The 57,671-nt window shown below is 50.9% G+C and carries 54 protein-coding genes (1 of these 54 running past the window's edge); 1 reads left to right on the top strand and 53 read right to left on the bottom strand.

The genetic code is table 11. The annotated features are described in order from the left end of the window. The 45 genes from fliN to AC52PS_RS03725 all read right to left on the bottom strand — a co-directional run. On the bottom strand, positions 1-87 hold the beginning of the coding sequence (gene fliN / locus AC52PS_RS03945) for a flagellar motor switch protein FliN (RefSeq protein ID WP_495561951.1). The gene continues 264 nt to the left of window position 1, outside the view; the window shows 87 of its 351 coding nt (coding positions 1-87); its start codon is at positions 85-87; the stop codon falls past the left edge of the window. Positions 88-924: 837 nt separating this feature from the next. After that, positions 925-1,962 (bottom strand): flagellar motor switch protein FliM, encoded by a 1,038-nt coding sequence (gene fliM, locus AC52PS_RS03940; protein ID WP_495561737.1) that lies wholly within the window; start codon positions 1,960-1,962, stop codon positions 925-927. Between the two features lie 246 nt (positions 1,963-2,208). After that, positions 2,209-2,769 (bottom strand): flagellar basal body-associated FliL family protein, encoded by a 561-nt coding sequence (locus tag AC52PS_RS03935; RefSeq protein ID WP_495561736.1) that lies wholly within the window; start codon positions 2,767-2,769, stop codon positions 2,209-2,211. A gap of 229 nt (positions 2,770-2,998) precedes the next feature. Then, on the bottom strand, positions 2,999-3,727 hold the full coding sequence (motB, locus tag AC52PS_RS03930; protein WP_495561735.1) for a flagellar motor protein MotB: 729 nt from the start codon (positions 3,725-3,727) through the stop codon (positions 2,999-3,001). 57 nt (positions 3,728-3,784) lie between these two features. Then, positions 3,785-4,564 (bottom strand): motility protein A, encoded by a 780-nt coding sequence (locus AC52PS_RS03925; RefSeq protein ID WP_495561734.1) that lies wholly within the window; start codon positions 4,562-4,564, stop codon positions 3,785-3,787. Between the two features lie 6 nt (positions 4,565-4,570). Further along, positions 4,571-4,768, bottom strand: coding sequence for a flagellar FlbD family protein (locus tag AC52PS_RS03920; RefSeq protein WP_024267514.1), 198 nt, complete (start codon positions 4,766-4,768; stop codon positions 4,571-4,573). Between the two features lie 80 nt (positions 4,769-4,848). Next, positions 4,849-6,285 carry a flagellar hook protein FlgE gene (flgE, locus tag AC52PS_RS03915; RefSeq protein ID WP_495561733.1) on the bottom strand — a complete coding sequence of 479 codons (1,437 nt, stop codon included), beginning with the start codon at positions 6,283-6,285 and terminating at the stop codon, positions 4,849-4,851. Between the two features lie 12 nt (positions 6,286-6,297). Next, positions 6,298-6,891 (bottom strand): flagellar hook assembly protein FlgD, encoded by a 594-nt coding sequence (gene flgD, locus AC52PS_RS03910; RefSeq protein ID WP_495561732.1) that lies wholly within the window; start codon positions 6,889-6,891, stop codon positions 6,298-6,300. 77 nt (positions 6,892-6,968) lie between these two features. After that, positions 6,969-8,942 (bottom strand): flagellar hook-length control protein FliK, encoded by a 1,974-nt coding sequence (locus tag AC52PS_RS03905; protein ID WP_495561731.1) that lies wholly within the window; start codon positions 8,940-8,942, stop codon positions 6,969-6,971. 33 nt (positions 8,943-8,975) lie between these two features. Then, positions 8,976-9,620 carry a periplasmic-type flagellar collar protein FlbB gene (locus AC52PS_RS03900; RefSeq protein WP_495561730.1) on the bottom strand — a complete coding sequence of 215 codons (645 nt, stop codon included), beginning with the start codon at positions 9,618-9,620 and terminating at the stop codon, positions 8,976-8,978. After that, positions 9,607-10,047, bottom strand: coding sequence for a flagellar export protein FliJ (fliJ, locus tag AC52PS_RS03895; protein ID WP_495561729.1), 441 nt, complete (start codon positions 10,045-10,047; stop codon positions 9,607-9,609). Before fliJ ends, AC52PS_RS03900 begins: the two co-directional genes overlap by 14 nt. Further along, on the bottom strand, positions 10,044-11,483 hold the full coding sequence (locus tag AC52PS_RS03890) for a FliI/YscN family ATPase (protein WP_495561728.1): 1,440 nt from the start codon (positions 11,481-11,483) through the stop codon (positions 10,044-10,046). The genes fliJ and AC52PS_RS03890 overlap by 4 nt, the downstream gene beginning before the upstream one ends. A 75-nt stretch (positions 11,484-11,558) precedes the next feature. Next, on the bottom strand, positions 11,559-12,530 hold the full coding sequence (gene fliH / locus AC52PS_RS03885; protein ID WP_495561727.1) for a flagellar assembly protein FliH: 972 nt from the start codon (positions 12,528-12,530) through the stop codon (positions 11,559-11,561). A 100-nt stretch (positions 12,531-12,630) separates the two neighbouring features. Continuing rightward, positions 12,631-13,674, bottom strand: a complete 1,044-nt coding sequence (gene fliG, locus AC52PS_RS03880) for a flagellar motor switch protein FliG (RefSeq protein ID WP_495561726.1) — start codon at positions 13,672-13,674, stop codon at positions 12,631-12,633. A 3-nt stretch (positions 13,675-13,677) separates the two neighbouring features. Continuing rightward, positions 13,678-15,384 carry a flagellar basal-body MS-ring/collar protein FliF gene (gene fliF / locus AC52PS_RS03875; RefSeq protein WP_495561725.1) on the bottom strand — a complete coding sequence of 569 codons (1,707 nt, stop codon included), beginning with the start codon at positions 15,382-15,384 and terminating at the stop codon, positions 13,678-13,680. 326 nt (positions 15,385-15,710) lie between these two features. After that, complete coding sequence (gene fliE / locus AC52PS_RS03870; protein WP_495561724.1) at positions 15,711-16,052, bottom strand: flagellar hook-basal body complex protein FliE; 342 nt, start codon at positions 16,050-16,052, stop codon at positions 15,711-15,713. Between the two features lie 64 nt (positions 16,053-16,116). Further along, entirely contained in the window at positions 16,117-16,575 is a 459-nt protein-coding gene (gene flgC / locus AC52PS_RS03865) for a flagellar basal body rod protein FlgC (protein ID WP_495561723.1), read from the bottom strand. 12 nt (positions 16,576-16,587) lie between these two features. Beyond that, positions 16,588-17,004 carry a flagellar basal body rod protein FlgB gene (gene flgB / locus AC52PS_RS03860; RefSeq protein WP_495561722.1) on the bottom strand — a complete coding sequence of 139 codons (417 nt, stop codon included), beginning with the start codon at positions 17,002-17,004 and terminating at the stop codon, positions 16,588-16,590. A 175-nt stretch (positions 17,005-17,179) separates the two neighbouring features. Beyond that, positions 17,180-18,625, bottom strand: coding sequence for an ATP-dependent protease ATPase subunit HslU (gene hslU, locus AC52PS_RS03855; RefSeq protein ID WP_495561721.1), 1,446 nt, complete (start codon positions 18,623-18,625; stop codon positions 17,180-17,182). Then, complete coding sequence (gene hslV, locus AC52PS_RS03850) at positions 18,625-19,164, bottom strand: ATP-dependent protease subunit HslV (protein WP_495561720.1); 540 nt, start codon at positions 19,162-19,164, stop codon at positions 18,625-18,627. The genes hslU and hslV overlap by 1 nt, the downstream gene beginning before the upstream one ends. Before the next feature lie 227 nt (positions 19,165-19,391). Then, positions 19,392-20,360 carry a tyrosine-type recombinase/integrase gene (locus AC52PS_RS03845; protein ID WP_495561719.1) on the bottom strand — a complete coding sequence of 323 codons (969 nt, stop codon included), beginning with the start codon at positions 20,358-20,360 and terminating at the stop codon, positions 19,392-19,394. Between the two features lie 56 nt (positions 20,361-20,416). Continuing rightward, positions 20,417-21,322 carry a DNA-processing protein DprA gene (dprA, locus tag AC52PS_RS03840; protein ID WP_495561718.1) on the bottom strand — a complete coding sequence of 302 codons (906 nt, stop codon included), beginning with the start codon at positions 21,320-21,322 and terminating at the stop codon, positions 20,417-20,419. Positions 21,323-21,327: 5 nt separating this feature from the next. Further along, complete coding sequence (locus AC52PS_RS03835) at positions 21,328-22,071, bottom strand: hypothetical protein (protein ID WP_495561717.1); 744 nt, start codon at positions 22,069-22,071, stop codon at positions 21,328-21,330. Positions 22,072-22,102: 31 nt separating this feature from the next. Further along, positions 22,103-22,876: a deoxyribose-phosphate aldolase gene (gene deoC, locus AC52PS_RS03830; RefSeq protein WP_495561716.1), complete on the bottom strand. Its 774-nt coding sequence runs from the start codon at positions 22,874-22,876 to the stop codon at positions 22,103-22,105. Between the two features lie 167 nt (positions 22,877-23,043). Next, on the bottom strand, positions 23,044-23,949 hold the full coding sequence (xerD, locus tag AC52PS_RS03825) for a site-specific tyrosine recombinase XerD (RefSeq protein WP_495561715.1): 906 nt from the start codon (positions 23,947-23,949) through the stop codon (positions 23,044-23,046). 39 nt (positions 23,950-23,988) lie between these two features. Further along, the gene (gene ftsZ / locus AC52PS_RS03820; protein WP_495561714.1) at positions 23,989-25,254 is read right to left on the bottom strand and encodes a cell division protein FtsZ; all 1,266 of its coding nucleotides are present in this window, start codon (positions 25,252-25,254) and stop codon (positions 23,989-23,991) included. 185 nt (positions 25,255-25,439) lie between these two features. Further along, positions 25,440-26,678 (bottom strand): cell division protein FtsA, encoded by a 1,239-nt coding sequence (ftsA, locus tag AC52PS_RS03815; RefSeq protein ID WP_495561713.1) that lies wholly within the window; start codon positions 26,676-26,678, stop codon positions 25,440-25,442. Continuing rightward, positions 26,665-27,645 (bottom strand): cell division protein FtsQ/DivIB, encoded by a 981-nt coding sequence (locus tag AC52PS_RS03810; RefSeq protein ID WP_495561712.1) that lies wholly within the window; start codon positions 27,643-27,645, stop codon positions 26,665-26,667. Before AC52PS_RS03810 ends, ftsA begins: the two co-directional genes overlap by 14 nt. Beyond that, positions 27,638-28,807: a putative lipid II flippase FtsW gene (gene ftsW / locus AC52PS_RS03805; protein ID WP_495561711.1), complete on the bottom strand. Its 1,170-nt coding sequence runs from the start codon at positions 28,805-28,807 to the stop codon at positions 27,638-27,640. The genes AC52PS_RS03810 and ftsW overlap by 8 nt, the downstream gene beginning before the upstream one ends. Positions 28,808-28,824: 17 nt before the next feature. Beyond that, the gene (mraY, locus tag AC52PS_RS03800; RefSeq protein WP_495561710.1) at positions 28,825-29,904 is read right to left on the bottom strand and encodes a phospho-N-acetylmuramoyl-pentapeptide-transferase; all 1,080 of its coding nucleotides are present in this window, start codon (positions 29,902-29,904) and stop codon (positions 28,825-28,827) included. Continuing rightward, a complete protein-coding gene (locus tag AC52PS_RS03795) occupies positions 29,897-31,366 on the bottom strand; it encodes a UDP-N-acetylmuramoyl-tripeptide--D-alanyl-D-alanine ligase (protein ID WP_495561709.1) in 1,470 nt (489 codons plus the stop codon). Before AC52PS_RS03795 ends, mraY begins: the two co-directional genes overlap by 8 nt. Positions 31,367-31,420: 54 nt before the next feature. Continuing rightward, the gene (locus tag AC52PS_RS03790; protein ID WP_495561708.1) at positions 31,421-31,699 is read right to left on the bottom strand and encodes a hypothetical protein; all 279 of its coding nucleotides are present in this window, start codon (positions 31,697-31,699) and stop codon (positions 31,421-31,423) included. Further along, positions 31,696-32,646 (bottom strand): 16S rRNA (cytosine(1402)-N(4))-methyltransferase RsmH, encoded by a 951-nt coding sequence (gene rsmH, locus AC52PS_RS03785; RefSeq protein WP_495561707.1) that lies wholly within the window; start codon positions 32,644-32,646, stop codon positions 31,696-31,698. Before rsmH ends, AC52PS_RS03790 begins: the two co-directional genes overlap by 4 nt. A gap of 12 nt (positions 32,647-32,658) precedes the next feature. Then, on the bottom strand, positions 32,659-33,099 hold the full coding sequence (gene mraZ / locus AC52PS_RS03780) for a division/cell wall cluster transcriptional repressor MraZ (RefSeq protein ID WP_495561706.1): 441 nt from the start codon (positions 33,097-33,099) through the stop codon (positions 32,659-32,661). A 322-nt stretch (positions 33,100-33,421) separates the two neighbouring features. After that, positions 33,422-35,065, bottom strand: coding sequence for a glycoside hydrolase family 57 protein (locus AC52PS_RS03775; protein ID WP_495561705.1), 1,644 nt, complete (start codon positions 35,063-35,065; stop codon positions 33,422-33,424). 60 nt (positions 35,066-35,125) lie between these two features. After that, entirely contained in the window at positions 35,126-35,917 is a 792-nt protein-coding gene (locus AC52PS_RS03770; RefSeq protein ID WP_495561704.1) for a DUF4912 domain-containing protein, read from the bottom strand. Between the two features lie 58 nt (positions 35,918-35,975). Next, complete coding sequence (locus AC52PS_RS03765; protein ID WP_495561703.1) at positions 35,976-36,881, bottom strand: class I SAM-dependent methyltransferase; 906 nt, start codon at positions 36,879-36,881, stop codon at positions 35,976-35,978. Beyond that, on the bottom strand, positions 36,841-37,656 hold the full coding sequence (locus tag AC52PS_RS03760) for a hypothetical protein (protein WP_495561702.1): 816 nt from the start codon (positions 37,654-37,656) through the stop codon (positions 36,841-36,843). Before AC52PS_RS03760 ends, AC52PS_RS03765 begins: the two co-directional genes overlap by 41 nt. 131 nt (positions 37,657-37,787) lie before the next feature. Next, positions 37,788-38,990 (bottom strand): hypothetical protein, encoded by a 1,203-nt coding sequence (locus AC52PS_RS03755; RefSeq protein WP_495561701.1) that lies wholly within the window; start codon positions 38,988-38,990, stop codon positions 37,788-37,790. 67 nt (positions 38,991-39,057) lie between these two features. Continuing rightward, positions 39,058-39,852: a TP0443 family flagellar-associated protein gene (locus tag AC52PS_RS03750; protein ID WP_495561700.1), complete on the bottom strand. Its 795-nt coding sequence runs from the start codon at positions 39,850-39,852 to the stop codon at positions 39,058-39,060. Positions 39,853-39,885: 33 nt separating this feature from the next. Continuing rightward, positions 39,886-41,589 carry a DNA repair protein RecN gene (recN, locus tag AC52PS_RS03745; protein ID WP_495561699.1) on the bottom strand — a complete coding sequence of 568 codons (1,704 nt, stop codon included), beginning with the start codon at positions 41,587-41,589 and terminating at the stop codon, positions 39,886-39,888. Positions 41,590-41,602: 13 nt separating this feature from the next. After that, positions 41,603-42,478, bottom strand: coding sequence for an NAD(+)/NADH kinase (locus AC52PS_RS03740; protein WP_495561698.1), 876 nt, complete (start codon positions 42,476-42,478; stop codon positions 41,603-41,605). Positions 42,479-42,575: 97 nt separating this feature from the next. Beyond that, a complete protein-coding gene (locus AC52PS_RS03735) occupies positions 42,576-43,622 on the bottom strand; it encodes a DegT/DnrJ/EryC1/StrS family aminotransferase (RefSeq protein ID WP_495561697.1) in 1,047 nt (348 codons plus the stop codon). Between the two features lie 188 nt (positions 43,623-43,810). After that, positions 43,811-44,290 (bottom strand): chemotaxis protein CheW, encoded by a 480-nt coding sequence (locus tag AC52PS_RS03730; RefSeq protein WP_495561696.1) that lies wholly within the window; start codon positions 44,288-44,290, stop codon positions 43,811-43,813. Positions 44,291-44,455: 165 nt separating this feature from the next. Beyond that, positions 44,456-45,481: a hypothetical protein gene (locus AC52PS_RS03725; RefSeq protein ID WP_495561695.1), complete on the bottom strand. Its 1,026-nt coding sequence runs from the start codon at positions 45,479-45,481 to the stop codon at positions 44,456-44,458. A 272-nt stretch (positions 45,482-45,753) separates the two neighbouring features. On the opposite strand from AC52PS_RS03725, the gene AC52PS_RS03720 reads away from it, so the two are divergent. Beyond that, complete coding sequence (locus tag AC52PS_RS03720) at positions 45,754-47,193, top strand: TolC family protein (RefSeq protein ID WP_495561694.1); 1,440 nt, start codon at positions 45,754-45,756, stop codon at positions 47,191-47,193. Positions 47,194-47,281: 88 nt separating this feature from the next. Here the strand turns inward: AC52PS_RS03720 and AC52PS_RS03715 are convergent, their stop codons facing one another. The 8 genes from AC52PS_RS03715 to tnpA form a co-directional block, all read right to left on the bottom strand. Then, positions 47,282-48,187, bottom strand: coding sequence for an ABC transporter ATP-binding protein (locus tag AC52PS_RS03715; protein ID WP_495561693.1), 906 nt, complete (start codon positions 48,185-48,187; stop codon positions 47,282-47,284). Continuing rightward, positions 48,184-48,843 (bottom strand): ABC transporter ATP-binding protein, encoded by a 660-nt coding sequence (locus AC52PS_RS03710; protein ID WP_495561692.1) that lies wholly within the window; start codon positions 48,841-48,843, stop codon positions 48,184-48,186. The genes AC52PS_RS03715 and AC52PS_RS03710 overlap by 4 nt, the downstream gene beginning before the upstream one ends. Then, entirely contained in the window at positions 48,844-51,636 is a 2,793-nt protein-coding gene (locus tag AC52PS_RS03705; RefSeq protein ID WP_495561691.1) for an FtsX-like permease family protein, read from the bottom strand. A gap of 67 nt (positions 51,637-51,703) precedes the next feature. Continuing rightward, a complete protein-coding gene (locus AC52PS_RS03700; RefSeq protein WP_495561690.1) occupies positions 51,704-52,849 on the bottom strand; it encodes an efflux RND transporter periplasmic adaptor subunit in 1,146 nt (381 codons plus the stop codon). After that, positions 52,846-54,375 carry a type 2 periplasmic-binding domain-containing protein gene (locus AC52PS_RS03695; RefSeq protein ID WP_495561689.1) on the bottom strand — a complete coding sequence of 510 codons (1,530 nt, stop codon included), beginning with the start codon at positions 54,373-54,375 and terminating at the stop codon, positions 52,846-52,848. Before AC52PS_RS03695 ends, AC52PS_RS03700 begins: the two co-directional genes overlap by 4 nt. A gap of 457 nt (positions 54,376-54,832) precedes the next feature. Then, positions 54,833-56,356, bottom strand: coding sequence for an IS66 family transposase (tnpC, locus tag AC52PS_RS03690; protein WP_495561688.1), 1,524 nt, complete (start codon positions 56,354-56,356; stop codon positions 54,833-54,835). A gap of 50 nt (positions 56,357-56,406) precedes the next feature. Continuing rightward, a complete protein-coding gene (tnpB, locus tag AC52PS_RS03685) occupies positions 56,407-56,754 on the bottom strand; it encodes an IS66 family insertion sequence element accessory protein TnpB (protein WP_495561687.1) in 348 nt (115 codons plus the stop codon). Next, positions 56,751-57,074, bottom strand: coding sequence for an IS66 family insertion sequence element accessory protein TnpA (gene tnpA / locus AC52PS_RS03680; RefSeq protein WP_495561686.1), 324 nt, complete (start codon positions 57,072-57,074; stop codon positions 56,751-56,753). The genes tnpB and tnpA overlap by 4 nt, the downstream gene beginning before the upstream one ends. Between the last annotated feature and the right edge of the window lie 597 nt (positions 57,075-57,671).

Below are 57,671 nucleotides of genomic sequence, written 5' to 3'. Positions count from 1 at the left end.
ACCAGAGCCTGCTCCAGGTCCTCCAAAGCTGGGGAACTGAACACCCTGAACCGCCGGACCTCCGCCCATTTGACCCTGCATACCCATCTGGTTCTGCATGCCCATCATGGCGTTTCCACCCATCTGGCCGCCCATTTGATTTCCGCCCATCTGCATTCCGCCCATTGAGGACATATCCTGGCCCATACCCTGCTGACCCTGGGCACCCATATTCATGCCGCCCTGATTCTGCTGGGCGGAGGCATCGGGCATCATAGCCCCAACAGCAGCTGCGCTGAAATATTCAATAATGGTACCCACAGCCTGACCATCTATGGTCATGGGATAGTTCAGGCGAACATATTTCCCACTGAGACTCACCTCGCCCTTTGACCCGCTGCCACCAACCGGCGGATCGGTCATCACCGACAGACCGCTCTTATCTGAAAGTGAGGTAAGCAACGGTCCGGTAACATTCTGAAACGCCTCCTGCAAAGCATTAATTGAGGCATCATCCAGCTCCACCCCATCCATACCCTGCATGGGACCGGCAATTTGCAATGCGGTATCCACGTTCATAATAAACCCGTGGTCTCCCTGCACGCCGTCGGTGAGGTTCATGCTGACAGTTACCACCTCATCATTCAGGCTTGTGGTAACCATTTCGCCATTCACCTGGTCAACCTGGGGCTGCCCCAGACTCACGGACTTGGTCAGCAGCATGGCAAGGTTGGAACCCATGGTATCGGTTGCTTCGTTCACCACGCTAGAAAAATCCCTCACCTGGCTGTCTTTCAGACCCTCCGCACCCGCAGGAGCGGGTTCGTCAAAATCCATACCTCCGGCACCCTGCAACAGAGCATCAATTTCGTCTTGGGAGAGTGATCCATCACTCATACTAACTCCTTCAAAGGTCGTTGCCAGGCTCGGCGCCAATCAGCCAAACTATTCAACTTCTTCGGCTTCAGCAGCCAGCTCCTCGAATTCCTCTTGATCAATATCTTCCAATTTTTTCGTAATTTGCACGGCAAGCTTGTTGCCGTTTCTCCCGGGCTTACACATGAATTTCGGTTTGTTTCCGATTTTCAAAGCCATGGGATCACTTATTCTAACATTCGGCAATCTCACCACATCACCTGAGCGTAAAGAAAGAACATCCCTCACAGTGAGTTGCATATTCCCGATTTCAGCCACCACATCCACCTCGATGGCCGATAAACGCTCTCTTAAAATCTGAAGATTCTCGGTGGTGGTTCCCCGCCGTACCGATGAATACCAATATTGGGCGGACAGTTTGGAAATAATGGGCTCAATGGTCAAATAGGGAATACAAAAATTCATCATCCCTTCCACCTCACCCACCTTGGTTTCCAGGGTTACCAGAACAACCATCTCGGTGGGAGGAACAATCTGAGCAAACTGGGGGTTGGTTTCGATCTGTCCCAGACGGGGTCGCAGATCAATTACCTGACTCCAGGCTTCCCGCATATTTCCCAGAATCCGTACAATAATCCCTTCCATAACAGTTGTTTCAATATCGGTGAGATCCCGGGTTACCTTTGTTCCTTCACCCTGACCGCCGAAAAGACGGTCGATTATTGAGAAAGTAATGGCCGGATCGATTTCCAGAATTGCAGAACCTTTAAGGGGGTCCATGTTGATAACCGCCAGGGTTGTGGGGTTAGGAATGGAGCGTACAAATTCTTCATAGGTGAGCTGATCCACACTTGCCACATGAACCTGCACCAGACTCCGAAGATTGGCAGACAGTGAGGTGGTGGTGAGACGGGCAAAGGTCTCATGCATGATCGAGACAGTACGAATCTGTTCCTTGGAGAACTTATCAGGACGTTTGAAGTCATATATTTTGATCTTCCGGGTGTCCTGCTGAGTACTGGTGGTATCCTCCGCAGCATCAATATCCCCGGAAGAAATTGCCGTCAATAGCTGGTCAATCTCGTCCTGAGATAATACTTCAGTCATTTCTTCCCCTCTCCTGCTGCCGTTTCAGACAGTTCCGCTCATAAATTTTCTCACAACACCCGGAATATTGCAAGTACCATATATGGCATTATACCTGACGCCGGAACTAAGTATATCACCCGGGCACAACAAACGTCTAGTATTTCATGGATGCCGAAATTTCCGCATCAAACGGAAAACCGGATGTTTGGATACCCCGGGCCTAACCTCATATTCTTCTGTACAGGAAACTCCGGGACAATAACATTAGAAATCCAGAATTTGATATTTTGTAAAGGCCACACGCTCAACTTCCGGAACGATCTTTTGGATTTCCGCCAGCAATCGGCTTCTGATCTCATCCCGGTTATCTATATCCACCAGATACGAAGCGGAGCGGGATGCAAACCAGGTGTTCAACATATCCGTCAAGGGAACCTGTTGATTGATAATAGAGTTTGATATGGACGCATTGTCTTTTTCATAGCCCAGACGGATCTCCACCACAAATGTGCGGGAGACCTGATCATTGGTTACCCCCCTAAGTTCGGGGACTTCCGCAAACCATGAAAATACTGGGGGCGGTCCCTCATATGACTCGGAACGCTCGACCCTGTCCTGGCCCGGCTGATTTGCGCCCATGATATTCAAGGTGACCACCACAACCGTGACAATGAAGATGATGGCACCCACAATGATGGCCGCCCATTTCAATATTTGAATTACTATGGCTGGGAGAAAGCCGACTTTTTGCCCTCCCCCTCCTTCGGAACCGCCTTCATCTGCGGCAACTACATCATCATCACCATCGAGAAAATCATCACCCATGGAATCCTCCTGAAACATTGGAGACTGCAGTGCAGTCTCTGGTCAGCCGGAAAACCGGCCGGGTTATACTAACATATCGGAATATCCGGGTTCGAGTGTAGCCTTTTTTCCCGGACCGGAAAAGCACCGGTGCGAATTGCCTTAAATGGAATGAATGGGACAGCGGAATGTGTAGGAAAATCGTTTGGAAAGACGGAAGCGGCGGAGAGTCTTCCACCACTTCAGGGTATTAGAGATTTCCTTCGGAGAGAATAATAACATCCACCCGTCGGTTGTACGCCCTGCCCTCGGGGGTGTCGTTTTCCACAAGAGGTCGGTGTTCTCCCAGACTCATTACCTGAAACTGGGTTTCGTCCGCACCGAATTCAGAAAGAATAAGCATGGTATTCAGCGCCCGGGCGGCTCCCAGATGCCAGTTTGAAGGCCATGGACCGTCGGGATCGGTGGGCTGACTGTCAGTATGGCCTTCTACCCGGAAATAGCGTTCATCCAGATAATCTTCGGACAACAGACTGGCTAGACGTATGAGAATATCCCTGGTATCTTCAAGGCGGATTTCCGCACTTGCCACATCGAAAAACGCATCCGAAGCCAGTGAAATTACCAGCCCCCGCTCATCTTCGGTAACCCGGATCTGTTCGGTGCGGATTTCCGGCTCAAAAAGGCTCACCGCAGCCCGCCTGGCCTTGGCCAGGGCGCGCCCCGATTGAAGAGACGGAAGGGATTCAATGGTATTACCCAGTTCCGCAAGACGCCCGGCTTCCAGGGTGTTCCCCCCTTCAAAGTTTCCAAGGCCCTGAAAAGCTGCCAAAATCAGCTGGAATTCATAGCCGTCCACCTCGGCGGTGGTGAACATGAGAACGAAAAACGTAAGAAGAAGGGTTACCATGTCACCGTAGGTGAGCATGTATTCGGGCACCCCTTCGTCACATTTTTTGCATTTCTTTTCCTGGGCCATAGTTCAACCTTTCAATCCCGGCGGGTGTCCGGCATGCATCCGATCCCGCAGCTTGTACTACTGATTCGATTCCGCTCTAATGGGTTCCCGCTCCGGTGGAGGCAGGAAGCTCAAGAGTTTTTCCAGAAGGATTCGAGGGTTATCTCCCGACTGAATAGAGAGAATCCCTTCTATTACGATTTCTTTTGAGCGGGTTTCATATTTATCCCGGTCCTCAAGCTTGGACTTAAAGGGAATGAGTACAATATTCGCAAGCATGGAACCGTACATGGTGGTAATCAAGGCCGTGGCCATACCCGAGGCAATGCCCGACTGGTCCTCCAGATTTGCAAGCATGGCAATAAGTCCGATAAGGGTACCAATCATTCCGAAGGCGGGAGCCAAAGAGCCCCACTGACCAAATAGATTAATCCCGTCTTCATGTCTGCCCTGAATCTGGTTGAGTTCGGTGTAGAGTATGCTCTTAATAATTTCCGGGTCTGTACCGTCCACCACAAGCTGAATTCCCTTGCGCATAAATTCATTCTCAACTTCATCCAGATTATCTTCCAAGGCCAAAAGACCTTCCCGACGGGCACGTTCTGCAAAGGCCACCAGATCGGTGATCAGCTTTCCTTCTTTGAGATCGGGGACGTTGATGAGTATATTAATGTACTTACCAATACCCATTACCCGGTTCAGAGGGCTTGCGATCATTACCGCCCCGAGAGAACCTCCGATAACAATGAGAACCGAAGGAAAATTGACATAATATTGAAACCCCACGCCGCCGCCGATAATTCCGAAAATTACCATGCCCACGGAGACGCCGAGTCCGATCAGGGTACCTAAATCCATAGGATGCTACTCCTCGTTCTTGAAAGCACCGATTCGGGAGCGGTACTCGATAATCCGTTCCAGAAGAAGCTCATAGCTTTCCTTCACCACTAAACGCTTACCGGATAACATGGTAAGCGTCGAATCGGGGTTACACTCAATATACTCTATATGATGGGGGTTTACATAGTATACCTTCCCATCCAGACGGGTCACTTCAATCATGGTCCCCACTTCCGTTCAATTCCCCCCAGGGAAGACCGCCAGGCCCTCCGGGAGGAATAGATCATTCTATCCTACATCAATTACCGTTTCAGCGAAAGAAGTTCCTGGAGCATCTGGTCAGAAGTGGTAATAGTCCGGCTGTTTGCCTGAAAACCCCGCTGGGTAACAATCATATCTGTGAACTGTTCCGCCAGGTCAACATTACTCATTTCCAGAGCACCTGCGATAATTTTTCCCCGGCCTGAAGTGCCCACCGGACCCACATCCGCATCTCCCGAGTTGATGCTCACCCGGTAGTTGTTCTCTCCGGCTTTTTCAAGCCCGCCGGGGTTCACAAAGGTGGCAAGGGCGATCTGACCGATGGGTCGATTGGTGCCGTTGTCATAGATACCGGTAATGGTTCCGCTCTGGTCGATCCGGAAATCCTGGAGATACCCCATTCCATAGCCGTCCTGCCGGAAAATCTTATTGGAACTTGCGGCTGCAAACTGGGTTGAAGAGTTTTCGGTGCTTCCAACTTCCCCCAGATCCACGGTGAAGGTTTGGGTTATGGGATCTCCGGCTACACCTTCGCCAACGAAAGCCGGGTCAATATTTTCAACATCTTCAGGCAATTCGGAATCGGGAACCAGAAAACTGATGTCCACGTTCAGGTCTCCGGTATCGTCAATGCCTCCGCCGGGACTGGTAACGCTTTCAAGAATTCCGAAGTTATCGAACTGCAGCTGATAGGTATTGTCACCGTCGGGGTTGGCGGTGCCGTTCACCGCGATATCGGGTATTACCACATTACCCTGGGGATCGATAAGCTGAACCTCAGCATTCCATTCATTGGTTCCACCTACAACCTTGGTGTAGTTCACTTCGAGAGTGAGTTTCCGCCCATAGGGATCGTACACGTCTTTGCTGGTCCGCCATGTACCTTCACGGATCTCTTCAGGACCCGCTCCGGCGGGAATTTCGGGTGTATCCCGGTTCAGATTAGATGCCAGCTCCACAAGGGTGGTGGCCCGGGCAGGGTCTTTGCCGCCGATGGGAATCCGCAGATCTCCGGTTGAGGCGGAGGAATCAATAAACGTTACTCCGTTCACCGTCTCTGCAGTCCATCCCTGAACGCGCATCCCGTTGGATGGGTTCACAAGCATCCCCTCGGCATCCAAAGAAAACGCTCCCGCTCGGCTGTAAAAATCCTGATCCCCTTCACGGAGCATGAAGAATCCTTCACCCTGGACGGCCACATCGGTTTTCACTCCGGTGGTCTGGAGGGAACCCTGGGTGAAGATGGTATCAATGGAAGCTACGTTCACCCCCAAACCGACCTGCTTGGGGTTCACACCGCCCACCCGCTCATTGGGACGGGCTGCTCCCTGTTGGCTTTGGGAGAGAAGGTCCTGAAAGTTAACTCTTCCCTTTTTAAAGCCGGTGGTGTTTACATTCGATACGTTGTTTCCGATGACGTCCATCCGGATCTGGTGATTCTGGAGTCCTGACACTCCTGCATATAGTGATCGCATCATAGGGCTGCCTCCTTAGTCCTGTTTGCTCTGTGCGGCGTATGCGGATGCCGCAGCTGCTGCGCTTCCTTCCCGTATCCGGCTGACATCGGAAAGATCATAATAGGTTCCGTCTACAAGTACCTGGGGATATTCACCGCGGGTTATCTCCTGAACTTTTCCGGAAATAACATTGCCGTCCAGCACCACATCAACTTCCTTACCCAGCATGGAAGACGCCTGACCTGCTGAAAGCTGGGAAGCCAGAGTTTCGAAGCCTTTACTCATATTGGTCATCTGCTCAAGACTGGAGAACTGAGCCATCTGGGCGATAAATTCCCGGTCTTCCATGGGTTTGGTGGGGTCCTGGTTCTTGAGCTGCGCAATTAACAGGGTAAGATAATCATCTTTATCCATGGACTGCTTGATCTGCCGCCCGTCGATCTGAATGCCCCGGTTCACGTTGCGAACCTGCTCCTCAACCCGTGACTGCTCTGTACTGCTTAAAAGGTTTTCAAAGCTCAGCTGATTTCCGTCAGCCTGGCTTCCAAGCTGAACGTTGGATCTATCGATCCCGTTCAGGCTTCGCAGGCTTGCGGTGTCCACTGCTGTTGAACTGATACCTTCCATCATTTTCTCCCCGGAACCCCTGAAAGGTTCCTTTTTCTGATCCTGTATCCCGCCGGTTTGTTACCGGTCAGAAAGGATCAGGCCAATATATCAAGCGATTCAAATTCCCGGAGATAATTCCGGGCCTGTGCTATCTGGTTTTCAAAGCGGCCGGCCTGCTCACCGTTTCCGGCAAGACCATTGTCGTCCCCCATGGAAAAGGGTTCGGGAGTATCATCCCCGTTACCGTCATCAAGCTGAACGTCAACACTCAGGTCATCAAATCCCTGGTCCTGAAACATCTCCTTCAATTCACCGAGCATTTCAGTAAACGCCGCTTCCACATCCTTATTTTCGACAAATATTTTTCCGGCTACAGAGTTATCTTGGAGATTCACCTTAATCCGTACTCTTCCGAGCTTTTCGGGTTTGAGTACCATGCTGATTTCGCCGGAGTTCTGTCCCTTAAAGATGTAACGGGCCTGACGCACCACATCGCTGCCAAGCTGACCTCGGAATTGTTCCTTGAACTGGTTCATCATTTCCGAAGAACTCATTGTCTGCTTTCCGCCGGTGCCGGCCGACGAATTCCGGCCGTTCTGCCCGTTTTGAAGGCCGTCCGGGCCCCTGGTCAATGCCTCGTGCCCCAAAAACACCTGGAAATCCGAACTGCTGCTCATTGACGCCCCGGGCTGAACCCCGGACTGAGCGAACATGCTGTTGTTGAATGTTCCACCCTGCTTGGCACTGTCCCCCGCACCGCCGTCTCCCCCGTTGCCCTGAAATGCAGCGCTGCCCCCGTCGCGGGCCTGCTGCACCATGGAAGAGAGAACCTTGGAATCCCCGGCGTCCGCCGTCTGGGAAGATGAGCCTGGGCTGCCGGACTGGTTACCCCGGCCGGAAATGCGGTCCATACTCTGACTGAGAATGGAAGACTGTACGGTCCCGTTGTTTCCCGGGTCCCCTGTACGGGAGCTCGAGGCAACGGAGTGCTTTGCGCTTCCCTCTCCGTTTCTGCCCCCATGTTTCGCTGCGGTCATTACTTCTTCATTACCTTCTGCAGCCTTCCCGGAAGAGCGGGGACGATTTAATGATGTATTTTCCTGTGCATCTGCGTCGGATATACCCGGGTTCCGGGCAGCTTTTTGGTCTGCGGGGGATGCAGCTTCGTTTTGCTTCTCTGTCAGCTTTTCCGGGAGCTTTACTGATCCCTTCCCTGCGGCCTTCCCGGCGGTCTTCCCGGCGGCACGGGTGCTCTCATTCCCGGAGGATTTTTCTGACTGGCGTTGTTTCAAGCCACCTGCCATGTGATTCTGATCAGTATTCCGGTCTTTCGAAGCCTTCAGTCCTTCACCCGGGCGGCCTGTGTCTGCGACGCCTTTTCCGGCCTTGGCTGCCTTCTGTGCCGACTCACCGGTCTTAGCGGCCGCCTCTTTTTTCCTTTCCGATGTATGAGGGGACTCCTTGGCGGCTAGGGCCGCAGCATCCTGGCGACCCTCTTCACCACTCCGGGATCCCTGCCTTCCGCTCTGTTCTGCCCCGCGGGTGCTCGCCTGTTTAGCAGTTTTATCTTGTTTCAGATGATGTTTTTCCCCGGAATCGGCATGATCTTCCACAGACTGTTTTTCAGATGAGCCAGCCTGGTCTCCCTTTCGGGCTTTTTCCGCGCTTGCCTCAGCGGCGTGTTTTTCTGCTTGCCGGTTTGCAGTATCGCGGTCTTGAGCCCTGCGTGTGTACTCATCTCTTTCTGCGGCACGATTATCCGCCGCTATCCGTGAGGCATCACGGGAGGCTTCTGCTCCGTCTGTCCTATGGCTGTCAGAGGTTTCATTATTGTAGGATGATTTTGCGTAGAGTGGATCCGTTGCCGGATTGCCTCCCGCAGCTGTGCCCGCGGGAAAGCGGGAAATCTGCCCCGGCTCATGACTGAGGGGCTGGTACACCGGTTCACCCGGCGGAGTAAAATAATCTGAGAACTGTTTGCCCTGCACATCCCGGGGCATGGGATTCTGAACCCTGGGATGTTCCGGAATGGAAGAGGGGAATATGTCCGCTACGCTCAGATTCTGCATGCTTCCTCCTGCAGAGCCCGGCGCAGCGCCAATCTATGAGTCGGTTGGTGAATCCAGTGAAGGTTTTTGGGTCATCTTCCGCTGGATTGCCGCAGCCCGTTCTTCGGGCAGCAACGACAAATAGGTGGATACCAGTGAAAAAGTCCCTGCCTCATCGGCAAGTTCCTGCACCATTCTCAAGGTATCGATGAGAAGCTGATCATCGTACTCATTGAGGATGTCCACGGCATCCTGGGGGCGCATGCTGGTAAGATCACGAGCATTCTGTACCAGGCCTGCTCTTCTATCATCGTACCGATTCAGTTTTTCATTAAATGAATTTTCACGGTCTGACTGGATCTTTTCCCGTTCTTCCAGTTGGGATAGACGTTCCTGATACGACTCCATCTCCTGGCTGAGCTGTTCGCGGCTGTTTTCCAGTGTTTCCAGATGCATATCTATGGCGAGTTCCCGCTTGGCCAACTCCATACTATCCAGGAGCTCTACATCTGAATAATCCACCGCCACAGTTTCCTCTGGGCTGAGATTAAGAAGATTCAGTACAGGCCCGATGAGGGGGCGGGCATCTATGAGACCCAGAATATCGAACCAAATTGTTCCCCCCAGCAGTAATACCGCCACCAGGACAAATAAAAGAAAAATCCGAGGGGCGACATTCACCCTGTTATAACGTGCCACGGTAACCTCCTGCTATCCGGGAATTGGCGATATCGTCAATTTCCTTCGCTTCTTCCCGAAACCATTCTTTCCGGTATTCTGCTACCCGTTTTTCCTTGATTTTATTTATGGCCTCATACTCTCTGCGAACTTCCGTATAGGTCTTGAGTACCTCTTCCTTCCGGATATTCGCGTTGTCCAAATCCTGCCGAAGTTCACGGGTTTTCTCTTCAATTCTTCCAAGGTACAGGGAACGGGAAAGATGATAATCCATATCGTCGCCCCCATCTGCAGAAAATACCGCACTCCGTTCCCGTTGCAGCAGCTGTATCTGGTTTTCTATTCTGGAGCACTCGGCCTGTGCCTGCCCCAGCTTGAGTCTCCACTCCTCCTCCTTATGGGCCCGGAGGCGGAGAAGGGGCTCAAGTCGGAATTGGAAGCGTTTCATTCCGGAACCGCCTGCGAGTCGGCGGTTTCTGCTTCACCGCCCGGGATCACCGCTTCCCCCTCCCGGGACTCTGCATCCGCGTTCGCATCTGCTGCTTCTGCTGCCTCCGCTTCAGGCAGAGGTATCTGAAGTCCGGAAATATCCGACAATCCCTGGAAGGTTTCCCGGAGCGAAGATTTCTCAGTAATACTCTGCTGGAGAAAGCGCAGGAACGAAGGGTTCCGTTTGATTGCCTCGTCCAGTTCAGGATTGTTGCCGGAGGCGTATGCTCCGATATTTATCAGGTCTTCATTTTCCCGATAAAGAGCCATCAGCCGCCTCACTGCTCCCGCAGCTTTTTGAGCCTCCGGCAGTGATATTCTGGGAGCAAGCCGGGACACCGAATCAAGCACATCTATGGATGGATAATGATAGGCCTGAGCGAGACGGCGGCTGAGCACCATGTGTCCGTCCAGTATTCCCCGGACATTATCCGCTATCGGTTCGTCCATATCATCCCCGTCTACAAGAATGGTATAAAAACCGGTAATCGTACCCTTTTCCCCTGTTCCGCAGCGTTCTAGGAGTCGGGGAAGGGTGGAAAACACCGACGGAGGAAAGCCTCTGGTTGCAGGAGCTTCTCCGATGGCCAGCCCGATCTCTCTCTGGGCTCTTGCGAAGCGGGTAACCGAATCGAACATCAGCATAACGTCGTTGCCCCGGTCCCGAAAATACTCGGCAACTGCGGTAGCTATATAGGCGGCTTTCAACCGCGCTACAGGGGGCTTATCGCTGGTGGAAACAATGAGTACCGAGCGTTTCAGCCCCTCCTCGCCCAAATCCTGCTCGATAAACTCCCGAACTTCCCTTCCACGCTCGCCAATGAGGGCAATGACATTAATATCCGCCGAGGTGTTTCTGGCGATCATACCCAGCAGGGTGGATTTCCCCACCCCGGATCCGGAAAAGATGCCCATCCTCTGCCCCTTGCCCACCGGAAGAAGCCCGTCGATGGCTCTGATTCCGGTACTGACCTGTTCTCTAATGCTTTTCCTGTTAAGAACATCCGGCGGTGAGGCCATGGCAGGATAATGCATACCCGAATGAATATCGCCCTTCTCATCTATGGGTTTACCCATGGAGTCCAGAACCCTTCCGAGAAGTTTATCGGAAACCTGCACCTCCAGCCGCCGACCGCTTGCCACCACAGAGGACCCGACCTCAATACCCTGTGGCTCGCTGAACGGCATGAGCTGTACTATGTTTCCGTGAAGCCCCACTACTTCCGCATAAATTGGTTCATGCCCTGCGGCAGGATATATTTCGCACAGCTCGCCCACAACCGCCTGGGGGCCGTGACTTTCTATGAGAAGTCCACGTACTTTCTGGACGGTGCCCATAAAGAGAATGGTTTCTATGCTCTGTACGGTTTCCACATATTTGGCAAAACGCCTCATTCTCCCCTCCCAAGGAATATGCCGGCGGTCAAACCGGCCGGTCGGAACAGCACATTCCGGAAACCGGCCGAAAGATCACAGGAGATTATCCGGATCTCTGCTCCGTTTTGAGGAGGCTATGGGCATAAGCTCAATAATCGCCTCTTCAATTTCCCGCAACTGGGATGAAATCCGGGCATCAATCTGACCGAAGTCGGTTTCAATAACCGCACCGCCGGGATCCACCGAAGAATCCTCCATGACGGTTACATTTTTCACCCGCTCTATGCGGCTCATCAGTTCTTTCGTATGTTCTGTGGTGGTTTTCAGATCGTCGATATTCACCCTGATATTTACATCAGCCTTAGTCTTTAGTTTCCTCAGGGCCTGGACAACATTATTGATTACCACATTCCGCTGATTCTCGCTGATAACCTTAATCACTTTTTTCGCTATTTGGAGAACCAGCTGAACCAGCTGAGCTTCGCTTTCTTCTATTACCTCATTTCTCCGCTCAATGGTTTTGCTGATAATCATGTGAAGACGGTCTATTACCCTCTCCACTTCCGAGCGTCCGGAATCGTATCCGCCTTCCCGCCCTTCATCGTAGCCCTTCTGAAAAGCTTCCTTTTCTATGTCTTCAGCCTTCCCCCGGGCCTCGTTCAGGATTTTATCAGATTCAGCCCGGGCATCTTCCACAATCTGCCGGGCTTCTTCCTCTGCCTTTTCTTTGTCTTCCTGGGCGTTTTCGGTCTTTTTCCTCACCTCTTCAAAGGCTGTGGTTTCGGCTTCCTGGATAATCTGCTCGGCCTTCGCTCTGGCTTCGCTTTCCATACGGGCCTTTTCTTCTTCCCACTGGGCCTTGAATGCTTCAGCCTCCCGGCGCAGCTCATCTGCGGTGGGACCGCTGTACTCCTCCACTTCATCCACCGGACTAAGTTCCTGCACGGCGGCGCCCGCCCCGTGCTGCTGGGGTGAAAATTGGGGGAAGGCTGCTTCGGGAGGAGATATATGTACTTTTTCCTGTGACAGGTTGAACTCCCCGTTACGGAATACATTTTTCGCCATGGCTCCCTACTCCTTTGAACCTGTATGGGAAGAGGCCGGACCTATGGGTCCGGACGCAGGCACGCACGCGGGTCCGGACGCAGGCACGTACCGAGTAAAATTATACCACAAGTTCATCTTCACCGGCCCGTGCAACAACAATTTCGCCCTGCTCCTCAAGCTTCCGGATAATGGAAACAATCTTCTGCTGAGCTTCTTCCACATCCTTCATCCGGATGGGACCCATATACTCCATGTCCTCTTTCAGCAGCTGACTGGCACGTTTGGACATATTCCGGAATATCTTATCCTGTACTTCAGTATCCACCGACTTTAGCGCCTTAGCCAACTCGGCAGTATCCACTTCCCGCATAACCTTCTGAATGGCCCTGTCGTCCAGCATCACGATATCTTCGAATACGAACATTCGCTTCTTGATCTCTTCTGCCAACTCGGGGTCTTCTTCTTCCAGGCTCTCTATAATTACTTTTTCGGTGGAGCGGTCAACCAGGTTGAGGATCTCCACGATGCTTTCAACACCTCCGGCGGAGGTGTAGTCTTCGGAACTGAGGGTTGAAAGTTTCTTCTCCAAAACCCGTTCAACCTCCCGAAGAACTTCAGGGAGCGTCCGGTCCATGGTGGCAATACGCTTGGCCACATCCGACTGAATATCATGGGGTAGACTTCCCAGAATTACCGAAGCCTTATTCGGTTCCAGATACGCCAGAATCAGCGCAATGGTCTGGGGATGCTCCTGCTGAATAAAGTTCAGCAAATGGGTGGGATCGGTTCGCCGGATAAAGTCAAAGGGGCGGACCTGAAGACTGGATGTGAGGCGGTTGATAATATCCACCGCCTTTTGGCTTCCGAGGCTTTTTTCCAGGAGTTCCCGGGCATAATCGATGCCCCCGGTGGTGATGAAGTCCTGAGCCATCATCAGTTCCTGAAATTCGGTAAGGACCATATCCCGCTCTTCAGACTCGATACTTTCCAGTCTTGCGATCTCAAATGTTAGGGTTTCTATTTCATCTTCCCTGAGGTGTTTGAATATTTCGGATGATATTTCGCTTCCCAGGGTGACCAGAAAAATGGCGGCTTTCTGGCGGCCGTTCATTTCACGTTTCTGGCCGCCCCGTTTTCCACCTGCCTGTGACTGCTTAGCCATATCCTACTCCTCCATCAGCCAGGTTCGGATCAGCTGTGCAACATCCTCGGGATGTTCTCTGGCCATATTGATGGCATTTTCCTGCATCTCAAGCCGTGCACGCTCTTCAACCGACATTTCCACTTCTGCGCTTTCTTCTTCCGCACTTCGAAGGGCGGCTTCACGCATTGCCTGATGCTGCCGTGCAAGCTCTTCTTCCCGCAGTCGACGGCGACGCTCGATTTCCCGGGTAATCAAACGGAATACAATAAAGACAATCAGGAGAACCACAATACCCAGCAGAGAAAAGAGAATAATCTGCTGTGTCTGCTGGCGTTTGCGAAACTCGTCGTCCTCCGCCCGATGCTGCTCACTTCGGTCAAAAGGAATGGTTCGAACCGTCACCACATCACCCCGGTTCTGACTGAACCCCACCGCTCCCTGAATCAGCTCCGTTGCTCTATCCAACTGTTCCTGACTCACAGGAGAGTAGGTTCTGTTAATGCTCCCGTCGGGGTTTATATCCACCTGGCCGTTATCCATATACTGCCATTGCCACACACCATCGATGGCCACCCCCACGGAAATCCGCTCAATGCTGGGGGAACCGGTCTCAGTTGTCACCTGGCGGTTAATTTCGAAATTTTCCTTATCCTGGCTTCGGCTGTATTCCCCCACAAGCCCTTCAAGGTCCTGGTAGCTCGGCGGAGTCTGACCTTCCACCCCAGGAGGTCCTTCGGGATTGAACCCGCTTCCCTGGTAGTTTTCATCGAAGTTTTCCCGGGAACGAAGAACGTTCAGGGTGGTTTCCCGCTCACTGAACGGCGTGGCCGGATTGTCCGGGGTGATCACAATAGGAAAAAACTCTTCCTTCTCGGTCTGCCGGTTTCCGTAGTCCAGATCCACTTCAATATTGAGAATCTCAATTCTGTCTTTAGTAAAAATGCCGGACAGGGAATTTTTAATCTGCCGTATATACTGCTGCTCAAGCTCCCGCTTCAGCTCCAGCTCCCGTTTGTTTAATGAAAGACGGTCAAAATCCGCCATGCCTTCGAAATCGTTGAGCTTCCGTCCCGATGTATCTGAAATGGTGATGTAATCGGCGGTAAGTCCGGGAACCGCAAACTGCACCAGTTCCTGAATCCCTTCAAGTTCGTTACGGTTTTCTACGATATCGCTGCCGGGTTTGGGGGTAATAATGATTGAAACGGTGACCGGATCCTGATCTTCGGAGAACAGGGTTTTTTCAGGCATGACAATGGTTACGCTTGCATCGTCCACATCGTCCAGGGCTTCAATATGCTGTATGAGCTGATTGGTAATGGATCGGCGAAGGTTCACATCCCGTTCGTAATCGGTGATGGTCCAACGGTCCATATCAAAAAGTGCCCATGGGTCGGTATCCCCGGGCAAAAGCCCTTCGGTGGAAAGGATTGCCCTGGCACGCAGTGCGGTGGGGCGGTCTTTCACCATGAGAATATTGTCGGCGGTTACCTCATACTCAATACCTTCGGTGTCCAGACGAGCGCCGATCTGCTGGCGCAGCGTTTCATCGGTTACCGGTTGAGTGAGAATTGGTTCCATACTTGGAGACGCACTGAAGAGTATCAGTGCCGTTACACCGGCAATGGCCGCGAGGCCGACGCCGATGAAGATTATCCGCTGTAGAGTTGACCATTTAGACCATATGGTCTTTATCTGGTCAAACAGCTTCTTAAACCATTCGTTCATATCCCCTCCCAAAGAACTGAACGGAAAAGCTGCACACCACCTGCAAGAGTCAGGCAAAATTCCGGAGTGGCACAAAGGCCGGTGGGCTCAGAAATCCGAGCATTTCCACTGGCGGTGCCTATCAAAGAACAGAATGTGCAAACATAGACCTACACAAATGGAATTCTACATGGAAAAAACATAAACTTCCAGTGATAATTGAGATAAAACACAAAAAAAAGCGCCTCGGATGCTCAACAAGGGGTTCAGCCGGGCGCACACACACTGTGTTAGGAGATTTTTTAGATGTATTACCGGGGAAGATCACCCCTCCCCGGAGAGTGCCGTTAGCGTAATGTTGTAATATCCTGATACGCCTGAACCACCCGATCCACTACGTTCTTGGTAATACTCAGGCTTAGGTTTGCCTTGGCCATGGCTATTGTCACATCGTGGGGATCCACGGAGTCGGGATCGGCTACTGCCTGAACCGAGATATCATGGGCGAACTGCTGTTCCTGGTTCACCCCTTCCAGGGAGTCGAAGAGCATCTGACCGAAACTTTTCTGCCCCTCCGGTGCACTCAAGCCCTCATTACCGACATGGGAACCGTGGGTCTTGTACAATGCAAACTGATCGCCGGAAACCTGAGCCGGACTTAGAAAATTCCCGCTGAATTGTATACTCATAGTTCTCCTCCCGGTATTAATCCTCGACCTTCAGGCCGGGAACTTAAGGTTTTTCTTCCGGGGATTAGCGGCCGATTTCCAATGCCTTCATGAACATGTTCTTCGCACCGTCCACAACTGCGATATTTGCGTCATAACTCCTGGATGCGGAAATGAGGTCAGTCATTTCCTCCACCACATTCACATTGGGATACTCCACATATCCCGCCTGGGGCCCCGCCTTGATTGCATCCGGGTGGGTGGGGTCATATACCAGCCGCAGGGGATCATCCATATCTTTATCGATCTCCACTACCTGCACACCGCGGCCCACTCCCGAATCCAGGGCCTTGGGAAAATACTGACTTTTCCAGGTTGTTCCCTGAGCGCTGGGAGCCACGATCACCCGACTTCGCCGATAGGGCCCGCCTTCGGGGGTCCGGGTGGTCTCCACGTTGGCAATATTATTGGCAATTACATCCTGACGGAGCCGTTGGGCTGTCAGTCCGCTGGATGCGATATTTAGAGTGGAAAACATTCCCATTCAGCTGCCTCCTTACTGCAGTACTATATTCAGATTATTAAAATTATGATTCACCGCGCTGACCATCAGGTTATAGGACAATTGGGCGTTAATAAAATTGGTAGATTCAACTTCAATATCTACGTTATTTCCGTTGTTTTTGGCTGTGGTAAGAAAATCGGTCACCCTTCTGGGAACTACGGTGCGATAGTCAATTTCCCGGTCGAAAGCCACATGTTTATCGTTGGTGAGGTATGCATCGAAAACCTGACGATTTTCGCTATCCAGGGCCTTCTTCAGGCTGGTTTCGTAGTTCACTTCCTGGCGTTTGAAATTCGGGGTGTCTGCATTGGCAATATTATTGGCCACTACTTCCTGCCGGTAGAGGTTCACACTCATATTACGCTGGAGGATATCCAGGCTTTTACCCCAGTTGTTATTGGTATACATAATCCCTCCCGAAGATTACTCTGATTTCATCATCGGAAGGGAATGAAAAATGATAAGGGGTTTTGCCCTGTTTTTTTGAAAATCTGAGCCCCCTCCACCCGGCGAGAGGCCGGGCTTTGGGAATCCGGGCTTTGGGAGGCCGGGCTTTGGGAGGCCGGGCTTTGAGAGGCCGGGCCTACAAGATATAGCGGCTCAAGTCCTGATCCTGAACAATATCGCTCAGACGCTCCCGCACATACTCGGGGGTAATTGGAATAGATTGTCCGTTCAGCTCCGGGGCGGTAAAGGACAGTTCTTCAAGCAACAGCTCCATAATGGTGTGAAGGCGGCGTGCACCGATATTTTCGGTTCGGCTGTTTACATCCGCTGCGAGACGGCTCAGTTCCCTGATGGCTTCATCGGTGAAATCAATTGTAACTCCCTCGGTTTTCATCAGCTCTATGTACTGTATGGTGAGTGCATTCTGGGGCTGGGTGAGGATATTATAAAAATCATCGGTGGTGAGAGCTTCCAGCTCAACCCGAATGGGAAAGCGTCCCTGAAGCTCGGGAATAAGGTCACTGGGTTTGCTCATATGGAAGGCTCCGGCAGCAATAAAGAGAATATGGGAGGTGTCGATCACACCGAATTTGGTGTTCACCTTGCTGCCTTCCACAATGGGGAGAATATCCCGCTGTACGCCTTCACGGCTCACATCTCCGCTGTTGCGCCCCTCTTTCACCGCAATTTTGTCTATCTCATCGATAAATATGATGCCCAGACTTTCCACCCGATGGCGTGCAATATCAGCAACCCGGTCGGTGTCCACCATCCGTTCCATTTCCTCGGTAAGAAGGATTTCCCTGGCCCGGGCAATGGTGGTCTGTTTTTTCTTCTTTTTCCCGCCGAATATATTTCCCAGACTGCCCAGATTCAGATCAATTTCTTCCAGATTCTGGCCTGAGAAGATTTCAATTGCTGGCATATTGCTCTTGGAAACGGAAATCTCAACCTCTTTTTCCTCAAGCTTGCCGTCTCTCAACCTTTGTCGGAACTTCTCCCGGGTGGTATCGGAAACCTGAGAACTGTCGGCCTCCTGAGGGGAATCGGAGGCTGCAGGGAGCTCCTTCACATCGGAACCAGCTTCATTCGGCGCTTCGCCGTTGCGCTTGGAAAAGAGTCCCGCCATTCCTCCGCCGCTTTTCGGGGTCTTCCGGCTTCCGGGAAGCAATAGGTCCAGCAGCTGCTCTTCCACCCGCTCTTCCGCTTCTTCCCGCACCTCTTCCTGGAGTTCACTTTTTACCATATTTACCGAGACCATCATCAGATCCCGCACCATGGACTCCACGTCCCGCCCCACATAGCCCACTTCAGTATATTTAGTGGCTTCAACCTTAACGAATGGAGCACCCGTCAATTTGGACAAACGCCTGGCAATTTCTGTTTTCCCTACGCCGGTGGGACCCATCATGATAATATTTTTGGGAGCCACTTCATCTACCAAATCTTCCGGCAGTTTTTGTCGGCGGACCCTGTTTCTCAGCGCAATGGCCACCGCCTTCTTTGCCTTTTCCTGACCGATAATATATCGATCCAACTCTTTAACAATCTGGCGCGGAGTCAAATCCTCAAGCTTCAGCATCAATGCAACTCCTCAACAACGATGTTCTGGTTGGTGTAAATACAGATATCTCCTGCAATCTGAAGACTCCGCTTGGCAATATCTCCGGCGCTGAGCTCACTTGCGTCCATGTACGCCAGGGCGGCGGCATATGCATAGTTTCCTCCGCTGCCGATGGCAATGGCTCCGGTTTCCGGTTCAATTACATCTCCTGTTCCAGAGATCAGGAGCATCTGATCCTTATCGGCTACAAGCAGCAGAGCTTCCAGCTTCCTCAGCATCCGGTCGGTTCGCCAAAGTTTTGCCAACTCCACCGCCGCTCGGGTTATGTCGCCGGTGAATTCTTTGAGGCTGGCTTCGAATTTATCGAAAAGCGTAAAGGCGTCCGCGGTAGCTCCGGCAAAACCCACGAGCACTTTCCCGTCGTAAATCCGGCGCACCTTCTTGGCATTGCCCTTCATGACCGCATTTCCCATGGTGACCTGTCCGTCACCTGCCATTGCAATACTGTTGTCTTTTTTTACAGCAATTACGGTGGTGCTGCGTATCTTCTCAGCCATCCACCCTCCTTCTGTGAATAAATATGATTGAGTCATCAAGACGCGTCCAAAAATCCAGTTTTTAGAAGCAGTCTCTCAATATGCCCGCCGCAGTCGCTGGCCGGGCTTTTCACCGGACGGCCAGACTTTTCACCCGACAGCCAGACTTTTCAGCAGGCAGCTTGGAACTCTTCCGGTTCAATGGGCAAATATACCTATGGAAGCGTCCGGTGAACAGGAAAAATTCCTCATTGGACCGGCGGGGCATCCCCGGATTCTTCCGCCCCGCCGCTCTTTCGGCGGCGGCTGTGGGGATGGGCGTTCCGGTATAAGTCCCTGAGTGCTCCCAGGCTTGTATGAGTATAGACCTGGGTGGTGCTGAGGTTCTCATGCCCCAGCATTTCCTGGACCATCCTGATATCCGCACCGTTATTCATCAGATGGGTGGCAAAGCTGTGACGAAACATATGCGGATGAAGCGACCCGGGTAAATTCCGGCTTGTACTGATATTTCCAAGTATATACTGAATTCCCCTGGGGCTCAAAGCCCGTCGGTTCCTGTTGAGAAAAAGAGCTTTCGGCCCGTCGTTCTCTTTCAGAAAATCTTTCCGTCGGCGCAGATATTCGGGTATGAGCTGGCGTGTTCGGCGGGAAAGAAAAACCACCCGCTCCTTCCCGCCTTTTCCCCGGATACGAAGTTTGGCGGAATCCCGTTCAAGCTGTTCCGCATGGATTCCACTGAGTTCACCAAGCCGGCAGCCGGTACTGTAGAAAAGATGGGCAATCAGAAGATCCCTCCAGCCGAAATAGTCAGAAGCCCCTTGCTCAAGCTCCCTCAGCAATGCGTTCATTTCATCCTCATACAGGAATTCCGGTAAATCCTTCGGGGTTTTTACCCCTCTGACGCCTGGTACCGGAGCCGCCTTTCCCTCCCCCCGGGATGGACTCCTTCTGGCATGAAAGCGGTAGAAACTTCGTATCGCTGAGAGCTTGCGGTTCACCGTTCTGGCAGCCGACTCCTTTCTCCCCAGCCAGCCCATGTAGGCCCGGAGAGTACGGTCATCCGCAGCAAGGGGATCCTCCTCCCGGGATTCAAGCCAGAGAATATATTGGCTGATATCCCGCCGATAGGCGGAAAGGGTGTGGGATGAAAGGCCCCGAACAGCGTCGAGGTATTCCATATAGTCATCTACCAAATTCTGATAATCGTCTTGCATATAATCACATCATCGTCATCGTTCATGGGAACAATGAGCCGCCGGGACTGAAAATGTCATTGTTCAAGAGAATTCGTTTCCAACCCGGGAAATACATAACTGAGCACATCTTCAGCTGAATACACCTCCCAGGCGCCCTGATTCAGCAGCTGAAGCCCGCCCTGATTTCGTCGGGTATTCACCCCTCCCAGAACACACACATCCCGTCCCTGCTCCAAGGCATAATCTACGGTAATCAGCGCTCCCGAGCCTTCGGGAGCCTCAAGAACGATGACTGAATGGCTGAGACCGGAAATAATCCTGTTCCGCTCAGGAAAACGGTAGGGCCTGGGTTCGGTCCCCGGGGGATATTCGGATATGAGGGAACCGGAGGAAGCGATTATCCGGGAGGCCAGCCCGCGGTTGGAAGCGGGATACACCATATCCGGACCATGTCCCAACACTGCGTGGGTAATCCCCGGCGTACTCAGCACTCCATTGTGACATGCGGTATCGATACCCCGGGCCAGTCCTGAGACTACGCTAATTCCCCTCCTGGCCAGCTCCCCCGCCAATCGGTGTGCACCCTCATAGCCTGCCACACTGGGCGTACGGGTCCCAACCATTGCCTGGCTCATATCGCCGGAAAATCCCGGCCCCGGGGGAACCCGACTGCGGATAAACAGAACAAAGGGAGGATTGTATATCTGTTTCAACAGCCAGGGATATGAGGGCTCCCAGATTCCCAGGGCATGGCAGCCTGGCCGTTCGAGCCATTGCTCATCCCGTTTACTGAGAGCAAAAATGTCCCGGGGGCAAAAATTTTTCCCCTTCCCCGGAGTCCCCAGACCCATTTCATACAGACCATACCTGGTCAGGTTCTGGAATCTGTTTTCATTAAGATTGAGCCCCTGGAGAATGAGCTTTTCCGCGGTACTGAGAAATGAAATTCTGTGGATCGCCAGATCTATCCGTTGAAGCATTCATCCTATTCACCGGATAAAAGCGCTTCCCGATTGCGGATAGCAGCGTCTTTTTCATCGGGTCTCCGGGCAGTATCTGCGATCCGGGTATAAATGGCTATTGCGTCCTCGGTTCGGTCTTCAAGAAGGGCGATGCGGGCCAGAACAAAGAGCAGCCGGGAATCATCGGGGAAGATCTCAAGTCCCTGATTCACCACCCGCTTGCCCTCCTCTATCTGGTCGAATTCGAAAACATGAAGCACCGCAAGTCCCACATAGGGGTCCTTGTAGCCGGGGTTTACCTCAACAGCCCGGCGGTAATACCCCTGGGCACGTTTCAGATACTCCATTTTCTCCTGATCAGCGGGACGGGAAAGGGCATACTGCCCCGCCGAGACTCCCGCTGAGTAGAGAACCACATGGTTTGCGGGCTCAATTTCAAGAATTGCCTCATAGTTATCCAGGGCAAGCTTATGCATACCCAGGCGGGAGTACTCTTCAGCCAGAAGCTTGTGAAAGTTCACCGCAGATCCCGCCGCTTCGATCTTTTCCTCAATAATTGCCTTGTATCGGCGAATTTCCTGCTTCCATTCCTCCAATTGGGCTTCACTGGGAGGCTCATCGCTGTATCGGTTGGGACTGAGCCGAATCAGGCTATTGATGAACCCCGGGGATTCCCCGGAAGAGCAGGAGACAGTCATAAAGAGAAGCAGCAAGATTCCGCCGGTTATGCCAATCCACCGGAATACCGGTACAGATCTGTTTTTCATCCCTTCCTCCCCTGGAAAACACCATTCGGGCTCAGTATCCTGATCCTCCGGAATCTGAGCCGGTAAGGATTGCAGCGGTTGCACTGGCGCCGATCCTGTCCGCACCGGCATCGATCAGTTCAAGGGTGAACTCCCGGTTACGGATTCCGCCGCTGGCCTTCACCCCGAGAATGCTGCCGCCCACTTCCCGCATAAGCTTCACTGCATGAACGCTGGCACCCCCGGAGGCAAACCCGGTTGAGGTTTTAATGAACCAGGCCCCGGCCCAGCCGGCAATAAAGGAGGCTTGTACTATTTCTTCATCGCTCAGTTCTGAGGTTTCAAGAATCACCTTTACCAGCCTGCCGTCGGCAGCCCGAACAACCTTGCGGATATCCTCATACACATGGAGAAAATCTCCGTCTTTCAGAAAGCCCAGGGCAATTACCATATCGATCTCGTCCGCCCCTTCACGTATGGCCTGTACCGTCTCGGCCACCTTTGCTTCGGTGGCATCGTATCCCCAGGGAAATCCCACCACGGTACACAGTTTCACCGGACTGTCCTTCAGCCTCAGGGCGGCCCGGGGAAGACGGCTGGATGGTATGCACACCGAAAACGGTTCATATTCAAGAGCTTCATCGTATAGCTTTTCATATTCTTCCCTGCCCGCAGCCTGCTTCAGCTGGGTGTGGTCAAAATAGCTTTTCAATTCCCGTTTCCCGCCGCTATGCTGGGGTTCGGGGCAGGGAAAAGCACCGGGAAGAGACACTCCCCTGGAGGCAAAATAGCTTCGTAATTGTTCTTCGATTTTTTGAATATTCATAAATGCTCCTTCATGCATGTAGGTCATTGGGCCATTTGGCACCCACAGCTGTTCTCATAGACCGGTCGGACAGCTATTCGATTAGAGCGGCCGGAGAGCTGTTCCCGTAGAGCAGCCGGAGCTGTCCCGGAGGTTTCCACGAGCCGCCTGCAGGCGAATTCCACGGCTCAGCCGCCGCCCTTCCCCGGCGATGGTTCTGCCAGGGGGTGATATTTTGTATGATAATCCTGCAAGTCGTCCCTGTCCACATGGGTGTAGATCTGTGTGGTGCTGATATCCGCATGTCCCAACAAGGTCTGCACTGAGCGGAGATCCGCTCCCCCCTCCAGCAGATGGGTGGCGAAGCTGTGCCTCAGGGTGTGGACTTTGGCGGAGATCCCCGCACGCTGGCTTATTTCCTTGAATTTCTTCCACATCCCTTTCCGGGAAAGTTTGCCGCCGAAGTGATTCAGGAATACAAAGCGTTCGCTCCGTTGTGCATTATACAGCTTGCTGCGTCCCTGGTGAATATATCGGTGGATCCAGTATGCGGCTTCCTCCCCCATGGGGACAATCCGCTCCTTATCGCCCTTGCCTCTCACCCGAATAAGGGACTCATCCATATGCACCCTTTCCAGGGTCAAATCCACCGCCTCGGAAATGCGCAGCCCGCAGGAGTAGATCAGCTCGAACAGACAACGGTCCCGCAGCCCCAATGGCGATTCGGTATCGATCTGTTCCAGAATCAGTTCAACTTCCTCCACGCTCAGAACCCCGGGGAGAGTCCGGGGTATACGGGGCATTTCAAGACTCAGACAGGGGTTGGACGATACTTCCTGTTCTTTCATGAGATAAAAAAAGAATTGGCGCAGGGCGGAAATAATTTTGGCCACAGTGCGGTCATCCACTCCGGCTTTACGGCGTAGAACAAGATACTCCTGAATCACCGCCTCGTCGCAGCCATTCAGCATTCTGCCTCTGGCCGTGAGAAATTTCAGGAAATTCCGGATCTCCCGACCGTAGGTCTCAACCGTTCGGTCCGCAAGCTGGAGTTCGAATTTGAGATGATCTATAAAAAATTGTCCCGGGTCCATCTTCTGTTCTCCGCCCCTCCCGCCGAGGGAGGCCCCGGATCAATCCCGGTTTTTATTCCGCTGATGCCTGATGTACGCCGGAATGTCCAGTTCATCGTCATTGTACAGACGGGATGTGTCTCCCCCTGGCTCCGGTGCCGGTCGAGAATCGCTTTTCCCGGTCATTTTATTCCAATCGTTCAAACTGATGTAGGCGGAGCTTCCGCTCTGGTTCTCAGCGGGTGCTTCTTCCTCCACCGTCTGTTCAACTGCTGCCGGGCGGATTGCCCCGCTTCGACTGCTGCTCTGATAGAACCCGGTTGCAATCACCGTGACTTTCAATTCTTCTCCAAGACGCTCGTCCACCCCGGTACCGGCAATAACCAGAGCATCGTCATCGGCATTTGCGGTGATAATGTCCATCACTTCCTGATACTCGTTGAGGGCGAAGTTGCTTCCTCCGGATACATTCACCAAAAGGCCTTTGGCACCTTCAATGTTCGCATCTTCCAGAAGCGGATTATTGATGGCATTGGTGGCTGCATCCACGGCCCGGTTCGCGCCGGTTCCGATTCCGATGCCCATAATAGCGTCACCCTTACCCATCATGATGGTGCGCACATCCGCAAAGTCGATATTTATATCACCTTCCTGGGTTATAAGGTCGGATATACCCTGTACGCCCTGCCGGAGCACATCATCGGCCACCAGAAATGCCTGCCTTATGGGGGTGTTTTTTTCCACGATGCTCAGCAGATGCTGGTTGGGTATGGTGATAAGGGTGTCCACGTGCTCTCTCAGCTTGTCGATGCCGCCCTGGGCTATTTTCTGCTTCCGCAATCCCTCAAAATGGAAGGGTTTGGTCACAACCGCAACGGTGAGTATTCCCAGTTCCTTGGCGATCTGGGCAATAACAGGAGCGGCTCCTGTGCCGGTGCCCCCGCCCATCCCGGCGGTAATAAACACCATATCGGAACCACCCAGAAGCTCACGGATACGCTCGGTGTCTTCAATGGCGGCATGTTCACCCACTTCGGGATTTCCGCCGGCACCCAGACCGCCGGTGAGTTTCTGCCCCAGGGCAACCTGGATCTTGGACATGCTTCCGTGAAGCGCCTGCTGGTCTGTATTCATGGCAATAAAATTGACATCCAGCAGGCCCGTTTCAATCATGCGGTTAACGGCATTGCTTCCGCCGCCGCCCACTCCCACAACGGTAATTACCGTCGGGCTGGTTCCGCTGCGGATGTGGGCATCGCCCGTGGTCTGAGGCTCTGCCGCGGGGTCCCCGGTTGCGGCATTATCCTCTAGTATGTGTAACTTCATATTCCCCTCCCGAAATATGCTGAGGCCGGCTGCAGTCCGACCCTCCATGGCAAAAAGGCTGTTTCGTTCGCCCTATGTTCTTATTCTATCCTGTTTTCATTCCAAAATCTAGAGCGGATTTCAAAACCGACGTTTTGAAAGACCTACTCAAGACAGAGGAAAACCTCTGTATCACAAAAGCTCCGTTATTCAAAGAAATTGCGCAGCCATTGCTTCAGCCCGCCTCCTTTTCGACTCCTGGTATCCCGGATAACCGGTCCCTGAAGCAGCGCCTGCTGAGCCCCCTGGAGAACCAGCCCGTAGGCCGTACTCCTGTCTGGGCGGCATACCTCACGGCTGAGACCGTTCACGCCGAAGGGCTCGGCCATGCGAACAGCAGTAGGAAAAATACTTTGAGCCAACTCCACGGTTCCAGGCAGCATGGCGCCGCCGCCGCTGAGCACAACTCCGCCAAGACTCTGCCAGGCAGTGAACCCCGCCTCACTCTCCACACGCTTTTTAATCATTTCAAAAATCTCTGTCATTCTGGGCTGAATATACGAACAAATGGTATTTCTGTCGGTAGAGAGGGGCGGCCGGCCTCCGACTCCCGGGATAATCACCGGTTCGCCCCCTTCCTCCACCACTGCTTCGAGACAGAATCCGTCCCGAATCTTAATCTTTTCCGCTTCTTCAAAGGGTATCTTTAAGATGATGCCGATGTCGGAACTGACTTCCTTCCCGCCCAGAGGAAGCACTGATGTGTAATGAGGGGCTCCGTTCAAATAGAGCATGATGTCGGTGGTTCCCCCGCCGATATTGATAAACAGTGTACCGATCTCTTTCTCCTCGGGAGTCAGAGATGCCCTGGAAGCTGCCAGGGATTCGTACATCATTTCACTTACCTTCAGGCCGGCCCGGTTGATGCATTTAATTAAGTTCTGTGCGGCGGTAATGGATGCGGTAATAAGATGAACCTCTGCCTCCAGACGGACTCCGATCATATCTCTGGGATCCTTGACCCCCCGCTGTTCGTCAACCAGATATTCCTGGGGCAAGAGATGAATGATTTCCCGGTCCATGGGAAGAACCACTGCCCGCGCGGCTTCCATGACCCGGTCCACATCGTTTTGGGTGATTTCCCGGCCCTTGCTGTTTACCGCAACAACCCCCCGGGAATTGATCCCTTCGATATGGGGGCCGGCAATGCTTGCCACCACGGATTCAACTTCCCGCCCGGCCATTTGCTCGGCCTGCTCCACCGCTTCCAGCACCGATTTCTGGGTGGCTTCGATATTAATAACCACGCCCTTGCGCAGGCCGTTGGAGGGGCTCACTCCTACCCCGAGAATTTCCAGCTCTTCGTTTTCGTTGTATTCCCCGATAATCGCACACACCCGTGTGGTGCCGATATCCAGGCCTACTATTGGATCACTCCAGGCCATACTCTCCCCTCTCATTGCTGTATATCACGTCACCGGTCCTGAAATCAATCTCGTCAATTCCTTCGAGGCCTCTATCCTTCAACATATCCAGGGTCTTGAGCATAAACAGTGTACGCTCCGCATCGAGCCCCATGGCTGCCCGGAGCTTCACGTGCATATGTACGGGAATCAGCACCCATTCGTATATCCCCGGATACACTTCATCCATTCGCAATTCGCTGAACGCCCTGAGAACCTGAGGGGACTCGTTCATAATGGCATGTACGTCTTCCAGCATTCTCTGCTGAGCTGTGTTCAGCTGTACCCCCGGCTCGGTCTGTTCAAGCTCTATACCATGGATAACCGGAAGCTCCCAGTTACGGATTTCTTTTCCACTGCGGAAGATAACCCCTTGGGAATCCACTGCGGCGGGAACCACACCCCGTTCAGTCTGGAGCATTAGTATGGCCATCTCTTCTCTCTGGCGGATCCGGACTCCCAATGAATCGGGAAAGATGCGTTCAACTTCTGCTTCCAGTACCTCCGGGAGGGCCTGTAGCCGGGACTGGATATCCGCTTCACTCAGGCGGTAGAAAGCGTCTCCGGTGGAAAAGCCTCCTGCCTGTTCAACTTCCTTCATTGTCATGGTCAAATCGCTGTCCAGCTGCACATGTTTCAACTCAAGACTCGGTGCAATGAGCACATGGAACACCAGCTCAAGTACCAGTACCCCAAGCAGGAGGATGATCAAAATATTAAGGACTCTCCGGATCATTTGAGCCCGATTGAAATTGTTCTTTTTTCGCCCCCCGTTCAACTCTTCTGACGCTCCCGGTCGTTCCGAACCGGTCTCTCCAGAAAAATCCCGGGAACCCGGATTTCCGGAATACTGCTGGCCGGAGGATATACGATCTGCAAAATTATCATAGCGGTACTCGGATCCCGGGCGTCCGTGCGGAACAGTATGACCTGAGAGATAATCAGCCATAGGCGTACTCCCGGGTTTCAGCTTCATTTTCCTCTATTCCGCTTCTTTGCATTGAAAGCTTCAAAAGCAGTCCGGACAGAATCATGGTAATCAGAAGGTACGACCCGCCTGAGGCAAAAAACGGCATAGGAATCCCGGTTGCGGGAATCATCCCGGAAACAACGGCCATATTCACACCGGCCTGGAGCACCAGTGCGGAAGTGATTCCATAGGCCAACAGACCGTACATGGGATTCTGCTGCTCGGTGGCAATCCGGTATCCCCGCCAGGCGAGAAGAGCAAACAGAAGAATCACTCCGCTCACCCCCAAAAAGCCCAGCTCTTCACCAAGCACTGCAAACACAAAATCCGATTGGGCTTCCGGCAGACCGCCCAGCTTGCGTATTCCCTGACCGATTCCCATTCCCCAAAATCCGCCGTTGCGGAGAGCTGAGAGGGAGGCTAAAACCTGATACCCGGCTCCGCTGGGGTCTTTTTCAGGTTCAAGAAAAGAAATAAGCCGGATCACCCGGTGTTCCCTGCTGAGCAGAAGAATTACTCCAAGGGGAATCACCACCATCCCCAGTGCAATAAAATGGCGCATTCTCACCCCGGCAATATAAAACATGGTTAATCCGATAAACCCCAGAAACATGGCCGATGAGAAGTCATTCTGAAGATAAATCAGGGCCACAAAAAGCAGGACGATTATAAACGGGGGAAGTAAACTATTGACCACATCGTCAAGGCGGTCCTGCTTTTTTCCCAAAATATAGGCAAGATATACAATGAGGGTGAGTTTCACCAATTCCGCCGGTTGAAAGGTGTAGCCTGCCAGCTGAATCCAACGCCTGGCTCCCAGGTACTCCACACCGACTCCGGGAATAAAGGTGAGCAGCATGAGAGCGATGGAGAGAAAAATCATTGGTGGAATCAGCTTTGTCAGGAAATTCATGGGAATGGTCAACACCATAAGCCCGGCTAAAACCCCCAGGCCCGCATATATAGATTGACTGCGGATAAAATGATAGGGATCATTGAACAGGAAATCGGCCCGGTAATAGGAGGCGGAAAACAGCATCGAGAGACCAATCCCCAGGAGTAATAAGATGGAGGCAAGGAGAATTACATCTATTCCCCTGGATTGCTTGGGTATTTTTTCCGCCTGAAATCCCTGTGCCATACGTTTTGCCGTTTCTCCTATTGGATTTTCAGCGTGGATAATCCGAGGATGGCAAAAAGGCCTCCCAGAATCCAAAACCGCTGTACAACCTTAGTCTCCGCCCATCCCTTCAGCTCAAAATGGTGATGCAGTGGAGCCATGAGGAACACCCGTTTCCTCCTCATCTTGTAACTGAGCACCTGAATTATGACCGTAAGGGTTTCCAGCACAAATACGCCCCCTACTATGACCAGAAGCAATTCCTTCTTGATCATTATGGACATAACCCCAAGGGTGCCTCCGAGCATCAGACTGCCCGTATCTCCCATGAACACCTCTGCGGGATTGCTGTTGTACCACAGAAAGCCCACAGATGCTCCAACCATGGCGAAGGCGAGAATAGTGATCTCCTCAGCTCCGGCCAAATAGGGAATTGAAAGATACTGGGAAAAATCCACCCGGCCTGTGAGGTAGGCAATTGCACCGAATGTCAGCCCCACCATAATACTCAAGCCGGTTGCCAGGCCGTCCAGACCGTCGGTAAGGTTCACAGCATTGGTGAAACCCACCAGCCAAAACACGCCGAAGGGAATGAACAAAACGCCCAGATCCAGCACCGCATTTTTTACCATGGGTACATAGAGCAGCGTTGTAAACTCATGCCGGTTAAAGTAAAGCAGTAACATGATGGCGGTACTCACCAGCAGCTGCCCGGCCATTTTCACATGGGAGGGGAGCCCGCTCTTCTTGCCCATATACACCTTGATATAATCATCAATAAAGCCCACTGCCCCGAACCCGAGTATCGCCAGCTGGCTCACCCATGTATACAGATTCCGGGGATCCATCCACAACAGCACAGAAAAGGAGGTGGAGAAAATAATCATCACCCCTCCCATAGTAGGCGTACCTGTCTTGCTAACATGGGATTGGGGACCGTCGCCACGGATCTCCTCACCTATGTGGCGCCTCTTGAGCAAATCGATAATCTGATGGCCGAACAAAAAGGTGATCAGCAAACTGGTGACCGCAGCGTATGCGGAGCGAAAGGTTATGTACTGAAAAATGTTAAACGGAGTAAAGTACTCCACCAAAGGATACAAAAACTCTTTAAACACCGGGCGTTCCTCCTGATTCCCGTTCTTGTTCCAGGCCCGGCAGGAAGGGGATGACCCGTTCCAGCTCCATTCCCCTGGAACCTTTTAAAAGTATGGCGCTCCCGGAACGAATCTTCGAGCCGCACAGCTCTTTCATACCTTCAATATTTTCGGCGGCGTGCAGCGGCATGTGGACAGAACTTCCCAGCTGATCAGCCGCCCGGGTAAAATGTTCTCCCAGGAGCAAAACAGCGGCGGGGGAAAATTCCAGAGCGTGGGCAAGCACGTTCCGGTGATGCTCCTCGCTGTATTCCCCCAGTTCAAGCATATCCCCGAGAATCAAAACAAGATCCTTGTTATCTGCTATCTGCGCCGCCTGCTCAATGGCCGCAAACATGGAGTCGGCATTGGCGTTGTAACTGTCATCTATCAACACGGAACTGCCCCGGAGAATATTCCCCCGGCCCTTGGGCAGCTCGAACGCTTCCAGGCCCTGCTGAATTTCTTCATCTTCAAGTCCCAGTTCCCGGGCCAAAGCAATAACCCCTGCGGCATTGTGCAGCATATGCCTGCCGCTGAATGGCAGGGTAAACTCCCCGCCCTCATAGCTAATCCTGGTACTCATGGCACTCTGCTCCCTGATGCTGAAACCGTGTTGCTCACCCAGCCCGTAATACAGGATCTTTTGTTTCAGAGGATGCCTTTTTAAATAATTCATGACATAAGGATCATCGTCGGGCAGCACTGCAAGACCATCCCGGGGCATGGAGGAAAAAATCTGGAATTTTTGCTCAGCTATTCCCTCCCTGCTGCCAATATTACCGATATGGGCAGTTCCGATGTTTGTGATCAACCCGGCGTTTGGCACCACAAGACGAGACAAGGTTTCCATTTCCCCCTTCTCGCTCATCGCCATTTCCAGAACAATGAAATCGTTCTCCTGAGGAACCCGGGCCATGAGAACCGGAAGTCCGATCACGGAGTTGTAATTACCCCGTTCACTGAAACAACGGCCATTTTGGGACAACAGCGCTGCCAGGAGATCTTTCGTGCCGGTCTTGCCGTTGCTCCCGGTAATACCGATACGCAGACCGCTGCTCAGCCCTAATACGGCGGAGCCGGCGGCTTGCAGACAGGCAAGGGGCTGCTCCACGCTAACAAACACCACCGTGCTGTGCTCTTCAGACAATTCTGAGGCAAGGACCAGCGGGCTTTCATCGCAATGCTCTCCCAGACCGGCGGCCTCCAAGAGACTCTGTTGATGGTTGTCAAAATAATGCCGTTCCAGAACAACCGCCCGGGCGCCGGCTTCGATTGCCTGTGGAATGTAGGAATGCCCGTTTACCCGTTCACCCCGCAGGGCAAAAAAAACCGTCCCCGGAGTTACCCGCCGGCTGTCCAGGATAAAGTTTCTCCACCCAGGGTCTTGTTTCACCTTCCGGATAAATTCATCCTGTGATAATGCAACCGGGTACCCGGCCATACTCCCCTCCCAAGGAAACCCCTGAGCCACCGGCTCCATGGTGCGCCGGAAACATCAGAGATCTTCATCTATAACCGTAAGTTGATCTTTTCCGGACATCTCCATTCCCAGCTTCCGGGCCTGGGTAATAATACGCCCCGGGGACCGCAGAATGGATATACCGGTAATCAACCGTTTATTTCGTTCTATGGTTTCCTCTTGAACTTCCTTCAATGCCTCAACCCGGTTTTCCAGAGCAAAGTATTGGTGGGAAAACCATACATTGGCGAACATCAACAGAGGCACCGCAATAATAAGCAGCCCTAAAAACAGTTTCAACAGCCGTGAACTCATGCATCATGCCTTGAATCCCGGAGTTTCTCAAGAACCCGCAATCGGGCGCTCCGGGACGGGGGGTTCTGTTTTACCTCCTGTTCGCCCGCGGTTACTCCCTTACGCACAGGCAGACGAACAAGGGGTTTCCCCCCACATTCACACATCGGCACTTCCGGGGGACAAATACAGGACTTTGCCCACTCTTTCATCCGATGCTTCACAATCCGGTCCTCCAGACTGTGAAAACTGATAATCCCCATACGGCCGCCGGGCTCCAGATGCCGGAATGCATCTTTCATTGCCGGTTCAATCCTCTCAAGCTCGGCATTTGCATAAATCCGTAGAGCCTGAAAGCTTCTGGTGGCGGCATGGATTTTTCCGTAGCGATACGCAGCAGGCACCGATGTCTCAATTATTCCCGCAAGCTGCAGCGAAGATCCAATTGGAGACTCATTGCGGGCCCGGATAATAGCAGCTGCAATTCGCCGGCCGTAGCGTTCCTCTCCGAAATCATAGAGAAGCTGGCGCAGTTCATCTTCCGAAATACGCTCAAGAATTTCCTGTACCGACCGGCCCCTTTGGGGATTAAGCCGCATATCCAGCGGTTCATCCCGGTGGAAAGAAAACCCCCGGCCGCTTTCGTTGTAATGGAATATGGAGATTCCGAGATCGAAGAGAATCCGGTGTGCAGGTTCTTCCAGGGGATAATCCCGGAAAAACTCATCGAAAAATCCGTTGTAAAACGTGGTTCGATCCTTATAGGGTTCAAGCCTGCGTTTCGCCTTTGCCTGAATTGCCGCATCTGTATCGATACCAACCAATGTGATCCCGGAAAAGGATTCAAGAATACGCTCCGAATGCCCGCCTTCTCCCAGGGTGCAATCAATAAATATTCCGTTCTTCCGCGCCGGCGCAAGATATTCGACCACCTCATCCGCCAGAACCGAAGTATGCTGAATGTCCATGATTACCCCTTTTCAGAAGGAGACGAACCCTCCCAGTTCTTCGGCAGCCTCCCTGAATTCTTCCTCAGTGTCTTCAAAATACCGCTGATACTCCTCCATATCCCATATTTCAAGATATTTCTCAATGCCCAGTACCATACACTCCCGCTTCAACCCTGCAGATTCTGCAAGGGTGGGAGGAATATTCAAACGCCCCGCCTTATCCAGCTCAATTTCTTGAGCGGGAGCGATAATCCTCCGCTGGAGCAATCTGGCCCGCTTTTGGAATGGACTGGCCGCTTCCATAAGACTGGCGGAAAGATTTCTCCACTCTTCCGGGCTGAACAGCCAAAGACAGCGATCCACACCTCTGGTGATAACCAGCGAGTTTCCAGGAATTCCGCTTCGGAGTTTTGCGGGTATCAGGAGGCGTCCTTTTTCATCAAGACTGTTTCTATATTCCCCCGTAAGCACCTAACTCTCCCACTTTTTACCTATTTCTCCCACAAATTACCACTTCTTTTATACTACGACAATAAATTCATATGTCAAGGAAGTAGACAGAAAATTTCCATTTCATGCAAAATTCACCCACAGGAACGCTCATTATCCGTTGAGTACCTTTCTCTCGCCGGCGCAGTGCAGATTTTGGAAAATCCGGAACAAGCATTTCCAGGGTGTTTAAAATACAAAAGGCTGTCCGCAGAACGTAGCGGACAGCCTTTTTCAATGGTATGCTAACATGGTCAGGAGATGGGATAGTGCAATATGGTTGGAAAGAAGAAACCTGAAAACATTATTTCACAACACGGTCAGTGACAACATAGGGATGCCCCAAACGACCATTATCCCGTTCCAGCCGCGCAGCGAAGGTAAGGTAGTCAATATCCGGAAAAATATTATTCTTACGTTCAATTGTTGTCAGCCATTCGGTTCCCAGATTGCCCTGCCCCAGTGCTTCGTATATATAATAAAAATTCCCGATGTGTTCCCGAATGCGCGCCTGTGCGTACTCCTCGGAAACCCCTGAGCGCATAATTACCGACCAGTCGATGGTCTGTGCCAGGAGAACCTCTCTAGCCGCCTGGTTCAATGCTCTCCGCTTTAAACCTGTGACTTCCGGAAATCGTTCAACCAGTTCCTGCATATGCTCAATGGCCGAATGGAGATGGCGATAAATCCAGTCATTGGGTCCGCTCAGCCAAACTTCCGCATAGCCCTTGTTGCCCCAGCTGGAGAACACAGGACTCAGCTTCTGCTGCTTCGGGTTGGTATCGATATATGCGGAAGGGGTGCCCATGTGTAAATCCGTGCAGGCTGGGGACTGAATACCCCGAATAACCTCTTCCAGCCAAGCCACGCCTTCGAACCACCAGTGACCGAACAGCTCGGCTGAAAACGGTGTGGTGATCACCGGCTCCTGGTCCATGAGACCGGAAACTTTCCGGACACGGTTCTCCAGTGTAAAGATAAAATTCTCCGCGTGCTCACTCACCTTTTCCTGTGCTTCTTCCGGATTATAGGGCAGCTTATGATCTGTTTCTCCGGTAATCGCATAATACTTGTACCCGGTGTTCACCCGGATTTCTTCCAGATGGATATAAGGCTTAATGTACTCGAAATCCAGATCGTGCCCGATATCCCGGTAGAAGTCCCGGTACGCGAATTCACCCGGATAGCCGTCTATGTCGGACCAGACCCGATTCACCGAAGATATGTCCCGGGGGAAGGCATACAGACCGCCGGGAGTTTCAACCGGTGCATAGGTACCCGATTTGGGACAATTATCGGCAAACAGAATTCCATGAGCGGCGGTATAAAAATATTCTATGCCGTGTTCTCTCAAATGTTTCTCAAGACCGGGATAATATCCGCACTCGGGAAGCCATATTCCCCGTGATGCCTTATTAAAAATCTTCTGATGACTATCCAGGGCTGCTTCAAGATGGGCATGGATGTTCGCGGGATACTGCTCGTAAAACGGTAGGAACGGATATGTGCCCGGACTGGTGATAATCTCAATATTCCCCTTCTTCTGATGGTAATCAAAACCGTTGAGAATATTATGGTGGACCTGATTCTCAAAAACATCCAGGTTTCGCCGGTAAATCTCAAGATACATGGCGGCAAGCCGGGAGAACTCTTCTTCTTTCCGGGTTCGCTCAACTTCTTTTTCACCCAGCTCGATCAGTTTTTTCAGATATCCCACATATCGCTTTTGGAGCAATTCATCTTCAAGCATGGCGGTAAGGCTGGGAGAAAAACTGATGGTTATTCCGGGGACAACACCATCCGCATCGAGACGGTCAAGCATGAGCAGCAGAGGTGTATACGACTCGGAAATTGCTTCGAACAGCCATGTTTCTTCCAAAAAGCTTTCATGCTCCGGATGACGGATAAACGGAAGATGAGCATGGAGTAATAACTGTATATTTCCCATATTTTTAAACTCCTGATGTGCAGGCTGTGGAATACTCCCTGCGTGCACCGCTGCTGCAGATCAATTATCGGTCCCGCTGCTTTCCAGAACCTCTACGATTTTTCGGGGTGCCCCCTCATAGGAACTGACGCCCAAATCCTCAATTCCGGACATGGCCAGGAGCACTTCTGTTTCACGACTGCTGATGTTTTCCAAATTCGCGCTGAAGCTGCCGCCCGGAACCCTGATAACTCCGGAGGAAGCCAGTACCTCACGGTTCTCGACATATTCCGCAGCCAACTCAACCATATAGGAGGTGTGTTTTCTGGGAAGGTTAATATACCAGTTATTATCAGAAAGTTTCACGGGTATTTCCATCTGAACCGGTTCCACCAGCTGGGTGTCTCCGGAAGGACCGGTGGAATATTCATCCTGTATTTCAGCAAGTATGATGACAAAAAAGCGAAAATCAGTGCGCTGCACAATTCGGGATCTGTCCTGATTGGATATATCCCAGTAGGTATACGCCCATTCCGGGTCCCGGAGCATGAGCATAATTCGTGTCACATTGTATTGATCCGGAAACTGGAAGTAACTGCTTTCGTCTTCAATCTTTCGCCCAAAGAACTCTTCAATGCTGAGAAAGTGTTTTTGATGATATTGTACAGGATGAGCGTCGCCCTGACGCTGCTCCTGACGCACTTCTTCGAGGACTTCGTAAATCTGCTCTTCCAGCTCCTGGCGCTGTAGGTTGCTGAGCTGATCCGTATTCTCTTCATTCAGTTGCAGATCATCCAGTACGTCCATGGAAAACGTCTCTGCAAGTTTGAAAAGATCACCATTACTTAAATTCGATATCCGTTCTCTAGTCATATACCCCTGGTTCCATTTAGGAAACTAATGGGCATCCTAGGAAAATCGGCGAATTGTGTCAAGATACCCGGCGCCCCATTACCATTACAACATCTCCATAACCTGTAATACGCGCGATTCTATCTACACTTTTCTTGATCCAGGAAGGTGCCATACCCGCGGGTACCCCGCCCCAGGTCTTCCAGCGAAGAGGCTGGAAGCCATGGCGCTGCAAGAGGGTGCGAAGTTCCTTCAAGTTAAAGAGATGAGTATGATCTGCAATGGCTGAACGCCAGTGAGCTCCCATCAGCCGAGCCTGGAAGCTTCTGGTATTCGGAGTGGTGATCACCACATGCCCTCCGGGACGGGTAATTCGCCCTATTTCGGCAAGGAAGGTATTAATATCAAACAGATGTTCGATTACGTGGGAAAAATGCACCAAATCATATTTATCTGCGGGAAGTCGGGCCTGTTCAAGGGTTTGGGTATGAATCTCAACCCCCCGGTGTCGGATTCCGTAATCCGCAGCCGGAACACACACCTCCAACCCTTCGGCCTGCCACCCCCGCTCCTTCAGATATTTTACCAGTACCCCGGTTGCACATCCCACATCCAACGCACTGGGAGCAGATCCCCCCGATGAGAAGAGTTCACGTTCCAGGGAGAATATTCCAGCATCCCGAAGGCCATAGCGCATGAGATTAAAAAATATCTGCCCGTTCTCAATTTCATACTCCTTGTACTCCTCATCATAGCGGTTAAGTAAATGATCAGGATCGGGCATCGGGTTCTGATAAATGTGAGAACACAGCCTGCAGCGTGAGAACAGGTGGGTTCCGCAATCCCAATGGGGTTCCACATGTGTATTGCTGCAGACCGGGCAACTCACTGTTGAATACTTTTCATCCGCTGCAGGTACGGTACTGAAGGTCTTATAGCTGTTTTTATTGAGCCCCAGGAGCTCCGCCATCGATGGTAAACTCATATGCCTGTGATAACCCCTTTGCATCTTCCAAATACACTTCAATGATATTTTTTCCCGGCCGAAGGGAAATGGATATCGACCGGGCATCCCCTGACTCACCGGGGGATAACTTAATCCCCCCATCATCTTCCACGAAGTAAGAGTTCCCCTTAATATACTGAAGCTGTCCGTTCACGTACAACCTGACGGAAAATAGACGGCTCACATCATTCCATTCAAACCTGCCGTCAGCAATATCCAGACTCAGAAGATACTCCCCGTTGGGAATGTCAGCTCTTCGATACCAGGACCACAATTCTATTGCCGACTGCTCTGTGTTGGCCGACTGCCCTGCGTTACCGGATTGTTCTGCGTTGGCCGACTCCACGGCATTGTTCGGTGAATCGGCTGGCTGAAAAATAAGTCGGCGTAACGATGGAGGGGCATTGCCCTCCGGGTTGGGCATAAAGATTTCGGGATTGATCACCTGCCGCCGCCGGTTATCAATAATCAGATAAATCAGCGGCTTTCTCAGCTCACTCCAGTTGTTCATGAACAGCGTGGGCAATCGGGGGGAATCCGGATCCAGTTCCTCTTCATTGAGATTTCCATATACGTGCACATATCCCTGCCGGTCAGCATGAGCCTGTATATGGCCCAGCCCGTTGGGCAGTTTTCCCTGGAATACTATTGGAGAGTCACTACTGCGGGAAAAGCCCTCTGCCGTATTCAGCGCAAGAAACGGTGCCGGGCGACCTGAGGTGAGAGGACTTTGAGTACTGGCAAATTCCGTCACTACCTCCACATCTGCCGGCCACCGGAAAGAACTGAGACAGAACATGCTGCATCCGGCGGTAAGCAACAAAAACCAGGTTCTCACGTTTACATTCCATCTGCCCGTACGGGGAAATCCGGTACCCGAAGACATCACCCTTCCTCCAGTTCGTACCCAATTACTCTGGAATCAATACGCTGGATCAGCCTGGTCCCGGCATAATTGATACTGTAGGGGATGCTCCGGATGCTTTGAAACCACAGATGATCGTCTGCACCATAAAGCTCAAGAGTGGTGCTGCCATTCCGGCGATACACAAAAATCTCCGAATCGGGATATTTCATTGCTGATTTATCATCTCCAGCCGGGGTTGATTTCTCATCTCCAGCCGGAGGCGTATTTTGCCAGTATTCGGTCAATACCCCAGGAGCATCATGTTCAACGGGCTTTGAGAGAATCCGGGATTCACGATCATATGTCACCCCATATGAGCGGGCATCTGAGGAAACATGAAAGGTCTCATATTCCTCTCTGCTGATAAATATGGGGACAGGAGAATCAATCTGAAAGGGAAGAGCTGTGTGAAGGATTTCCCCGGCGAAAAGATTTCCATCATCATCCGGAATCAGTGAAATTCTGTATAGGTAAAGAGGCGCATAGCCCGCAATAACAACCAACTCAAGCGCTGAGCCCGCTGGGCTCAGTGGTTCAAAATTGTAGATTACCGGATACCGGGAATTTTCCTTGAGAACCCTGCTGAACAGATTTTCACCAGATTCATCAAGAACAATAATCCGGCCATCCAGAAGTCCCACAACGGTATATGTCCCTTCCTCCGCCGGCAGGACCCGGGCTTTGACTATTAAGGAAGCCCATTCGCGGGTGTAGAGCGGGTTCATCTGCTCATCCAGGCGCGTTAGGGCGAACCCATCGGGGGAAATCAGCAGCATCCCCTCCATGCTGAGAACCGGAAACCAGTTGCTTTCAACAACCCCGTCGATACTGCCCTCCGGTGATCTGGCTACCAGGGTATTGTGATACTGACCGGTATTAAAATAGCGTCGGGAGTCATATTCCAGATAAAAAGAAGCATCCTCATAAATTCCCCGATCACCGTCGGTACTTACATACAGGAGATTATCGTTTTGAAAAAGAGGCACCCACTGTGCGTCCCCATCAACCGCTTGTCCTCCTCCATGCCCGCCGCCGTTCATTCCCCGTAGATCGCCGGATAACGTTTTACTCCACAGAGGCACTAAAAGAGGTTCTTCAACCAACGGTGCAGGGGCAAAAAACATGGGGAGAAACAGAATTGAAGCCACTGCGATGATCAGAAATATCCGTATATAGCTCATGAAAAACTTGTCTTCCTTCGAAATTCAGCTGCCTGTTCGGATTGATGGGGAAAGCTGCCGGGCTTTTTTAGGCATGTTTCCGGTCATCGTCTTCCATCTTCTGCTTCCAGAGTTCCATCTTTCGTTTGACATCTTCGGCATCCTCGCTTTCACCAATCACCAGGTGAATTCTTCGGAGCGCAGATAGAAACTTGATGGCGGTTTTGAAATCGTCTATCCGGCTGGTGGAGAGCTCATATTTAAGCCGGAATTCGTCCGCTGATTTAACCAGCTGAGCCTTCGCCTGTTCAAGAAGCTTGTATCTGATCTGGTAATCGTCCATTCGGGGATCCAGACCTGCAACGATGGTCTTAAAATTGATCATGTTTTTGAAAACCGCAGCATAGCGGCCGTTCAGATCGACAAAAGACCATTTCCACTTAGTGTTTTCGCCGAAACCTTCAATTACCGAATCTATGGTAAACCCCAGCTTCATGAGTATCTCGTAGCGTTTTCTGTCGGTAAGCTCATCTATGAGAGCCCAGTTTTCCTCCAGATCGCTAAATGGGGCGTCCACGATGCCGCTGACGATCCGTTCAAGATGGATGATGCTTTCGTAACAGCTCTTGCGGGCATCGTTAAGAAATGCTTCATTTTTAATTCCCAGCATGGAAAGGGAGATACGATTGAGAAGAAGATAGTGGGCGGCAAGATTCAGCCGGTCTTCACAAAGAGTAATAAGTTTATATGCCTGAGGAGTATCGCTCTTATCGACAACGGCGAGAAGGCTTTTTTCCCGTTGAAGTATCTGCTCTATTTGCTGTTTGTATACCTTCACCTTCTCGGCATAGGTCTTTTTGGCCTCAGCATTGACTTTTCCCATACATCCTCCGCACTACCCTTAGTATAGGGTCTTTCACCGGATTTTTGAAGCACTTGCCAGTAGCTGACGGGCATGCTCCAGACTTGCTCGGGTCCGGCTATCTCCGGAGAGCATACGGGCAACTTCCTCCACCCGGGCATCAGCCTGAATAAGTTCGGCTGACGTAATAGTGCGCCCGTTCTGCTCTGTCTTTATCACCTTAATATGAGCATCGGCATGGGAAGCGATTGAGGCAAGATGGGTAATGCAAAGAATTTGCTTTTGCCGGGAAAGGTTTCGCAGATGCTCGCCTAAAGCTCTCCCCACCTCTCCGCCAATACCGCTGTCTATTTCATCGAACACCAGAGTGGGAATATCGTCGCTTTCCGCCAGCGCCGTCTTAATGGCAAGCATAACCCTGCTCAGCTCCCCTCCCGATGCTATGCTTCGGAGGGGTTTCAAAGATTCGCCCTCGTTGGCTGATAAAAGAAATTCCACCCGGTCAATTCCGGTAGCTCCGCATACAGGAATACCCCGGTCTGACATTTTCTGGGTAACACTTACCCGAAAACGGGCTTTCTTCATACTCAAGGCCTGGAGACTCTGCTGAACCTGTTCTTCCAGTTTCTTTCCCCCCTCTTTCCGTGCAGAGGAAAGCCGCTTCGCTTTCTCTATGAGAGCCTGCTCAAGTTCCCGTATTTCCTTTTCAAGGCGTTGACTGTAATCATCGGCATTCTCAAGCTGTTGAACCTTGGATTGGGCTTGTTCAAAGAAATCGCGTACATCGCTCAGTCGGGGACCGTGCTTGCGCTTAACCCGGGAAAGCTCTGCCAGCCGCTCCTCAATAAACTCAAGGCGTTGTGGGTCATAATTCAGATCGTCCTTATAGCCGCTGACCTGGGCCACCACATCCTCCAACTCATAGTAGAGGGACTCAATGCGATCCGCATTTTCCTTCAACTGAGGATCGATCCCGGCAGCGGCAGAAAGGGAGGACATTCCACTGTAAAGCAGACCGAATGCCGACACTTCCCCGTCATGAAGTGCGTCATAGGCTTTCTCAACATTGGCAAACAACTGCTCGTACTGCTGAAGTTTTTGCCGCTCCTTGTCCAGCTCGGTATCTTCATCCGGCTGAGGATCCAGCTCCTGAATATCTTTCATGGCATAATTCAGATAATCAATCTCTTCCTGCCGGTCTTTTTCATCATTCAGCAGGCTTTCCAGCTCTTCTTTTTTTTCGTTGAGAAAGAGAAAATCCCGCTGAACGCTGTCACGCAATTCGTTGCTGCCGCTGTAGGAATCGATAAATCTCCGGTGATGCTGAATATTAAAGAGGCTCTGATGTTCATGTTGGCCGTGCATATCTATTAGTATGGATGTGAACTCTGCAAGCTGCTGGCGGGGAACAATGCTCCCCTGGATAAATGAATTGCCCTTTCCGGTACTTTTGAGAACCCGTCGGAGAACAACCCGGTCTTCGTCGAATTCTATACCCCGCTCATCCAGCCAGTCCCGGCAGGCGGCTGCAGCTTCCCCGGAATCGGGCAGGAAAAAGCTTCCGCTTACCACCGCCTGTTCGGCGCCTTTACGAATGGCCCCCGTTGTGGCTTTACCGCCCAGAAGCACATTCAATGCCCCGGCAAGTATGCTCTTTCCCGCACCCGTTTCCCCGGTAAGGGTGTTCATACCCCGGGAAAAGTCCAATTCCAGCCGCTCGATCAATGCATAATTTTCAATGTGTAAATTTTCCAGCATATAAAATATCCTGTTACTCCGGACCACCGGTCCAGCTCAATTTTGCACGGAGCACCTCGTAAAAACTTCTGCTTCCCGAATACAAGATGCGGGCGGCATTGGATGCCTGACTAATAAACAGTTCGTCCCCCGATTTCAAAGAATAGCTCACCTGTCCGTCAACAGTGAGTATGAGTTCCGTACGCTGTTCTCCGGATATCTCAACTCTCAGGTTCGATTCGGAGGGCAGAACGAGAGGTCTATGGGAAAGGGTAAACGGACAAATAGGATTTAGGATAATGGCATTCATCTCAGGGTGGAGTATGGGCCCACCAGCAGCAGCAGAATAGGCGGTGGATCCGGTGGATGTACTGAATATAATTCCATCCGCCTTGTACTCAATATGTTCCGATTCATCCAGGTGCACCATGAGGTTTACCAGTTTCGAAATTCCCGATCCGGAGATAACCACATCATTCATGGCCCGTCCACGAATTTCCTCACTTGAACTTCCGGCGGCGGATTTTATCAGCGTAAATGAAAGCATCATTCTACTGCCAAGATTTACTTCCCCGCGCAGCACTCTGGACAGATCTTTCTGCCAGTCATCCTTGGAAACCTCTGTAATAAAGCCGAAATTGCCCAAGTTGACAGGAAGAATAGGAATATTCAGAGGCGCCAAAACCCGGGATGCAAAGAGGACGGTTCCATCTCCCCCGAGGGTGATGGCAAGATCGTAATTCCGTTCGCAAACCAAATCCGCCTTCCCGGAAAAACCGAAAACCTCGGACCGGATACCTTTCTCCTCCAGAAAAATCTGGATGCTCCGGGCGAGGGGTTTAGCTTCAGGCTTCTGATAATTTGCAATAATCAGAACTTCTTCAATTGTATCCAGATGTGTTCTCGTCATATATCCCGTCTCGTTAAATCTACTATACCTACTCGAATTTTTAATGTAAAGCTTCGCCGTGGAGCAATTAATTTCGGCAGACGGGAAAACTTTGGCTTCATGGGAGAGTTTTCACCACCTTTAGCATGATATCCAGCTCTTTTCGTGAAAGACTGGGGTAGAGGGGGAGCACCACCGTGCGCAGAGAATATGCGGAAGATTGTGGATACAGCTCAGCCGGGGAGCTGCCCTCCTCACTCCCGGAATCAAAATCTCGCAGAAGCGAAGTAATAATCGACTTTTCAAAGGCCGGCCTGAGCTCCACCTGTTTCTTCACAGCATACTGAATCACATCCTGCATTGGGCTGTGAAGAAAAAGTGCAAGGAACGACGGCACAATCTGGTCCTCGCTGGAAAGAACCCTGTGCCGGCCCTGCATTGCCTGCTGAACCACCACATCTTTCAGTTCTTCCCGTGAATGTATAAACGATTTCAGTTCCTTAACCTGCATACCACCCAGAGCTGCATTCATGTCCGGGAGATAAATATCCTGGGGAAACTCTTCCACCGCCGAATTGAGGAGTTTGCTCCGCTTTCTATTTTTGGATGCCAGGAATATACCACCACCGCTGGTAATCAAATTCTCAGGCTCCATGCTGACTAAAATACAATCACCGATGCAGGAAACGTCGTTCCGGGAACTCAGAATATTCGAAGCGTCCTGGAACACCGGGATTTTTAACTCGGAAATAGCGTCCATAGCCGGAGAAAAGCCCAGGGGATGATCCAGTACCAGTGCGGAGAGACCGTTCTCCCGGTGAACACGTTCAAGTTCCTGAGGATCCAACACCGGCCCGGACTCCTGAACATCAACAAGAACCGGCTCCAAGCCCATTCGAAGGGCAACAAAATAATAGCCGATATCGCATAGGGGCGAGAGGGCAACCCGGTCACCCGGGGCAAGCTCGAGTGTTTTAAAACCCAGTTCAATGCCTCGCAGCCGCTCCCTAAGAAGCACCCCTGCATCCCCATCGATCCGTTCCAACAGATCGTGTACCAGACCTTCTCCATAAGAGCCAGGTCCCAACTGATCGGAAACCAGACACGTCAACACCGCATCCATATCTTTTCGTTTTATCGACGGCCGAAACACCGGGATTGCCATATATACCTCGTAATGTAATGAGAAATACCTCAGCCGGGATCCGGCATCGGGAAGGATGCATTGTATACGATTTTCTGGGAAAACACCAGATTGCACAAAAATTTGGCCGTTACCGGCCGCTCTCACAGATCTGCCACGGATCTGTTCGGTCACGAAATTTTTTTTACCGGTCTGAATGTAGAGGCTCTTTACTTATACACACCCATCTGCTCTAAAGCTTGAAGTTCGCGAACATTAAAGAGCCGGCGGATATCAAGAATAATTAAATACCCATCCTGCTTGTTTACCACGCCCTGGATGTACTCAGCGCCTATCCCGCTGAGCATTTGAGGAGGAGGTTGGATTTCATCCAGATCGATGGTGATGACCCTGCTCACCTTGTCGATGATTACCGCAATCTGCATTTCATCAATGTTGATAATAATGAAACCACTGAGCAGCTCATCTTCTTCCGTCATTTCAGGTTTGGACAGATGGAAACGGGTATGTAGGTTAATTACCGGAATAATCTCGCCGCGGAGGTTAAAAATACCCTCCACATAATTCGGGGAATTAGGTATCTCGCGCACCTCTTCAACTTGCACAATAGCTTCGACATCCATTATGTCTATTCCATAGAGTTCATTCCCAAGTTGAAATGTAACCAGTTGTAAACTGTTATCTGCCATCTGAACCTCCGCGATTACTCATACCAAGAATAAGCCAGAAAGGGTAAAAATTCAATTGCTTTCATATGAAGTTCTCACTGTGATTCCAAAAAGGTATGGGGACAACCGGTACCCGCCCCTGCCTGCAAAGGCGCTGGAGCAGAGGCGGAAATACCGTTTTGCAGGCTACAGTTGGAAGCGAAGCCCCAGTTCCGCAGCAAAATTACTGCTGCTGAAATTATACGATGCATTCACATCCAGGCGGAGAATGAGAATATTGATGCTTGTTCCCAAATACACTCTGGGTGAAAAGCCTTTTTGAGCCAGGGAAGTAATAAACCCGTTCACATCCACCTGGGGCACTGATTCACCTGTGAATGATTCGTAGCTTTCAATCATGCTGTCGATCTGTTCTTGGCTAAGTTCGGTACCGCTTTCATCCTCAACAGAAGTGCTGATACCCCCGGAAATATCAGAATTAGCATATGAAAGTCCAGCACCCGCATAAGGAGTAAAAATTAACAGAGATTTGCTCACCTGAACTGTGGCATCCAGCACAGTTGAGGTCCAGCCGGCCTGAAAATCGGGGTTTGTAAGAACCAGTTGGTCTCCGGTGCCGGTGTTATCAAGAATTACATAATCCCCTTCCAAAATATTCTGCATTGATATGGAACTGCTCAGGCGGCTGAATCCGAGTCCGACAGAAACCTTGGGTTTTACCGCCCCGCCCTTTAATAAGGCATAGCGGATATCTGCGCCCACCAGACTGTAATCCAGTGCTGCATTATTAATAGCGCTATACTGGGCAGGCAGAGCTGCATACTTCACCCCCACATCAAAGGGCAGGAAGACGCCTCCAATGCGCACCGAAGCTCCGAAGGCAGGTAGAGGAACCGACCCCAGATCCGTTATCTGAGACGGGAGTGCCGCAGATGAATCTACAACAGAAAGAAGAGATTCGAAAGCATCCAGCGGAAAGAGCGCTGCTCCCACGAAGGCGCCTGCACCAAGATGCGGCGGCATTGAGGGAAATACCTTCCCGATATATGCATCGGACCAGGTAGTACCCATCACTGCCGCAGAGGGCAGCGCCGGAGCGATATCTGCACTGAAACTCTCAAACTGATTTTCGAGCTCTGAAATATCCACATTCTGGGAAAATGCGGGAAAAGCAATTACTAAAACGACAAGAAATACTAAGGCGTGTTTCATTTGTCACCTCCAACGGTGGTCTTGGTAGAAATATAGTGCACAGATTCCAGAAAACCATCGTTGACCCTTCACAATTACCTTCGTGAGTTCGTTTCAGGATCTTGTCCTCATGAAGATCTTTTCCTATGATTCAAAAACACATTACCTGAAACTCCCCAGGCGTAAAAATCGATACCGGGGGATAGCTAAGCAATCAAGCTCGATCTTTGTATTTCCGCAAAGAATGAGCTCTGGATACATCAGGCGAAAATAAGAGAGTAAACAGAGGCAATATGAAAAACGGATGTGTATATGTGGCAATTCTCCTTGTAACGGCACCCCTTCCAGCCGCCGCCGATGAAAGCCCGGAACCGATACGTGTTGATGTGGAGCAGGCTGTGCAGTTAGCGCTGGAAAACAATATCAATTTAGCGATTGAAGAAATCGAACTGGGAACTCACAAACGTACAATGAATAACCGATGGAACGCAATTCTCCCGGAGGTTAATGCAAGCATAGGAGCGGCGCACGACCGCAACTTGTTCGGAAACTCCACAATTTCCGGCTCAAGCCTCATGGCCGACCCCGACTCAGAGTTGTCTCCCGGATCCGGAGTGTACGACCGGGTCATTTCTTCAAGCTATGAAAGTGAACTTCAACCAACCAGCGCAGTGAACGCGGGAATACGAATGAACCTGCCCATAAACTTCGGCATTATCCGGCAGTTTCGTCAAACCGTACTTGATTTTCAGTCTGGTCTGCTTTCTTTGGAACGAGCGAGAAAGGAGATGGAGATACAGGTACGGAAGCAGTTCTGGTTTATCAGGGTGTTACAGGCCGGGCTTGAACTGGATATTCAGAATCTTGAAAACCTTCAGGACCGCTACGAACAAAACAGGGTTAACTATGAGAATGGGTTGGTGACTGAGCTTTCATTGCTTTCCAGCCGGGTAAGCCTTGAAAATGCAAGACCTTTGCTTATGGCTAAAAAAGCTGAGCTGGCCAACACCATGGCTGAGTTTAAATCTCTTTTGGCCGTACCCCGGGAGCAGGAAATCATACTCCAGGGAGATATACAGGTAGAAATTTACGATCTTCAGGCCGAGCAATTAATCCAGCGCTTTGCACATCAACGCTTTGATATTCGAAACATCGATCAGCAAATTCTTTCTATGGAAAATCAGAAAACTGTGACAACTCTGTTTGAAAAGAGTCCCACCATCAATCTGGGTTTGAGCTGGCGAACCGGGGTGAACGATAAGCCCCTCCAGGCGGAAAGCTGGGAACAGTTCACCGATAACCTCAGCCTGAGCGCAGATATTTCAATTCCCCTGGACGGCTTCATACCCGGTTCATCCACAGACTTGAGAATCAGAGAGATGGAAGATGCCATCTCCAGTCTTCGTTTGTCCCGTGCCCTGGCAGTCGATCGATCGGGAATAGAAATTGAAAATCTGGTACGGCGACTGGAGAACGCAAAAGCAGGTATTGAAGCATACAAGGTCAACCACCAACTGGCTCTTCGCAGCTATGAGCTGAATACTCAGGCTTTCAGACTTGGGAGCGTGGATTTGTCGGAGGTTGAGCAGGCTCAAGATGAACTATATCAGGCTGAATATTCAATTCTATATGAGAAATACAATTACCTCACCGCTCTTTTGGATCTGGAATACGCGATAAACGGCAATCTGGAGGGAATCCTGGACAGCAGCGGCTCAGAGACGGGGAAATAGAGGATCTCTTAAGTGCCCGGGGCACGCACAGAGGTTCTGCGTAAGAAAGCTTTTCCGGAAGCTGGGAAACGTACAGCCGACGGCATAATTATACCTCATCTATGGGCGGGTACAGGATAATGCGCTTTCCTTCCCGTTCCATTGACAGAGAGTGCCGCCCCCCAAGTTGTTTGAGGTAATCTTCAGGAAGCTGCAGCCTGCCTGCCCGGTCCAGCATCACGAGCTCTTCATGACTCTCCCATTCCATCAGTTCATCCGAAGAGATATGCTGTAATTCCTTCAGAAACTCCTTTCTCCGGATGAACTCGCTGCTGGCCTTTCCGTCTCGGATGGCCACCACCCGGTTTACCAGTTTAGTAAGCATCATGTCGTGGGTAACGATCAGGATACTCACATCAAGCTCACGGTTCACCTTTTCAAATAGATCCATAATCTGATGCATACTTTGCCGGTCCACAGAGCCGGTGGGCTCGTCAGCGAGAAGAAGCGAAGGTTTATTTGCGAGTGCAATGGCAATGGCGGTTCGTTGCTGCTCTCCCCCGGAAAGCTGGGAAAGACGGTTATGTTCCCGATGCCCCAACCCCACTGCATCCAGCAAATAGCGGGCAAATTTCCTGTCCTTCCTCCCGCCGCCGATCAGCTGTGCCAGCTCCACATTCTCCAAAGCCGATAAGTAGGGGAGCAAATTTCTGGCATTATTCTGCCAGACAAACCCCACACTGCTGCGACGGTATTGCGCCAGTGCTTTTTCATTGAGTGCTGCCAGATTTTTTCCATCGATAATTATGCTGCCGGCACTGGGACTGTCCAAGCCTCCGATCATATTCAGCAGGGTGCTCTTCCCGCTCCCGCTGTTTCCAATAACTGCACAAATCTCTCCCCGGGATATTTCAAGATCGAGCCCCTGGAGCGCCATTACCTCGGTATCTTTGCTGCTGTAGATCTTCACCAGATTTTCACACTGGATGATCAGCTCATTGGTTTCCAGGTTCACCCATGTACCTCCCCGAGATTAATGAGACAGTCTGCCACCTCTGTCATGCGCGGATCATGGGTAGCCATAATAACCGTATGTCCTTCGTGTTTCACCAGATCGCTGAAGAGTTTAATGATCTGCAGCCCGGTGTGAGAATCCAGTTCTGCGGTTGGTTCATCTGCGATAATCAGCTGGGGATGATGGGCAACAGCACGGGCAATCGCCACACGCTGCTGTTCGCCCCCGGACATCTGGGCGGGAAAATGCCGTTGCCGCTTGGCGAGGCCTACCAGCTCCAGATAGTGCCGGCTTCTTTTTTCCCTTTCCCCGGAATCTACACCTGCAATTCTCAGGGCAAAATCTACGTTTTCTGCTGCACTGAGTCCCGGCAGAAGCGCCACAGACTGAAATACAAAGCCGATCTTTTCACGCCGAAGCTGATCCCGCCGGGCTTCATTCATTTGGCAAATATCATCTTCATCGAAAAGGATGCTGCCGCTGTCTGGGCGATCCAACCCACCAAGCAGATTGATGAGCGTGGTTTTTCCCGATCCACTTGGTCCTTCCAGCACCGTCAGTGCCGCATCAGGAATCGTGAAGGAAAGATTTTCAAGAACAGGTATTACATCAACCCCGCTTTTGAAGCTTCGGCAAAGATCTCTTACCTCGATCATTCAGCCCTCCCCCAGCTTCAACGACTGGCTGACATTCAGTTTCCTGATAAGAACCCGCAGCATTACATAGCCGCTTACAGCCAGCGATCCTCCGAGAAGGTAAATTCGAATAAAATCCGTCTGGTCGGCTACCACCGCAAAAGGTATTGCGCTGGAACCGGCAAGAATCTCCAGCAAAGGACCGAATAACGCTCCCGACAGCCCACCTGCTGCGACCCCTGCCAGCAGAGTTAAGAAAAGCATTAACGCCATCTCAACAGCAGGAATCAGAGCTACCTGGTGCTCGCTGAGTCCCATGGCGCGAATCACTCCGAATTGAAGACGCCGTTCGGTTATGGACAGCAGCAAATGAAGCAGAAAGCCGCTGAAACAGAGGAGCATGCTCAGGAGAAAACTCAGGGTTAACGCACCATTGATTCCCTGAACAAGGGCATCATTTTTCAATCGGATCAGTTGTTGTGAACGATTTTGAATCTGCTGAATCTCCAGACCTCGATCATCGATAGCGGCGTACAGCTCCGTATCTGCTGCTTCATCTTCACGTTGTAGCCAGAATTCATAGGGGGTCAGCCCCCCGTCGGTTTGGAGAAAGTCCAGGTTTGCCACCACCAGCGATCCTTCACGGCTGTCCCAACCCGGCCAATGGCTTACAAAAGCATACAGCGAACCCTGGACCTCAAATCCGTCGGCGAAGCGGAAGGTAACAGCCTCACCCGGAGAAAACTCATCTGCCAAATCTCCGGATATAAGCACTGCTTTAGGATCCCGGGCTAACAAATTCAAATAGTTATACCAGTGTACCGGCAGCAAATCTCCCCGAAACCAACCAATCCTGCCGAGTTCATCAGGAACCACGCCCATAACCTGTACATTATCCTGCCATTGTCCGGAAACATCGATTTGTCCGCTGTCATCGAGATATACCGCTGTAATATCCTGGACACCGGGAAGGAGCCGGTATTCATCTCTGGGCGGCTCCTGATACCTTGGCCGGGACAGCAGCTCCAAAGGATCGGCCCATGGATTTTCCGCTCCCGCATGATGATCTATCCACCGGGGCATGATACGTAAATCGGCACCGATACGGTAGCTGATATCATCTGCCAAATTCCGGTTAATGATTCTGGCGGAAATCGCACTATATAACCCGGTTGATATGGAAAAAATGAGAAATATCATGACAAAGCGGCTTCGGCTGTCCGGTCGCCCGGCATTCAAAAGAGCAAAATGCATGGCGGGAGACCATCTCCTCTTTCCAGCCAGGAAAAGCCCCCGAATAAGGGAGGGATATAGCCGCAGGAACAATAGCCCCACCCCCAAAATAAACGCCGTGGACATTAGAAACAGAAGGGGATCGATATTCTGAACCAGATTTCCCAATTCACCTCTCCCGCTTATGTCCTGAATCCGCCGCCGATAACGATCAAGGCCATAGAGTGATGCAGCAATTATTCCGATTTCCAAAAACCAGCGTTGGGAAGCCCACGATTGTTTACCCGGAACCTTTGCAGTCTGCAGTTGCACTATACTTGTGCGGGCGGCACCGTGCACCGGAATAAGAACAAGAATCATCAACAATAGTCCCCCGGCTGCACTGAAAAGAAAGCCGCCGGCAGAAAGGGTAAAATCGACCAATCTTCGATTCACGAATTCCATGAACCCGGTGCTTGACCCCAGCATCCGGCAAATCATCAACCCCAAAAATGGCCCAAGAATGACGGCAATCCCTGCTAATATTCCGTATTCAAGAGCGTATCTGCCCACTATTGTGCCCTGCCCCGCACCCCGGCTCTGCAGCATTGAAATCTCATGCCGCTCACCATCAATAATAAGACGGGAAATCATGAGAATATAGAGAGCCAGGAGTATGAGTACCGGAAGTATCAGCATAGCCAGGAATAGATTGAAGCGGGTTCGGCGCAGCTGGTATCGCTCAAGGGCGCGCTCTCCCAGAAATTCCAGTCCCAGCAGAGAATTGAACCGGGAAGCCAATCGGCGGTGGGACTCAAGGGTTGAAAGTATTGGCATGACCATTCCAGTTTCCAAACCCTGATATTCATATGAGTGAGCCCAATAAGCCCGGGATATATTCGCACCTTCACCATTGAAAAACAGTTCATAAAAGCTTTCCTGGGTAATAAGAAACTTCCGGCTCAAATGCTCCATACCCCGAAACCAATAGGGATCACGGATATCTGAAGGACCGAAGACTCCCACAACCCGGACAACTACATCGGAGTTCATTCCGGGAATAGCCAGGGTATAATTCTGATCGATGAGCAGATTATCCTGCAATAGTGAGGCTTCTGTCACCATCAGTTCCAGGATATTCCCAGGCTCCCAATCTTTTGCCATACGGCCGTACAGAATCTCAACATGATTCTCAACATTAGAAATGGTCACAAGCTGTTTCCAGCGTTCTTGACCGCCACCCAGGTCCGGGCGGGAAAATGACAGTTCCCGGGAGTTAATCTCCCTCAATGAAGAAAGAATTTCCAGAGGGATGTCAGCAGCAAGTCCCTTACTAATATTAGAGTCGATAATTTCGAAAGTCTCCAGTCTTTCATCAGGTTTCACCCCAAAACGCAAATCCGCATCGATTATATAATTACCGGGGTATACACCTTCATCAATTTGCATCTGGCCAAGATCGCTGAGGAGTACATCCAGGAGAGTACCTGCAGAGAATATAGGAATACTTGCCGCAAGCGAGGTGGTTACAATAAACCCCGCCAGCAAGGGCAGAGCCGAAAGAGGTTTCCGCAAAAGTTTTTTGATTATCGATGTCAACATGAAAGAATATCCTCGGATACACATGGGGCCCAAGGATTCCACACCCAAGGAAAATCGGTAAGCACCATCAAAACAGTACCGTTTGGCCTTCTTTCAGCCCGCCAGTTATCTCATAAAACCGATCGGATTCTATGCCCAGACTTACATCCTGTTCCCGAATAATACCATCCTCCAGAATCCGAACATACCGCCTTGCCTGAAAGCGTTGAATCACTGCCTTTGGGAGAATCAGCACATTCTCCCGGGTTGCTATTATACCTGAGATATCAGCTGCACTGCCTTCATCCAGTCCGGAAGGCAGGTCATCCACCCGAATCCGTACGGTTTCCCGATTTGCCTGATACTCCTCGCCGGGGAAATCCTGGGGGGTGCTCACAACCCTTCCGGTGTATTCTTCTGCGGCCAATTGCACAAGAACTTTCATTCCCCGGGAAAAACGCTGGAATTCCCTGCCCGTATACTGAACCAAAAGATCCTCAGGGCTGGAAATTCTGATAAATGGTTCCTGGGCTCTGATATAGCGCCCGACCTCTGAACTGTCCAGAAACACCACGGCTCCTCCAATTGGGGCACGCAGCTGTGTAGCCTCAAGCTGACGTCGCAAATCCCCCAGACGAAGTTGGTTCAGTTCTAGAGAATGGGTAATAGAGAGTCGGGCCTCATCTTGCTGATTCATTTTTAGATCCATGGAAAGCCGCTGTTTTTCAATATCCCGCTCAATAGCCAAAAGATCACGTTCGGGCAAATCCCCGACACGGCTGTGAAGTTCATAGTTTGATACCAACTCCTGAAGCAGAATTTCCTCCATTCGGGTCTCCAACTCTATTCTTGCTTCAAGATTGTCAATCTGACGGCGGTAAAGTTCACTTTTCATTTCCGCCTGGCGTATGTCACTTCGCAATTGATCACTGTCTAGCTCTGCTAAAACCTGCCCACGACGCACCTGATCCCCAATGCGTACATTCAAGGTTTCAAGATATCCGCCCCGTTCATTGAAACTCAATTCCGCCCTGCTGGTGGATATCAGATTTCCCACCACATCCACCCGTTGGATTAAATTATCCCGCCGTACTTCAACTGTTTGATATTGGGCGGACTCTGGCTCAATCAACGGCGGTGGAAGTACATCCTCCTCACGGGGAAGGAAAAAACATGAGCTGAGAAAAAAGACTGACGTCACTATGAGAATCCCGGTCTTTCTCCCATACTTCACTTAATCGACTCCTGCTGCCAGGCATCTACCTGCTTTTGGAGGGCGGTGGTCAGGCGCGACATCCCCCGATCAACCATAAATTCCCGATATTCGGCGATATCTTTTTCTCGAAAAACACCGGTCTTTAGTTTTTCCATGGGACTGTTATCAAAAGCTAAAAATCGGTTTCTAAAAAGATCGTTGGTAGAGACATAATCGGGTTGAAAACCGAAAAGCCTCGGAAAAAAGCTTTCTGTTTCCACATATTCCCGATATGAAGCCAAACTTCCTTCAGCCATATACTCGGCTTCCCGAAGAAAATGAAGGTTGGCAAATACATTGCGTCCAGGAAAATCAAGTCCGGCCCCATTTACTTCCGAAGTATAACTAATCCTCTCCCCGCGGAGGCGGTAATGCTCCCCTTTCACACCATACATAATTAAATCCTGATTTGATTGTTCCCGGTGAAACCAGTCGAAAAATTGAATTACCCGTTCAGGATGCGGAGAGTTGGCACTTACGGCCATCCCGCTGCCCAGGTCATCCATTCTCTGGCCGGGAATATCGGGGAAAAGGGTAAAAGGAATATAGTCGTACTCGGAGTCATCCGATCGCACGTAGGAATTGAGAAACAGATCATTACCCCGCTCGCTGGTGATCACTGCCCAACGGCCGGATGAAATAATCATGTATGGATCTAAATAAATCGATTGGCGGTTTAAATATCCCTTATCCATCCAGCTATTGACTCGCCGTACCCCCTGAGCGTATTCAGGAGTACTCTCCCAAGTCATTATCTCGGCTTCTGGATCATCACCGCGGTATACCAGTTCCATTCCCGAATTCAAAATCTCATAACCTGAACTTCGGGCAAAAAGCTGAACAGGGTTGGCATTCAACGCCAAAGGGAAAACTTCGGTGTCGGAGTTCACAATATTCTCCAACAGCTGTTCCAGATCGTTAAAATCGCGAATTTCCCGTATATCGAATTTGTTCACAAAATCTTCTCGAACCAGGACAGTCAATTTAGGCGCAACGGGCAAATATCCCGGTATGAGATACATCCCCCGCCCCTCACCGCCGGCCCCATGGGCTCTCAACAATTCAGATTCCATTGATCCGGTAAGGGCCGGAGCGTTCTGAGAGAAGATCCCGGAGATATCCATCACCTGTTTCTCCCTGGCAAGATTTTGAATATCAAAGCCGCTGAATCGAAGCTGAGGATAATAGAAAAAACCATCTATTTCGGTTTCCTCTTCCAATAATTGCTGGATGTTGTCAATGTAGCTGCTGAAGGGAAGAAAGTTCACTTCCAATTCAAGGTTGAGGTCTCTTTGGGATTCTTTTTCAATAGTCCGGAAAAGTTCCTCTAAACTTGGAGTAGATTTACCTGGGAAATAGAGTTGAATTACCGCTTTTTCCCGGCTTCCCGTACTGACTTGCCGCTCTAGAGCCGCGAAAGGATCGTCGTTTTCACTGCAACTATAAAAGAATACGGTAATTCCCATTAAAAGCAGCAGCATACGTAAAAAATATGAAAACTTCATTCATTCCTCCAAGTATCAAAAACAATAATATCAGAAAACCTTATTGTGTCCACTGCTTTCAAAGATTATTATTTCCCCACCCGGAAAAACATCAGCGTAATGTACTTGGGTAATTATCCGCTTCAACGGTGAAATCAAGGGACTCTTTTGTGATTGACTCAATATCCAAATATAAATGACCGCAGCCGTCGGCCATCCTTGACTCACTACTCAATTTTAACTCGGCACTTACTGTGTATTGCAGCGGAATACAGTAGCCGAGCTTTCTCCGCAACAAGCAGCTGGATGCTGTATTTTTGCGAAGAAATGCAGACAGTTTGAAGGTATTTTTCAGTTTCGATTGGATGCAAGTATAAAAAAGCCGTCTCCAGGCCTTCTTCGAAGTCCGCTCAATTCCGCAAAACGACTTCGCCGTTTCGCTTGAGGTTCCCCTGGATGCATGGTAAGCGTCAAAGCCCTATGTAATGTTCCAGGGTAACAGCGACGCCCAGTCACTTTCCGATTCAGCCAGAGGAGCCTTTTCGAACAGCTTGAGTAAATAACTGTGAGGCTCAATACCGTTCGCTTTTGCCGTTTCAATGAGTGAATACATTGCGCTGGAGCTTTCTGCTCCGGCGGGACTCCCGTTAAACAACCAGTTTTTCCTGCCCAGTACAAATGGCCTGATCGCTCGTTCACTGATGTTATTGTCAGGTGTGAGCTGTGGTGATTCAATGTAGCGAATTAATTTTGACCATTCATTCAGAGTGTATGAGATTGCCTTGCCTAATAACACTGAAGGAACAACCTGTTCTTTCCGCTTTTGCAGCCAGCTTAAGAATTTCGACAAGATAGGCTCTATGGCTGCTTTTCGTTGCAACAAGAACTCTTCGTCTGTCAGCTCTTTTCCCCGAAGATCATTTTCAATTTTATAAAGTTTTGCGATGAAGCTGACCGCCTGGTTTGCACTTCCCGCCTTCTTTGCAGCCTTGGCTGCCTCAAGGAATTTCCGTCTTGCATGGGCAAAGCAGCTGACATGTAGAACATCAGGATGATTTTTCAGGGCACTTGAATAACCTGAGTATCCATCGGTCTGGAGATATCCTTTGAATCCATCGAGAAACTCATGAATATGTTTGGCAGCCCGAGTCTGGCGGTACTGATACACATATGCAGGTTTGTCCGGTGGACCGCCGCGGGCAAGCCACATATAAGATTTGGATGTATTATCTCTGCCTTCTTCTTTCATCACCTGAACAGTCGTCTCGTCCATGTGCATGACCTGTCCGGTCTTTATGTGTTTTTTGAGCAGCCTAATAAGCGGTTTGATCCGTTTATATGCTGAATTCTGCCAATGACTCATGTTCTGCCGGGAAATATGGATGCCAATACGCTCAAACCGGCTCTCCTGCCGGTAGTAGGGCAGATGATCCACAAACTTGTTTACGATTAAAAAGGCAAGAAGTGCGGGGGTAACAATGCTTTTATCAATAATTGCCGGCTGTACCGGTGCAATCCGGATGGCAGGTTTATCTTCATCACCGGATCCTTCGCATACATGGCAGGCATATTTGGGCCGAATGATCCGTTCCACCCACATCTTTGGGGGAATCACATGAAGTTTTTCTGATATTTCTTCACCGATTTTTACCAGCTGACTGCCACAGGCACAGGATTTATCTTCTTCGCTGATATCGATGATGACTTCTTCCCGATGAACAGACTCATCAATTGCCTTGCGACCGGTCTTCTTGCGGGTATGAGAGCGAACTGACATTTGTGAGGGTTCATCTTCATCTATCAGTTCATCAGCATCGCCGCTGTCCATCTCATCGAAAGGCAACGGTTGGGTGGAATCAGATCCCTTCTCACTGGTGCGTCCGAATTTTTGCAACAGAAGCAGCTTGTGCTCCTCTTCCAGGGCTGAATACTTCGCTTCCCATGTTCTGTTGAGGTTTTCAATATATTGCTGAACATCTGTCGGAAGCGTTGCAATATCCATGAATAGAATTCTAGCATGGCTTTCAAAGAGAGTAAATTCTTACTCAGTAATTATTTCACTGATGAATATGATAAGCGTTGGTGGGCATGCCAGAAATCGATTCCTTCAAGAAGCATTTCCAGTTCTTTATAGCTGATGGAACGGGCAGCCTGATCATTCTGCGGCCAGGGGAACTTATGCTTCTCAAGACGTTTTTGCCAAAGACAAAAGCCGTTGCGATCCCAATAGAGTGCCTTTAATATTCTCCGCTGTCGGTTACAAAACAGATAGATGTTTCCGTCTATTGGCGAGGCTTCCATCTGTTCGCTGACGATCATGGATAACCCGTTAATCGCTTTGCGCATATCCGTGTACCCCGGGCGGATATAAAACGAAACCGTTGAAAGATCGATTATCACTCTGATGCCCCCAGAGCAGATAGGATATTGGCAATCTGTTTCTGAGATGCTCCTCCTGGAACAGAAATACTGATCGCACCTTTGCGGATGACAATCTCTGACTGCATCATCTGTGGTTGAGAATCTGTATCCGGATGTATGCCCACAAATCCCGGGAGTTTTCCGGCATCCTGTGATGCCAATTTCTTCTCTATCTTAATCCAGCTGTAAAAGGTAGTTGGTCTGATTCCGTGAAGATTACAATATTCGCTTCCGCTAATCCCCTGCTGTTTCCAGGCTTCAAGATGCTGCAGACGCACTTCTCGGCTATACTTTTGCATACACATACCTCCGACTGGAGGCTATTGTATTTCAGCCTGTATAATTCAGGCAGGTGGGGTTACTTTGACGGTTACACTGATCCAGGCGAATAGGTAGAATTGCTATCAATAAGAATGTCTTGAATCAATCCAAACCCGATATCATTCTCCGCGCTTCGTCTAGTCAACATTCACAGGCCACAATTACTGCAGCGAATCGTGTTTCATAAAATTTCCGGGAAACCATAATTTCGTAAACCTCATAGCTTCTCTGCATGGGGTGCTCCAGTGGAACACCCCTGTAGACAACCCTGTGAGGATTATGAAATCCAAAGGATCCCGGGAACTCGATGACTATATTTCGCTGTGCTGCAGCTGGCCGGCTTTGCTATATCGAGGGGGGGTGTTCCACTGGAACACCCCTGTAGACAACCCTGGGAGTAGTTCGAAATCCAAAGGCTCCAGGGAAGTCGATAACTATATTTAGCTGAGCTGCAGCTGGCCGGGCTTGCGATATCGTGGGGGGGGTGTGCCACTGGAAAAACCCACAGCGGATAGTAGAAATAAAAAACAATCAGGAACCATAAAAATATATTCCGATGTCACGCAGTTGGCCGG

The organism is Salinispira sp. (genome assembly GCF_059431795.1).
Note: the sequence above shows the minus strand (reverse complement) of the source record. Positions and strands in the feature narration are given on the sequence as shown.

Coding starts and splice junctions, on each gene's coding strand:
- fliM (WP_495561737.1), bottom strand. CDS start 1,962: ATGACTGAAGTATTATCTCAGGACGAGATTGACCAGCTATTGACGGCA.
- AC52PS_RS03935 (WP_495561736.1), bottom strand. CDS start 2,769: ATGGGTGATGATTTTCTCGATGGTGATGATGATGTAGTTGCCGCAGAT.
- motB (WP_495561735.1), bottom strand. CDS start 3,727: ATGGCCCAGGAAAAGAAATGCAAAAAATGTGACGAAGGGGTGCCCGAA.
- AC52PS_RS03925 (WP_495561734.1), bottom strand. CDS start 4,564: ATGGATTTAGGTACCCTGATCGGACTCGGCGTCTCCGTGGGCATGGTA.
- AC52PS_RS03920 (WP_024267514.1), bottom strand. CDS start 4,768: ATGATTGAAGTGACCCGTCTGGATGGGAAGGTATACTATGTAAACCCC.
- flgE (WP_495561733.1), bottom strand. CDS start 6,285: ATGATGCGATCACTATATGCAGGAGTGTCAGGACTCCAGAATCACCAG.
- flgD (WP_495561732.1), bottom strand. CDS start 6,891: ATGGAAGGTATCAGTTCAACAGCAGTGGACACCGCAAGCCTGCGAAGC.
- AC52PS_RS03905 (WP_495561731.1), bottom strand. CDS start 8,942: ATGCAGAATCTGAGCGTAGCGGACATATTCCCCTCTTCCATTCCGGAA.
- fliJ (WP_495561729.1), bottom strand. CDS start 10,047: ATGAAACGCTTCCAATTCCGACTTGAGCCCCTTCTCCGCCTCCGGGCC.
- AC52PS_RS03890 (WP_495561728.1), bottom strand. CDS start 11,483: ATGAGGCGTTTTGCCAAATATGTGGAAACCGTACAGAGCATAGAAACC.
- fliH (WP_495561727.1), bottom strand. CDS start 12,530: ATGGCGAAAAATGTATTCCGTAACGGGGAGTTCAACCTGTCACAGGAA.
- fliG (WP_495561726.1), bottom strand. CDS start 13,674: ATGGCTAAGCAGTCACAGGCAGGTGGAAAACGGGGCGGCCAGAAACGT.
- fliF (WP_495561725.1), bottom strand. CDS start 15,384: ATGAACGAATGGTTTAAGAAGCTGTTTGACCAGATAAAGACCATATGG.
- fliE (WP_495561724.1), bottom strand. CDS start 16,052: ATGAGTATACAATTCAGCGGGAATTTTCTAAGTCCGGCTCAGGTTTCC.
- flgC (WP_495561723.1), bottom strand. CDS start 16,575: ATGGGAATGTTTTCCACTCTAAATATCGCATCCAGCGGACTGACAGCC.
- flgB (WP_495561722.1), bottom strand. CDS start 17,004: ATGTATACCAATAACAACTGGGGTAAAAGCCTGGATATCCTCCAGCGT.
- hslU (WP_495561721.1), bottom strand. CDS start 18,625: ATGCTGAAGCTTGAGGATTTGACTCCGCGCCAGATTGTTAAAGAGTTG.
- hslV (WP_495561720.1), bottom strand. CDS start 19,164: ATGGCTGAGAAGATACGCAGCACCACCGTAATTGCTGTAAAAAAAGAC.
- AC52PS_RS03845 (WP_495561719.1), bottom strand. CDS start 20,360: ATGCAAGACGATTATCAGAATTTGGTAGATGACTATATGGAATACCTC.
- dprA (WP_495561718.1), bottom strand. CDS start 21,322: ATGCTTCAACGGATAGATCTGGCGATCCACAGAATTTCATTTCTCAGT.
- AC52PS_RS03835 (WP_495561717.1), bottom strand. CDS start 22,071: ATGAAAAACAGATCTGTACCGGTATTCCGGTGGATTGGCATAACCGGC.
- deoC (WP_495561716.1), bottom strand. CDS start 22,876: ATGAATATTCAAAAAATCGAAGAACAATTACGAAGCTATTTTGCCTCC.
- xerD (WP_495561715.1), bottom strand. CDS start 23,949: ATGGACCCGGGACAATTTTTTATAGATCATCTCAAATTCGAACTCCAG.
- ftsZ (WP_495561714.1), bottom strand. CDS start 25,254: ATGAAGTTACACATACTAGAGGATAATGCCGCAACCGGGGACCCCGCG.
- ftsA (WP_495561713.1), bottom strand. CDS start 26,678: ATGGCCTGGAGTGATCCAATAGTAGGCCTGGATATCGGCACCACACGG.
- AC52PS_RS03810 (WP_495561712.1), bottom strand. CDS start 27,645: ATGGCTGATTATCTCTCAGGTCATACTGTTCCGCACGGACGCCCGGGA.
- ftsW (WP_495561711.1), bottom strand. CDS start 28,807: ATGGCACAGGGATTTCAGGCGGAAAAAATACCCAAGCAATCCAGGGGA.
- AC52PS_RS03795 (WP_495561709.1), bottom strand. CDS start 31,366: ATGGCCGGGTACCCGGTTGCATTATCACAGGATGAATTTATCCGGAAG.
- AC52PS_RS03790 (WP_495561708.1), bottom strand. CDS start 31,699: ATGAGTTCACGGCTGTTGAAACTGTTTTTAGGGCTGCTTATTATTGCG.
- rsmH (WP_495561707.1), bottom strand. CDS start 32,646: ATGGACATTCAGCATACTTCGGTTCTGGCGGATGAGGTGGTCGAATAT.
- AC52PS_RS03775 (WP_495561705.1), bottom strand. CDS start 35,065: ATGGGAAATATACAGTTATTACTCCATGCTCATCTTCCGTTTATCCGT.
- AC52PS_RS03770 (WP_495561704.1), bottom strand. CDS start 35,917: ATGACTAGAGAACGGATATCGAATTTAAGTAATGGTGATCTTTTCAAA.
- AC52PS_RS03765 (WP_495561703.1), bottom strand. CDS start 36,881: ATGAGTTTACCATCGATGGCGGAGCTCCTGGGGCTCAATAAAAACAGC.
- AC52PS_RS03755 (WP_495561701.1), bottom strand. CDS start 38,990: ATGAGCTATATACGGATATTTCTGATCATCGCAGTGGCTTCAATTCTG.
- AC52PS_RS03750 (WP_495561700.1), bottom strand. CDS start 39,852: ATGGGAAAAGTCAATGCTGAGGCCAAAAAGACCTATGCCGAGAAGGTG.
- recN (WP_495561699.1), bottom strand. CDS start 41,589: ATGCTGGAAAATTTACACATTGAAAATTATGCATTGATCGAGCGGCTG.
- AC52PS_RS03740 (WP_495561698.1), bottom strand. CDS start 42,478: ATGACGAGAACACATCTGGATACAATTGAAGAAGTTCTGATTATTGCA.
- AC52PS_RS03735 (WP_495561697.1), bottom strand. CDS start 43,622: ATGGCAATCCCGGTGTTTCGGCCGTCGATAAAACGAAAAGATATGGAT.
- AC52PS_RS03730 (WP_495561696.1), bottom strand. CDS start 44,290: ATGGCAGATAACAGTTTACAACTGGTTACATTTCAACTTGGGAATGAA.
- AC52PS_RS03725 (WP_495561695.1), bottom strand. CDS start 45,481: ATGAAACACGCCTTAGTATTTCTTGTCGTTTTAGTAATTGCTTTTCCC.
- AC52PS_RS03720 (WP_495561694.1), top strand. CDS start 45,754: ATGAAAAACGGATGTGTATATGTGGCAATTCTCCTTGTAACGGCACCC.
- AC52PS_RS03710 (WP_495561692.1), bottom strand. CDS start 48,843: ATGATCGAGGTAAGAGATCTTTGCCGAAGCTTCAAAAGCGGGGTTGAT.
- AC52PS_RS03705 (WP_495561691.1), bottom strand. CDS start 51,636: ATGTTGACATCGATAATCAAAAAACTTTTGCGGAAACCTCTTTCGGCT.
- AC52PS_RS03695 (WP_495561689.1), bottom strand. CDS start 54,375: ATGAAGTTTTCATATTTTTTACGTATGCTGCTGCTTTTAATGGGAATT.
- tnpC (WP_495561688.1), bottom strand. CDS start 56,356: ATGGATATTGCAACGCTTCCGACAGATGTTCAGCAATATATTGAAAAC.
- tnpA (WP_495561686.1), bottom strand. CDS start 57,074: ATGCAAAAGTATAGCCGAGAAGTGCGTCTGCAGCATCTTGAAGCCTGG.